This is a genomic window from Roseomonas sp. TF40 (assembly GCF_057219975.1).
The window spans coordinates 55459-113129 of sequence record NZ_JBXVVR010000009.1; the positions used below are offsets into that span (position 1 = coordinate 55459).

General features: G+C 69.3%; 47 protein-coding genes, 1 tRNA gene and 2 pseudogenes (2 of these 50 only partly in view). 16 read left to right on the top strand and 34 right to left on the bottom strand.

Features of this window, described 5'->3' with window-relative positions; genetic code table 11:
* The 4 genes from clpA to AC2D9U_RS21245 form a co-directional block, all read left to right on the top strand.
* Window positions 1-849, top strand: the final stretch of a protein-coding gene (gene clpA, locus AC2D9U_RS21230) for an ATP-dependent Clp protease ATP-binding subunit ClpA (protein WP_484752719.1). The gene continues 1506 nt to the left of window position 1, outside the view; 849 of the gene's 2355 nt are visible here — the last part of the coding sequence; the start codon falls outside the window, past its left edge; its stop codon occupies window positions 847-849.
* Window positions 850-1053: 204 nt separating this feature from the next.
* The gene (locus tag AC2D9U_RS21235) at window positions 1054-1395 is read left to right on the top strand and encodes a carboxymuconolactone decarboxylase family protein (protein WP_484753112.1); all 342 of its coding nucleotides are present in this window, start codon (window positions 1054-1056) and stop codon (window positions 1393-1395) included.
* 58 nt (window positions 1396-1453) lie between these two features.
* Window positions 1454-3064 (top strand): CocE/NonD family hydrolase, encoded by a 1611-nt coding sequence (locus AC2D9U_RS21240; protein WP_484752723.1) that lies wholly within the window; start codon window positions 1454-1456, stop codon window positions 3062-3064.
* Between the two features lie 219 nt (window positions 3065-3283).
* Window positions 3284-4666 carry a tyrosine-type recombinase/integrase gene (locus AC2D9U_RS21245; protein ID WP_484752726.1) on the top strand — a complete coding sequence of 461 codons (1383 nt, stop codon included), beginning with the start codon at window positions 3284-3286 and terminating at the stop codon, window positions 4664-4666.
* A gap of 406 nt (window positions 4667-5072) precedes the next feature.
* On the opposite strand, the gene AC2D9U_RS21250 is transcribed toward AC2D9U_RS21245, so the two are convergent.
* The 3 genes from AC2D9U_RS21250 to AC2D9U_RS21260 form a co-directional block, all read right to left on the bottom strand.
* Window positions 5073-6118, bottom strand: a protein-coding gene (locus AC2D9U_RS21250) for an IS630 family transposase (protein WP_484752729.1) whose coding sequence is annotated in 2 segments (ribosomal slippage) — window positions 5073-5633 and window positions 5636-6118 — 1044 coding nt in all. Because the reading frame shifts where the segments join, the coding sequence is not laid out codon by codon here.
* Between the two features lie 371 nt (window positions 6119-6489).
* A complete protein-coding gene (locus AC2D9U_RS21255; protein ID WP_484752735.1) occupies window positions 6490-7326 on the bottom strand; it encodes a sterol desaturase family protein in 837 nt (278 codons plus the stop codon).
* A 44-nt stretch (window positions 7327-7370) separates the two neighbouring features.
* A complete protein-coding gene (locus AC2D9U_RS21260; protein ID WP_484752739.1) occupies window positions 7371-7874 on the bottom strand; it encodes an RrF2 family transcriptional regulator in 504 nt (167 codons plus the stop codon).
* Window positions 7875-8050: 176 nt separating this feature from the next.
* On the opposite strand from AC2D9U_RS21260, the gene ric reads away from it, so the two are divergent.
* From ric to AC2D9U_RS21280, 4 genes are read left to right on the top strand one after another with little or no spacing between them, the layout of a single operon-like run.
* Complete coding sequence (gene ric, locus AC2D9U_RS21265) at window positions 8051-8707, top strand: iron-sulfur cluster repair di-iron protein (RefSeq protein ID WP_484752742.1); 657 nt, start codon at window positions 8051-8053, stop codon at window positions 8705-8707.
* 2 nt (window positions 8708-8709) lie between these two features.
* Complete coding sequence (locus tag AC2D9U_RS21270; protein WP_484752746.1) at window positions 8710-9885, top strand: NnrS family protein; 1176 nt, start codon at window positions 8710-8712, stop codon at window positions 9883-9885.
* The gene (mog, locus tag AC2D9U_RS21275; protein WP_484752749.1) at window positions 9882-10433 is read left to right on the top strand and encodes a molybdopterin adenylyltransferase; all 552 of its coding nucleotides are present in this window, start codon (window positions 9882-9884) and stop codon (window positions 10431-10433) included. The genes AC2D9U_RS21270 and mog overlap by 4 nt, the downstream gene beginning before the upstream one ends.
* Window positions 10433-11122, top strand: coding sequence for an NnrU family protein (locus AC2D9U_RS21280; RefSeq protein WP_484752754.1), 690 nt, complete (start codon window positions 10433-10435; stop codon window positions 11120-11122). The genes mog and AC2D9U_RS21280 overlap by 1 nt, the downstream gene beginning before the upstream one ends.
* 18 nt (window positions 11123-11140) lie before the next feature.
* Here the strand turns inward: AC2D9U_RS21280 and AC2D9U_RS21285 are convergent, their stop codons facing one another.
* The 10 genes from AC2D9U_RS21285 to AC2D9U_RS21330 are packed head-to-tail and all read right to left on the bottom strand — an operon-like array spanning window position 11141 to window position 24042.
* Window positions 11141-11863 carry a carbonic anhydrase gene (locus AC2D9U_RS21285; RefSeq protein ID WP_484752758.1) on the bottom strand — a complete coding sequence of 241 codons (723 nt, stop codon included), beginning with the start codon at window positions 11861-11863 and terminating at the stop codon, window positions 11141-11143.
* 1 nt (window position 11864) lies between these two features.
* The gene (locus AC2D9U_RS21290) at window positions 11865-13100 is read right to left on the bottom strand and encodes a molybdopterin molybdotransferase MoeA (RefSeq protein WP_484752763.1); all 1236 of its coding nucleotides are present in this window, start codon (window positions 13098-13100) and stop codon (window positions 11865-11867) included.
* A complete protein-coding gene (locus AC2D9U_RS21295) occupies window positions 13093-13614 on the bottom strand; it encodes a hemerythrin domain-containing protein (protein ID WP_484752767.1) in 522 nt (173 codons plus the stop codon). Before AC2D9U_RS21295 ends, AC2D9U_RS21290 begins: the two co-directional genes overlap by 8 nt.
* A gap of 2 nt (window positions 13615-13616) precedes the next feature.
* Window positions 13617-14465 (bottom strand): peptidylprolyl isomerase, encoded by an 849-nt coding sequence (locus tag AC2D9U_RS21300; RefSeq protein ID WP_484752772.1) that lies wholly within the window; start codon window positions 14463-14465, stop codon window positions 13617-13619.
* A gap of 6 nt (window positions 14466-14471) precedes the next feature.
* Entirely contained in the window at window positions 14472-15248 is a 777-nt protein-coding gene (gene narI / locus AC2D9U_RS21305) for a respiratory nitrate reductase subunit gamma (protein WP_484752775.1), read from the bottom strand.
* A gap of 12 nt (window positions 15249-15260) precedes the next feature.
* Window positions 15261-15968: a nitrate reductase molybdenum cofactor assembly chaperone gene (gene narJ, locus AC2D9U_RS21310; RefSeq protein WP_484752778.1), complete on the bottom strand. Its 708-nt coding sequence runs from the start codon at window positions 15966-15968 to the stop codon at window positions 15261-15263.
* Window positions 15965-17527, bottom strand: coding sequence for a nitrate reductase subunit beta (narH, locus tag AC2D9U_RS21315; RefSeq protein ID WP_484752782.1), 1563 nt, complete (start codon window positions 17525-17527; stop codon window positions 15965-15967). The genes narJ and narH overlap by 4 nt, the downstream gene beginning before the upstream one ends.
* Before the next feature lie 5 nt (window positions 17528-17532).
* Window positions 17533-21261 (bottom strand): nitrate reductase subunit alpha, encoded by a 3729-nt coding sequence (locus AC2D9U_RS21320; protein WP_484752786.1) that lies wholly within the window; start codon window positions 21259-21261, stop codon window positions 17533-17535.
* A gap of 22 nt (window positions 21262-21283) precedes the next feature.
* Window positions 21284-22660, bottom strand: a complete 1377-nt coding sequence (locus AC2D9U_RS21325; protein ID WP_484752790.1) for an MFS transporter — start codon at window positions 22658-22660, stop codon at window positions 21284-21286.
* A 5-nt stretch (window positions 22661-22665) separates the two neighbouring features.
* Window positions 22666-24042 (bottom strand): MFS transporter, encoded by a 1377-nt coding sequence (locus tag AC2D9U_RS21330; RefSeq protein ID WP_484752794.1) that lies wholly within the window; start codon window positions 24040-24042, stop codon window positions 22666-22668.
* 222 nt (window positions 24043-24264) lie between these two features.
* Here AC2D9U_RS21330 and AC2D9U_RS21335 point away from each other — a divergent pair, with 222 nt between their 5' ends.
* Window positions 24265-24936: a cyclic nucleotide-binding domain-containing protein gene (locus tag AC2D9U_RS21335; protein ID WP_484752797.1), complete on the top strand. Its 672-nt coding sequence runs from the start codon at window positions 24265-24267 to the stop codon at window positions 24934-24936.
* Between the two features lie 47 nt (window positions 24937-24983).
* Here the strand turns inward: AC2D9U_RS21335 and AC2D9U_RS21340 are convergent, their stop codons facing one another.
* From AC2D9U_RS21340 to AC2D9U_RS21385, 10 genes and pseudogenes are all read right to left on the bottom strand, one after another.
* The gene (locus AC2D9U_RS21340; protein WP_484752800.1) at window positions 24984-25181 is read right to left on the bottom strand and encodes a hypothetical protein; all 198 of its coding nucleotides are present in this window, start codon (window positions 25179-25181) and stop codon (window positions 24984-24986) included.
* 60 nt (window positions 25182-25241) lie between these two features.
* A pseudogene (gene tnpC / locus AC2D9U_RS21345) lies at window positions 25242-26786 on the bottom strand (IS66 family transposase).
* An 88-nt stretch (window positions 26787-26874) separates the two neighbouring features.
* Window positions 26875-27204, bottom strand: a complete 330-nt coding sequence (gene tnpB / locus AC2D9U_RS21350) for an IS66 family insertion sequence element accessory protein TnpB (protein ID WP_484752804.1) — start codon at window positions 27202-27204, stop codon at window positions 26875-26877.
* A gap of 20 nt (window positions 27205-27224) precedes the next feature.
* Window positions 27225-27644, bottom strand: coding sequence for an IS66-like element accessory protein TnpA (gene tnpA, locus AC2D9U_RS21355; RefSeq protein WP_484752807.1), 420 nt, complete (start codon window positions 27642-27644; stop codon window positions 27225-27227).
* Between the two features lie 377 nt (window positions 27645-28021).
* Window positions 28022-28201, bottom strand: a pseudogene (locus AC2D9U_RS21360) (IS3-like element ISMxa1 family transposase); the annotation flags it as partial.
* A gap of 575 nt (window positions 28202-28776) precedes the next feature.
* On the bottom strand, window positions 28777-31896 hold the full coding sequence (locus AC2D9U_RS21365) for a type I restriction endonuclease subunit R (RefSeq protein ID WP_484752811.1): 3120 nt from the start codon (window positions 31894-31896) through the stop codon (window positions 28777-28779).
* Complete coding sequence (locus AC2D9U_RS21370; protein ID WP_484752814.1) at window positions 31893-32924, bottom strand: virulence RhuM family protein; 1032 nt, start codon at window positions 32922-32924, stop codon at window positions 31893-31895. The genes AC2D9U_RS21365 and AC2D9U_RS21370 overlap by 4 nt, the downstream gene beginning before the upstream one ends.
* Complete coding sequence (locus AC2D9U_RS21375) at window positions 32921-34060, bottom strand: restriction endonuclease subunit S (protein ID WP_484752819.1); 1140 nt, start codon at window positions 34058-34060, stop codon at window positions 32921-32923. Before AC2D9U_RS21375 ends, AC2D9U_RS21370 begins: the two co-directional genes overlap by 4 nt.
* Window positions 34061-34254: 194 nt before the next feature.
* Complete coding sequence (locus tag AC2D9U_RS21380; RefSeq protein WP_484752822.1) at window positions 34255-35829, bottom strand: type I restriction-modification system subunit M; 1575 nt, start codon at window positions 35827-35829, stop codon at window positions 34255-34257.
* Window positions 35830-35908: 79 nt separating this feature from the next.
* The gene (locus AC2D9U_RS21385; protein ID WP_484752826.1) at window positions 35909-36478 is read right to left on the bottom strand and encodes an HD domain-containing protein; all 570 of its coding nucleotides are present in this window, start codon (window positions 36476-36478) and stop codon (window positions 35909-35911) included.
* A 218-nt stretch (window positions 36479-36696) separates the two neighbouring features.
* Here AC2D9U_RS21385 and AC2D9U_RS21390 point away from each other — a divergent pair, with 218 nt between their 5' ends.
* From AC2D9U_RS21390 to AC2D9U_RS21405, 4 genes are all read left to right on the top strand, one after another.
* Window positions 36697-37527 carry a hypothetical protein gene (locus tag AC2D9U_RS21390; RefSeq protein WP_484752829.1) on the top strand — a complete coding sequence of 277 codons (831 nt, stop codon included), beginning with the start codon at window positions 36697-36699 and terminating at the stop codon, window positions 37525-37527.
* 113 nt (window positions 37528-37640) lie between these two features.
* Window positions 37641-37865 (top strand): helix-turn-helix domain-containing protein, encoded by a 225-nt coding sequence (locus AC2D9U_RS21395; protein ID WP_484752832.1) that lies wholly within the window; start codon window positions 37641-37643, stop codon window positions 37863-37865.
* Window positions 37866-38319: 454 nt separating this feature from the next.
* Window positions 38320-39303, top strand: coding sequence for a DUF7146 domain-containing protein (locus tag AC2D9U_RS21400; RefSeq protein ID WP_484752836.1), 984 nt, complete (start codon window positions 38320-38322; stop codon window positions 39301-39303).
* Window positions 39300-40472 carry an AAA family ATPase gene (locus AC2D9U_RS21405; protein WP_484752840.1) on the top strand — a complete coding sequence of 391 codons (1173 nt, stop codon included), beginning with the start codon at window positions 39300-39302 and terminating at the stop codon, window positions 40470-40472. Before AC2D9U_RS21400 ends, AC2D9U_RS21405 begins: the two co-directional genes overlap by 4 nt.
* 871 nt (window positions 40473-41343) lie before the next feature.
* Here the strand turns inward: AC2D9U_RS21405 and AC2D9U_RS21410 are convergent.
* Window positions 41344-41429 (bottom strand) — tRNA-Leu (locus AC2D9U_RS21410).
* Window positions 41430-41558: 129 nt separating this feature from the next.
* On the bottom strand, window positions 41559-42023 hold the full coding sequence (locus AC2D9U_RS21415) for a hypothetical protein (RefSeq protein WP_484752844.1): 465 nt from the start codon (window positions 42021-42023) through the stop codon (window positions 41559-41561).
* 116 nt (window positions 42024-42139) lie between these two features.
* On the opposite strand from AC2D9U_RS21415, the gene AC2D9U_RS21420 reads away from it, so the two are divergent.
* From AC2D9U_RS21420 to AC2D9U_RS21430, 3 genes are all read left to right on the top strand, one after another.
* Entirely contained in the window at window positions 42140-43339 is a 1200-nt protein-coding gene (locus tag AC2D9U_RS21420; protein WP_484752847.1) for an ROK family transcriptional regulator, read from the top strand.
* A 20-nt stretch (window positions 43340-43359) separates the two neighbouring features.
* The gene (locus AC2D9U_RS21425; protein ID WP_484752850.1) at window positions 43360-44925 is read left to right on the top strand and encodes an ABC transporter substrate-binding protein; all 1566 of its coding nucleotides are present in this window, start codon (window positions 43360-43362) and stop codon (window positions 44923-44925) included.
* 101 nt (window positions 44926-45026) lie between these two features.
* Window positions 45027-45770 carry a maleate cis-trans isomerase family protein gene (locus AC2D9U_RS21430; protein WP_484752852.1) on the top strand — a complete coding sequence of 248 codons (744 nt, stop codon included), beginning with the start codon at window positions 45027-45029 and terminating at the stop codon, window positions 45768-45770.
* 15 nt (window positions 45771-45785) lie between these two features.
* On the opposite strand, the gene AC2D9U_RS21435 is transcribed toward AC2D9U_RS21430, so the two are convergent.
* The 9 genes from AC2D9U_RS21435 to AC2D9U_RS21475 form a co-directional block, all read right to left on the bottom strand.
* Window positions 45786-46343 carry a DUF4167 domain-containing protein gene (locus tag AC2D9U_RS21435; RefSeq protein WP_484752854.1) on the bottom strand — a complete coding sequence of 186 codons (558 nt, stop codon included), beginning with the start codon at window positions 46341-46343 and terminating at the stop codon, window positions 45786-45788.
* Window positions 46344-46504: 161 nt separating this feature from the next.
* Window positions 46505-47371: a peptide chain release factor N(5)-glutamine methyltransferase gene (gene prmC / locus AC2D9U_RS21440; protein ID WP_484752856.1), complete on the bottom strand. Its 867-nt coding sequence runs from the start codon at window positions 47369-47371 to the stop codon at window positions 46505-46507.
* Window positions 47372-47528: 157 nt separating this feature from the next.
* Complete coding sequence (gene prfA / locus AC2D9U_RS21445) at window positions 47529-48584, bottom strand: peptide chain release factor 1 (protein ID WP_484752858.1); 1056 nt, start codon at window positions 48582-48584, stop codon at window positions 47529-47531.
* Window positions 48581-49813, bottom strand: coding sequence for a histidine--tRNA ligase (hisS, locus tag AC2D9U_RS21450; RefSeq protein WP_484752860.1), 1233 nt, complete (start codon window positions 49811-49813; stop codon window positions 48581-48583). Before hisS ends, prfA begins: the two co-directional genes overlap by 4 nt.
* Before the next feature lie 92 nt (window positions 49814-49905).
* Window positions 49906-53079, bottom strand: coding sequence for a calcium-binding protein (locus tag AC2D9U_RS21455; RefSeq protein ID WP_484752863.1), 3174 nt, complete (start codon window positions 53077-53079; stop codon window positions 49906-49908).
* A 213-nt stretch (window positions 53080-53292) separates the two neighbouring features.
* Window positions 53293-54432, bottom strand: coding sequence for a flavodoxin-dependent (E)-4-hydroxy-3-methylbut-2-enyl-diphosphate synthase (gene ispG / locus AC2D9U_RS21460; RefSeq protein ID WP_484752865.1), 1140 nt, complete (start codon window positions 54430-54432; stop codon window positions 53293-53295).
* Window positions 54433-54523: 91 nt separating this feature from the next.
* Complete coding sequence (locus AC2D9U_RS21465; RefSeq protein WP_484752867.1) at window positions 54524-55537, bottom strand: helix-turn-helix domain-containing protein; 1014 nt, start codon at window positions 55535-55537, stop codon at window positions 54524-54526.
* An 87-nt stretch (window positions 55538-55624) separates the two neighbouring features.
* On the bottom strand, window positions 55625-56671 hold the full coding sequence (locus AC2D9U_RS21470) for an NAD(P)H-dependent flavin oxidoreductase (RefSeq protein ID WP_484752870.1): 1047 nt from the start codon (window positions 56669-56671) through the stop codon (window positions 55625-55627).
* Window positions 56672-56676: 5 nt separating this feature from the next.
* On the bottom strand, window positions 56677-57671 hold the 3' portion of the coding sequence (locus AC2D9U_RS21475; RefSeq protein WP_484752874.1) for an aspartate kinase. The gene runs 247 nt beyond the window's last position; the window shows 995 of its 1242 coding nt (coding positions 248-1242); the start codon falls outside the window, past its right edge — the gene reads right to left on this strand; its stop codon occupies window positions 56677-56679.

Consider the following 57671-nt stretch of genomic DNA (forward strand, 5'->3'; position numbering starts at 1 on the left):
AACTACCTGTTCAGCGGCCCCACCGGCGTGGGCAAGACCGAGGTGGCGAAGCAGCTCTCCAAGACGCTCGGCATCGAGCTGATCCGCTTCGACATGAGCGAATACATGGAGCGCCACTCCGTCTCCCGCCTGATCGGCGCGCCGCCGGGCTATGTCGGCTTCGACCAGGGCGGCCTGCTCACGGATGGCATCGACCAGCACCCGCATTGCGTGCTGCTGCTCGATGAGATCGAGAAGGCGCATCAGGATCTCTACAACATCCTGCTGCAGGTGATGGACCACGGGAAGCTCACCGACCACAACGGCAAGACGGTGGATTTCCGCAACGTCATCCTGATCATGACGACGAATGCGGGGGCCGCCGACCTCGCCAAGCCGGTGATCGGCTTCGGGCGCGAGACCCGCGCCGGCGAGGACCAGGACGCGATCAAGCGCCTGTTCACGCCGGAATTCCGCAACCGGCTCGACGCCATCATCCCCTTCGCGGGGCTGACGCCCGAGATCGTCGCGCATGTGGTGGACAAGTTCATCATGCAGCTGGAGGCGCAGCTCGCCGACCGCAACGTGACGATCGAGCTCAGCAGCGCGGCGCGCGAATACCTGGCCGAGCGCGGCTACGACCCGCTCTACGGCGCTCGTCCGCTCGCGCGCCTCATCCAGGAGGTCATCAAGAAGCCGCTGGCGGAGGAACTGCTCTTCGGCAAGCTGGTGAAGGGTGGCTCGGTCAAGGTCGGGCTGCGCGACGGCGAACTCAGCTTCGACTTCCACGAGGCCGCCCCCCCGGCGCTCCCCAAGCCCGAGGACAGCGGCGATGGCGAGGCCGAGAAGGAGCCGGAGACGGCCGAGTAGCCGCCAACGCGGCTCGGTCCATGATGCGCAGGCGTCGCCCGGCCCGGGCGGCGCCTTTCGCGCTTCTGGAGCACGCTGCGTTCAGATGAACGCAGCTCGTGCTCCAGGAACCATTGAAACCAGAGCAAGAAGTGCGTTCAGATGAGTCCATCTGAACGCATTTCTTGCTCTAGGGGACCGCCCGCCATGACCACCGACACCCGCATCACCGACTGGGACGAGTACAGCGGCGCGCTGCGCGAGCGCGGCAAGGAATTCGGCCAGCTCCACCCCGAGCTGATGAAGGGCTTCGGCGCGCTCAGCCGCGGCGCCTCCACCACCCAGCACATCGACGCCAAGACGCGGGAGTTCATCGCGCTGGCCGTTGCCGTCACCACGCGCTGCCAGGGCTGCATCGACGCGCATGTGCGGAAAGCGAAGGCAGCCGGCGCGACCAAGGCCGAGATCGCCGAGGCCCTGGGGGTCGCCGTGGCGCTGAATGCCGGCGCCGCGCTGACCTATTCCTTCCACGTCATGGATGCGATGGACGGCGCGGGGCAGAAATAGCGCCGCGCGGCTGGCACGGCGGTTGCTGACCTCGGCGCAGGATCGAGGACACCGCCCCATGCCAGCCCCCTTCGCCGTCGCGGCGCCGCGCACCGAATCGATGACGCTGCCGGACGGCACGCGGCTGGACGCGACCATCTGGCGCCCGGCAGGGCCCGGCCCCTTCCCCGTGCTGCTGATGCGCCAGCCCTATGGGCGCTCCATCGCCTCCACCGTCACCCTCGCCCACCCGGCCTGGTATGCCGCGCGGGGCTACATCGTGGCGGTGCAGGATGTGCGCGGCACGGGCAGCAGCGAGGGCCATTTCGAGGTCTATGCCCATGAGGCCGAGGATGGCGCGGCCTCGATCGCCTGGGCGGCGGCGCTGGCGGGCAGCAATGGCCGCGTCGGCATGTATGGCTTCTCCTATCAGGGGGCGACGCAGCTGCTCGCCGCGGCCCTGGCGCCGGCCGCGCTCGGCGCCATCACGCCGGTGATGTCGCTGTGGGACATCCATGCCGAGAAGCACGCCGAGGGCGGCGCCTTCGCGCTGGCCGGCTGCACGAGCTGGGCGGCGCAGATGGGCGCGCTGGAAGCAAGGCGGCGCGGCGATGCCGAGGCCTTCGCCGCCCTCGCCGCCTATTCCAACGCGCCGCGCCATGACGGCCCGGTGCCGGCGCGGCCCGAGCTGCTGATGCGCCATGCCGGGCTGCACCATTACGAGGCCTGGCGCAGCCTGCCGGCGGAGGATGCCTATTGGCAGCGCGCCTCGCCCAGCCGGCGCATCGACCCTGCCCGCTTCGCCGTGCCCGCGCTGCATGTCGGCGGCTGGTTCGACTACCATCTGCGCGGCACCTGGGCGGCCTATCACGCCCTCGCCGGGCGCGCCCCCGCGGCGCAGGCGCTGGTGATCGGCCCCTGGACGCATCTGATGTGGGCGCCGCGCCAGGCGGGCCATGATTTCGGCCCCGAGGCGCAGGGCGCGATCGACAGCCTCATCCTCGCCTGGAATGACTGGGCGCTGCAGGATCGCGGCGCGCCGCCCTTGCGCGGTGTGCGCCTGTTCGACCTCGGCGCCCGCGCCTGGCTGGCGGCCGAGTCCTGGCCCGAGACCACGCCGCGCCTTCTGCACCTCACCGGCCAGGGCCTGGCCGGGCCGCGCACGGATACGGGCGGGCTCGCCGCCACGCCGGGCGCGCCCGCGGTGGAGCGCTTCGTCGCCGATCCCTGGCGCCCCGCGCCCGCCACCGCGCCGCTCAGCGACCGCAGCGAGATCGACCAGCGCCACGACATCCTGACCTTCACCACCGCGCCGCTCACCGCGCCGATGACGCTGCTGGGCTGCGCCCAGGCGCGCCTCGCCATCACCGCCGATGCGCCGAGCTTCGACGTGGCGGTCACACTCGCCGTGCTGCGGGGGGATGGGCGGGCGATCACGCTCACCAGCGGCTACCGCCACCTGCCCACGCCGCCGGCGGGCGCGGTGGGGATCACCTGCGATCCCACCTGCATCACGCTGCATCCGGGCGAGCGCCTGCGCCTGTCGGTCGCCGGCGCCGCCTTCCCCGCCTATCCGGTGAACCCCGGCACCGCCACGGATCCGAGCAGCGCCACCGCGATGGAGGCCGTGCCGATCGACTTCGCGCTGCACGTCGCGGGCTCCGTCCTCGACCTGCCAGTGCTGGCCTAGGGTCCAAGAGGATTCCCGCGCCTTCTGGTGCCCCCGGGGGACACCATCGCGCCGGATCAGGAACGCTCAGGTTGATCGGCATCCTTGCCGAAATCCTTGTACTGACTTGGGAAAGAACGTCATTCCGCATCAAGCTGCTTCATGCTGGCGCAGGCGTGATGTGGGGTCTATTGTGGGGGCTGCTGCCCTCGGTAGTGGGGGCCGTACCGGAGGCGCCCCATGCCGCGAACCGCTGCCAGGCCGCTCGACGTGAAAACGATCGAAGCGTTGAAGAAGCGTGCGAAGCCCTACCGCGTGTCGGACGGTGGTGGGCTGCTGCTTGAGGTGAAGGCCACAGGCGCGAAGCTGTGGTTCTGCCGACTCACGGTGGACGGCAAGCGGCGCGACATGGGGCTCGGCGGCTTCCCGGCGGTGTCGCTCCGCGAGGCGCGCCAGAAGGCCGCCGACGCGCGCAAGTTGGCGGAGGCGGGCAAGGATCCAATCGCCGAGCGGGACGCGGAGGCGGAGGCCAGGAAGGCCGCGCGCGCCGCTGAGGCGGAGGCCGAGGCCATCGCGGCGGCCCGGACCTTCAAGGCGGTGACGGAAGCTTGTATCCGCACGCAGGCGCCGGGGTGGAAGAACATCCGCACGCCCGCCATCTGGCGCGCTACCTTCAAGCGGCACGTCTTCCCGATCCTCGGCGACATGCCGGTGGCCGAGATAGACCAAGCCGCCGTCCTGCGCGCCCTGGACGGCGTTTGGACCTCGCGCCCCGGGATCGCGCGCAAGTTGGTGCAGCGCATCGGGACCGTCCTGCGCTACGCCGCAGCGCACGGCATGCGCGCCAACGACAACCCGGCGGACGTGCGAATCCTGCGCCATGCCGGCCTGTCGGCGCTGCCCGGTGGTCGCAAGCAACCGTCCCTGCCATGGCAACGGATGCCGGCCTTCATGTTGTCACTGGAAAAGATGCCGGGCCTCGCGCCGTTGGCGCTGCGCTTCGCCATCCTGACCGCGCTGCGATCGGCCGAGGTTCGGTATGCGCGGTGGTCCGAACTGAGCTTCGATGGCGCAGCGGTGTGGACAATCCCCGGCGAGCGGATGAAGGGCAAGAAGGCCGCCGACGTGCTAGCGCATCGCGTGCCGCTCTCGACCGCTGCGGTCGCCGTGCTGGCCCGCATCTATTCGCTGACCGCCGGCACGCGGACCACCGCCCGGGAGCTTCCCAAGCGGGCTGCGCTGCGAGGCGACGCGCTGATCTTCCCCAGCGCAACGCTCACCACACCGCTTTCGGACATGGCCCTTTCGGCGGTGATTCGTCGCATGAACGAAGCGGCGCCTGAGGGCGCGCCGCTACCGTGGCGGGACCCGGGTGGGCGAGGCGCGGTGCCGCATGGTTTCCGCGCGACCTTCTCCACCTGGGTTGACGACACCTGCCCTGCGGAGCGCGATGCGGCCGAGCGCGCCCTCGCCCATGAAATCGCGAACAAGGTAAGCGGGGCCTATCGACGGTCCGACCTGTTTGGCCGCCGGATTCCCCTCATGGAAGCATGGGCGGCTTACTGCCTATCGGCGCCGGCGACGGCAGAGCCGATCCCGCTCAGTACCGACAAAGTGGGATGACGACGGGTGTAGTCCTGACACGCCGCTAGCTCGTGGCCGCCGGTGCGTTCGTCTCCTGTCAGGGGTCGGCTCCGTATCGCGCCACGAGCGCCCTCCATGTGCGCCTCCCGCCAAACTCTCCTTGTTCAGCGGGGCAGGGATACAGCCTGGGCCGAACCAATATTCGCAGCAAGCAAGCAGGTGGCCGAAGCTGTCCGTGTGCTGGCGAGGCGTAGGTCCGACATACAGCGTCCAGCCCCGGTTCTGGCCGTCAGGCTCGGTCTCGATGACCGTCTCCCACGGGATGTCCCGGTCCTCGTCGATGATGTTGCGGTCGCAGCCACGCGGCAGCCAGGGTCCACCATCGACACGTCCATCAGGACCTCCCTCGCTCATACCAAGCGCACTATGGATTGACCTGTCGTGCCTACTCGAAGTCTGCGAGGGACCGGATGCGTCCGGTTTCGGCGATGAGGCTGTTCCAGGCGGTGCAGCAGGCATCGACGATGGCCCGCGTGCCGCTGAACAGCCGCGCTGACAGGTAGCGGTCGCGCAGATACTGCCAGACCTTCTCGATGGCGTTCAGCTCGGGCGAGTAGGGCGGCAGGTGGACGAGGGTGATGCTCGGTGGGACCCGCAGGTCGTTCGCGGTGTGCCAGCCGGCGTTGTCGATCAGCATCGCCGCGTGGGTGCCGGACGACAGCTGCGAGGCGACCTCCTCGAGCAGCAGGTTCATCGCCGCGACCGAGACGTGGGTCAGCACCAGCGCGGCGCCGGTGTCGCGCGCGGGACAGACAGCGCCGAAGATGTAGGCCGACCGATAGCGCTGGTCCTTGACCATCCTCGGCCGCATGCCGCGCTGGAACCAGCGGCGGACCATGCGGCCCTTCTGTCCTACCCTGGCCTCGTCCTGGAACCAGACCTCGATGCGCTCGGCTTCGGGGTGCTCGGCCGCGATCTGCGCGAGCGCGGCGGCAAAGCCCTTTTTTTGAATGCCTCCTGGGCGGCTCGGTCCGTCTCGGCATGCCGCGGGCGCGGTATCTGCCAGGACAGGTCAAGGTCGTGCATCAGCCGGCCCATGCCGGTTTCGCCGTAGGTCACGCCGAAGCGCTCCCGCACGATCCGGCAGAGGTCGACCAGCCGCCAGGTCGAAACCCCATCCACCTCCGGGTCAGGCCCCTGCAGCACGATCGCCTTCAGCGTCGCCTGCTGGCCCTCCGTCAGCCGGCAGGGGCGGCCGTCACCCCAGTGGTCCGACAGCCCGGCCGGACCGCCACGGTTGTAGCGGATCACCCAGTCCCGCAGCGTCTGCCGGTCCATACCGGCAATGCGCGCCGCAGCCTCCCGGCTCATGCCGTCCAGCGCCGCGGCGATCGCCAGCAGGCGACGCGCAACTCTCGGGTCGTCCTCGATCTTCGCAAGCCGCCGAAGCTCTCTCGGCGGCACATCCTCCCGGATCATCAGCGCCCGCATGGTCCGCTCCACGAAGCCATGCCCGCCGATGAATCACGTCCGACCGCGTCGGCTCAACCCCAAAGAGTCAGCACTTTTTGCGCCGGGTATCAGAAGGGGGTCCAGTTCCTGATGTCACCTGATGCTCGGCCGAGGCACTGCAATACTTCAATGCAACCACCCGGCAAACAGGACTCCGTATCCCAGAGTGCGGAGCAACCGTTATGGTCTTCAACGAAGATGCTGAGTTCCAAGGCGACAGCAGCCGCCTCGACTACGTGGTGATGGATGCCGACGATTACAGAATCTGCGACCTGCGGGCCTTCACGCACACTAAAAAAAGAGTCGCGACGGCCACGGCAAGCACCACGAAGCCAAAAGCGGCGCCGACATCAGGCGCGGTCCCGCCGACCGAGCGGATAGGCGCGGTCATCCTCCCGCAGCGGCTGGGTCAGCATGCGGTCGAGCCGGAGCTCGCGCGGGTCGCGGAACTGCTCGATGCCGATGGTCATGGCTTCGTGCCCGGCGGCGGGCTGGGCGCGATAGGTGCCGAAGATCCGGTCCCAGACCGCCAAGTTGAAGCCGAAATTGCTGTTGGTTTCGCGCGGCACCACCGAGTGATGCACGCGGTGCATGTCGGGCGTCACCAGCACCAGCCGTAGCAGGCTGTCGAGCCGTGCCGGCACGCGCAGATTGGCGTGGTTGAACATCGCGGTGGCGTTCAGCAGCACCTCAAACACCAACACCGCGACCGCCGGCGCGCCGAGGGCGACCACCACCATCAGCTTGATGACCATCGAGAGCAGGATCTCGACCGGGTGGAAGCGAAGGCCAGTGGTGACATCGAAGTCGAGGTCGGCGTGGTGCATCCGGTGCAGCCGCCACAGCACGGGCACCGCGTGGAACATCACATGTTGCAGGTAGATGGCGAGATCGAGCAGCACGACCGCGAGCAGGATCGCCAGCGGCTGCGGCACCCCGAGCCAGGGCAGCAGCCCGATTCCGCGCCCCTCCAGGGCGAGGGCGAGGCCGACCGCCGCGGTGGGGAAGACGAGGCGTACCACCAGGCTGTCCACCACCACCACGCCAAGGTTGCTCGGCCAGCGCAGCCAGCGCCCGGCGCTGCGCCGCCGGCGCGGCAGCCACGCCTCCAGCCCTGCCATCAGGGCCAGGATGCCGGCGAAGATTGCCAGACGAATCAGCGGCTCATGGGCCAGGAGAGTGTTCATGACGGCGGTTCCGGGTTGAAGGACGCGACCATGCTGTCCGGCAATCATTCATGCACCGGCAACCGAGAGTGGGGTGTAGATCCGGATACCGCCAAAGACCGTTCCGGAGCGTCGTGCGCTGCATCACCACGAGGCTGAGGGGCGCCCTGAGCGCCGATGCACTCGGCCAGCGTCGTCCGGTCGAGCCACGCCAGGAACGCCTCCCGCGCCTGCCAAAGCACCCCGCGGAGCCGGCACTCCGGCGCGAGGCAGCAGGCGCCGCCATCGGCACGGAAACACTCGACCAGCGCCTGGCCGTGTTCGAGGCGTCGCACAACCGCGCCCAGCCGGATCTCCTCAGCCGGGCGCGCAAGCTGCACGCCGCCGCGCGCGCCGCGCAAGGTGCGTACCAGTCCGGCCTCGGCGAGTTGCTGCACGATCTTGTGGACATGGTTGCGCGGCACGGCGATCTCGGCGGACAGGGTCTCGGTGCTGCGCATCCGCGACGGCTCGGCGCCGAGGCGCATCAGGACGCGCAGGGCGAAATCGGTCGAGGCCAGCAGGCGCATCCGGATCGAACTCCCCAAAATTGGTATTGACGATACCAGAATTCGCGGTGAAGGTAATTGGTATTCGGAATGCCAATTTACGCTTGGCGCTTCCGCCACCGCCGGCAGCAGGGCTCGGGATTGATCCCACCCAGGCTGTCGCCCAGAAGGCGCCACTTGGCGCAAGGACCGCGCGCATGACCGCCAGTCTCGAAACCTTCGCCACCCGCAGCCTGGGTGAGATCGCCACCAGCCTGCCTGGCGCCACCGCGGTCTTCCGCCGCCACAAGCTCGATTTCTGCTGCGGTGGTGGCGCGACCCTGGCCGAGGCCGTGCCGCCTGCAAGCCTAGCCGAGATCAGCTCCGAGCTCGCGGGCCTTGCCACGCCGGAGACAGAGATCACACGCCAGGACAGTGCGGCGATCATCGCCCACATCCTCGAGCGCTATCACGCCGTGCATCGCCGTGAAGTGCCCGAACTCATCCGTCTCGCGCGGCGGGTGGAGGCGGTGCACCGCGACCATCCCCTGGCCCCGGCCGGCCTCGCGGAGCTGCTCGCCCGCGCCGAATATGAGATGGAGGCGCACATGCAGAAGGAAGAACAGGCGCTGTTCCCGATGATCCTCGCGGGCCATCCGAACCTCGCCATGCCGATCGAGATCATGCGCGACGACCATGAGGATCATGCGGCGCGGCTGCGCCAGATCGCCGCCCTGACGCAGGACCACACCCCGCCCGAGGGCGCGTGCAACAGTTGGCGCGCGCTCTATGCCGGGACGCGCAAATTCGCTGAGGATCTGGCGGCGCATATCCATCTGGAGAACGAGGTTCTCTTCCCGCGCCATGGTGGCTGAGGATGTCCGGCCTGCCCGCGCTGTTCGGCCACGGCTTCCGGCCCTTCTTCCTGCTGGCGGGGCTATGGGCGCCGCTGGGCGTGGGGTTGTGGTTGGCGGTGCTGGCCGGGCTCGAGCTGCCGGAGGGGCCGCTGCCGCTGCCGCTGTGGCACGCGCATGAGATGCTGGCTGGCTTCGTCGGCGCGGCGCTGACCGGCTTCCTGCTGACCGCGGTGCCGAACTGGACTGGCCGGCCCGGCTATGCCGGCTGGCCCCTGGTCGGGCTGGTCGGCCTGTTCGTGGCGGCGCGGTTGGCGCTGCTGCCGGGCTCGCCCGTGCCGACCGGCTGGGCCGCGCCGCTGGCGCTCGCCCCGCTGCCGGCAACGCTGCTGCTGTTGTTGCCCGCCTTGGTTGCCGCCCGTGCCGCGCGCCTGTTCGGCCCGCCCCTGCTGGTGCTCGGCTTCTGGACCGGCGACCTGCTGATGCTGGGCGAGATCGCCGGCTGGTGGGCGGAAGGCTGGGCCACAGGGCAGTTGCTGGCGGCCAATGTCGCGCTGCTCCTGGTTGGCCTGATCGGCGGGCGGATCATCCCGGCCTTCACACTCAACGCGCTGCGCAAGGCCGGGCGCCCTGCGGTGCCGCAGCCCCTGCCGGGGCTGGACCGCGCCGCGATCCTGGCCCTGGCCGGCGTTGTGGTAGGCGATCTGCTCGCCCCAGGCAGCCTCTGGGCGGGCGGCATCGCCGCGGGGGCGGCGGTGTTGGTGGCGCTGCGCCTGTCGCGCTGGCATGGCGGGCGCACGCTCGACCAGCCGATCCTGTGGGTGCTGCACCTCGCCTATGGCTTGGTCGCGCTCGCGCTGCTGACCAAGGCCGCCTCGCTTCTGGCCGGGGCCGGCTGGGCGATGCAGTGGCTGCACCTGCAAGGGGCCGGGGCGCTGGCGCTGATGATCCTGGCGGTGATGACACGCGCCTCGCTCGGGCATACGGGGCGCGACCTTGTCGCCTCGGCGGGCACCGTCGCGGCCTATGCGCTGGTGGTGCTGGCCGCCCTGTCCCGCGCCTTCGGCCCGATGCTGACCGACCACCGGCTCGCGCCCTTGGCCCTGGCGGGGCTGTTCTGGCTCTCGGCCTTTGGGCTGTTCCTGTGGATCTATGCACCCATGCTGCTGACCCCCCGCCCCGACGGTAAGCCCGGATGAGCGCCAGCCCCGACCCAGCGCCGGTGCCGATCGGCGTGGTCACCATCTCCGACCGCGCGAGCCGCGGCCTCTATGCCGATCTCGGCGGCCCGGCGATCGAGGCGGCGCTGGCGCGCATCCTGGCCACACCCTGGCGCCCGGTGCGTCGGCTGGTGCCCGATGAGCAGCCTGACATCGAGGCCGCGTTGCGCGACCTCGCGGATCGGGAGGATTGCCCGCTGATCGTCACCACCGGCGGCACCGGCCCCGCCCCGCGCGACGTGACGCCCGAGGCGACGGCGGCGGTGTGCACCCGCATCCTGCCCGGCTTCGGCGAGTTGATGCGCGCCGTCTCGCTCCGCGCCGTCCCCACCGCCATCCTGTCGCGCCAGATGGCGGGCACGCGCGGGCGAAGCCTGATCGTGAACCTTCCGGGCAAGCCCTCGGCCATCGCCGAGTGTCTCGATGCCGTCTTCCCCGCCATCCCCTATGGCATCGACCTGATCGGCGGGGCGCGGCTCGAGACCGATCCGGAGGTCTGCCGCGCCTTCCGCCCCAAGGGCGCGTGATGGCCAGCTGGGGTGGGTTCATCAGCGCCTTCGGCGTCTTCCTGCTCTCGCATGCCTTGCCGGCGCGGCCGCCGATCCGGCGCAGGCTCACCCGGGCCCTGGGCGAGCGTGGCTACCTGCTCGCCTACAGCATGGTCTCGGTGGCCGTGCTGGCCTGGCTGATCCGGGCAGCGGGCCAGGCGCCCTTCATCCTGCTCTGGCCCAGGGCGGCTTGGCAGGGCTGGGTGGTGAACCTGGTCATGCCCCTCCTCTGCCTGCTCCTCGCCGCGGCGATCGGCGCGCCGAACCCACTCTCCTTCGGCGGGCGGCCGCAGGGCTTCGATCCGGCGCGGCCGGGCGTGGCGGGTCTCACGCGGCATCCGCTGCTGCTGGCGCTGGCGCTCTGGGCGGGGGCGCATCTGCTGGCCAACGGCGATCTCGCGCATGCGCTGCTGTTCGGCAGCTTCGCTGGCTTCGCTTTGCTGGGCATGCGGATCGTCGACCGCCGGAAGCGTCGTCAGATGGGCGAGGCCAATTGGGCGATTCTGGCCGCCTGCACCTCGAACTGGCCGGGCGCGGTGTGGCTCAACGGTCGTTGGCGCCCGGCGGGTCCACCGCCCTGGTCGCGCCTGGCCGTGGGGCTGGCGCTGTGGCTCGGCCTGCTGGCGCTGCACGGGCCGGTGATCGGGGTCTCGCCCCTGCCGCCGTGACCGGGCCGTGCCCGCCGTTCAACCCAGGGGCGCGGGCATGTCCTGTCCCGGGCTGCCAATCGCCGGCAGCGGGGGCTGGCCCGCATCAAGCTGGCGGAAGGGGCCTTCGGGGCCGTCGGCCGCCTGCAGCACGCCCCAACCGAAATGGAAGTACCAGCCATGCAAGGCGAGGCGTCCCGCGGCGACGCGCTCGGCCACGAAGGGATAGGCGGCCAGGTGGCGCAGGCTTTGCAGCACGGTCGCCTGTTCCGCGCGCCGGGCGATCAGCACGCGCTCGGCCTCGGTGACCAGGCCCTGCATCTCGTCGCGCACGGCGTGAACGATCTCGACCCAGTCGGAGACGTAGTCGAAACGCTGCGCCCCGTGGTCGTGGTCGAGCATGCAGCGCACGCCAGCGCAGAAGGAGTGCCCCAGCACCACCACGTCGCGCACGCCCAGCGCCTTGACCCCGAACTCGATGGCCGCCGCCGTGCCATGCGGCACGCCCTCTGCGCCGGGGGGCGGTACCAGCGCGGCGACGTTACGCACCACAAACAGCTCCCCCGGCATCGCACCGCAGATGATCGCCGGATCGGTGCGGCTGTCCGAGCAGGCGATGACCATAACCTCCGGCCGCTGACCCTCAATCAGGTCATCATAGAGCGCATGCGCGTCATCGAAATGCGCCCCGCGCAACCGGTCGAAGCCCTCGACAAGGCGCTGCAGCGCGCCTTGCCCGGCTGCCCTGTCGAAGCGCGCCATCTCAGCCCTCGCGCGGCAGGTCGAGGAAGAAGATGGGCGCGCCCTCGGCCAGCGAGTCCGCTTCGGGCGGGATCCGCAGCAGCACATCCGCCTCGGCCAGCGGCAGCAGCGCCGCAGAGCCGCCGCGGCCGAGCGGCTCGAGGATGGCGCGGCCGAGATCGTCGTTGCCCATGATGCGCGCCGGGCGATACTCGCATCGTCCCGGCCGGCGGCGCAGCGCCTGCGCGAGAATGCCCGGCAGCAGCCGGGCGGGCCTGGCCTGCGCGCCCGCGAGGCGCGCGACCAGCGGCAGGCCGAGCGTGGCCATCGCGACATAGGCAGCCAGCGGATTGCCCGGCAGCAACAGGCAGCGTGTGTCGCCGATCCGCCCATGCGCCAGGGGCTTGCCCGGCTTCTGGGCCAGGTGCAGCGTCTCCACGCTGCCTCCCGCCGCCCACACGGCCTCGACGACATGATCGGCATCGCTGCCCGAGACGCCCCCGGAGCAGATGATCAGTTCCACCCGCGCCGCGGCGGTCCGCAGGGCGGTGGCGAGCCCGGCCGGATCATCCCCCAGTAGGCCCAGATCCATGGGCTTGGCGCCTGCAGCCTGCAGCAGAGCGAGCAGCATCGGGCGATTGCTGTCGCGCACCGCACCGCTGAGTAGTTCATTGCCGTTGGAGAGTACGCCCACGCGCAGCGCGCTGTGCACCGGCACCTCGTCGATGCCGAGGGCTGCAAGCAGCGCCAGATGCCTCGCGCCGAGCCGCAGCCCGGCCGGCAGCACCGCTTGGCCAGACCGCATATCCTCGCCCCGCCGGCGGATATTCTGCCCGGCCATGGCGGGGCGCAGCACTTCCACAACGGCGCCACGCAGTCGCGCATGTTCTTCCATCAGCACGGCGGCGGTGCCGACGGGAATAGGGGCGCCGGTCAGCACGCGCGCCGTCTCGCCCGGCGCGAGGGCGCGTCCGGGCAGGTCGCCGGCAGCGATCCGCCCAACCAGGCGCAGCGGTGCCAAGCCAGTGAGGTCATCGGCAGTCAGCGCGAAACCATCCATCGCAGCGGCGTCGCAAGCGGGCAGGAAGACCGGCGCGTGGATCGGGGCGGCGAGAACCCTTCCGAGGCAGTGTTCGCGGCCAAGAGAATGGACCGGCATCGCCGGCTCCACCCCGGCCAGGATGCGGGCCAGGGCGGCGTCCGGGGCGATCAGGCCGGGCTGGTCATCGCAGTCGCGCAGCAGGGTTGCGTCAAGCATGGCGCACGCCCAGTTGGCGGCGCGCCGCCATCTCCCGCGCGATGGCGCTGCATACGGCGCCACGCAGACGCCTTCTGGCGAGCGGCATGATCTCCTCCTCCTCGATGGTCAGATGGGTGCGGTAGGCGGCCACGAAGGCGAGCGCGGTCTCGGCGAAGCCGGGCGGGGCGGCGTGCCCCGTGGCGATCACGGCAAGCGCGGCGCGCAGCCGCGCCCGGGCCTCTGGTGCAGTCGCCGGGCAACGACCGAGCTCGGCGTGGCGGCGCGCGATCTCCGGCCCCATGCGTGGATAGACGGAGTCCTCCTCGTCTGCGACGTGGAGAGGCAATTCGCAGGCGAACCACGCGACCAGGGCACGCGCGATCGGACCCGGCGCGCCCACCTGAGGCGTACGCGCCATGCGTTCAAGATGGCCGAGCAGCGCGCGCTGTCGCGCGTGCTCGGCACTGAGGAAGGCGAGCGGATCGCGCATCAAGGCTTCATCCAGCGCGCCGATCCAGGCTTCGCCGTGCATGGTCAGTTCACCAACGGACCATCCGCGCGCGCCTCGCCATCGGCGCCCAGGGCAAAGCCCTCGATGCGCGCCTGCGCGGCCAGCACGGCGATGTAGTGGCGCAGCGCCGCTTCCCAGGCGGCGGCGCGCAGGTCGCGCAGCACCTTGGCGCGGACCTCGGCATAGGGCGGGAGCCGGGCCGGGATGTGGCGATGCAGTTGCACCAGATGCAGCCCGTAGCCGCTGGCGATCGGACTGTCGCAGAAGCCCCCGGGCGTGAGGGCAGCCAGCGCGGCCTCGAAGGGCGGCACAGTGGTGCCGCGCGTGACCCGGCCCAGATGCCCGCCCTGCTCGCGCGATGGGCAGGCCGAGTGCAGCCGGGCGAGTTCCGGCAGGCGGCCCGGCACGGCGCGCAGTTGCTCAAGCAGCGTCTCGGCCAGGCTGGCCGCGGCCGCGCGCTCCGCCGGGTCTTCCGGGTCGGCGGCGAGCAGGATGTGGCTTGCTTCCCACGCTTCCTGCGTGCCGAAACGCTCAGGATGGGCGGCCAGCCAGCGCGCGCCGGCGGCGTCATCAGGCTCGGGCACGTGGATCTCGCGCGCCAGCAGCGCATCGACCGCCTCTTCCTCCTCCTCCCCCTCGGCAAGGTTGGCGGCGTCGAGCAGCAGGCGCCGGACGACCAGCGCGCGCGCGGCATCTTCCCAGGCGGAGATCTCGTCCGGCGCGGGGTGGTGCTGCATCTCCGCCGCGACCTCGCGGGCGGTGATGGTGGTACCATTCACGATGATGTCGTGCTCGGGCAGCGCCGCCTGCGGCGCGGCGACAAGGGTGGGTTGGGCTTGCGCCGGCGGGGGCGGGTTGAAGACGACGGCCATGGCGCCTTACTCCGCCGGCACGCGCGGGGCGGGAGCGCCGGCAAGGCCGGGCCTCGCCACCGGGCCTGGGCGAGCGGTGGCCCCGCCGCGCACCCGCACGATCTGCCACGCACGGAAGATGTACCAGACCGGCGCGGAGAAGATGTGCACCAGTCGGGTGAAGGGCGTGACCAGGAAGAGCGTCATGCCGAGCACCAGATGCGCGTGATAGGGGAAGTCGAGCCCACGGATGAGGTCCGCAGCCCCCCATTGGAAGGTGACGATCGCTTGGCTCCAGGCGGAGAGCGCCAGCATCACCGAGCCATCGCGATGGCCGAGCGAGAAGGGCAACGTGATCAGGCCAAGGCTGAGCTGAACCCAAAGCAGGACCAGGATGAAGGTGTCCGCATAGGTCGAAGTGCGGCGGATACGCTCATCGAACAGGCGCCGATGCAGCAGCAGGCACAGGCCGACGAAGCAGATCGTCCCAGCAATGCCGCCCGCGATCACCGCGACCAACTGCTTCTGATGGGGCTCGATCAGCCATTCATAGGCCCAGTGCGGCGTGAGCAGGCCGACGAAGTGGCCGAAGAACAGGAAGATGATGCCGAAGTGGAACAGGTTGGAGCCGAGCACCAGCTGGCGCCGGCGCAGCAGCTGCGAGGAGCCCGAGCGCCAGGTGTACTGGTCGCGGTCGAAGCGGATCAGTGACCCGACCAGGAAGACGCCCAGGCAGATATAGGGGTAGATGCCGAACAGGAAGCCGTGCAGATAGTCGGTGAAGCCGTTCCAGAGTGCGTACATCGCCTGTCTCCTTCAGCGGATGGCGTGGTTGCTGCGCAGCGTGCGCAGCCGGTCGATCATGGCGCCGAGCTTGGCGCGCGCGCCCTGCTTGTCGGGGTCCGATTCCGGTCCGAAGACCACGGGCTCGGCCTCATAGGCGGCGTCGAGCGCGGCGTGCTCCTCGGCGTCGCTCAGCTCCTGCTCGGCGGTGGGCTGCGCCTCGGGCCGAATGCCGGCCTCAGCCAGCGTGGCGGCGAGGATCGCCGCATAGGCGCGCGCCGTGGATGTACCGCGGCCCAGCAGCTTCGCGTGCAGCTGGTCGAGGATCGGCGCACATTGGCCGAGCAGGTTCGCCGTGACCTCCGGCGCCGCATGGGCGCAGAATTCGAGGAACAACGGCAGGTAGTCGGGCAGTTCACGCGCATCGAGTGCGAAGCCCGATTGCTCATAGACCTGCGCGAGCTCGATCATCGCGGGCCCGCGGTTGCGCGTATCTCCATGCACATGCTCGAACAGGTGCAGGCTGGTGCCGCGCCCGCGATCGAAGAGGCGGACATACTCCTCCTCCCGGTCCAGCGCGTCCCCGAGGCCGAGCCGGCGCACGAGACGCGCGAGCTTGGCCGAGAGATCGGCACGGAAGCCCGCGCCGGCGATGGCCGCGCCGATCTGCGGCAGGTCCGCCCTCAGCGCCGCATCCGGGTAGCGCAGCAGGACGGAGAGGATGGCGAGGCGGCGGTTCATTGCCCCGCTTCCTGCCTGGCGGCTTCCTCGGCCTCGCGGATGCGCGGCGGGGCCATGCGCCCGGCCGAGGGGCCTGAGGCGCTGAACAGGTTGCCCACCGTGCGTCCATCATAGCAGCCTTGGCCGAAGCTGAAGCCGCAGGAGGATTTCAGGTCGAAGGCGTTCTCGGCGTATTCGCGATGCGTGGTGGGGATCACGTAGCGGTCCTCGTAATTCGCGATGGCGAGGGTCTGGTACATCTGCTCGACTTGGTCGGCGGTCATGCCGACGCGGGCGAGGATGGCGGTATCCTCGCGGTTCTCGACGGTGCGCGCGCGCATGTGCATGCGCATCGCCATCATTCGCTGCAACGCGCTGACCACCGGCGCCTCGGCGCCCGCAGTGAGCAAGTTGGCGAGGTACTTCACCGGGATGCGCAGACTCTCCACATCCGGCAGGCCATCCTTCCAGCCGATATGACCGGCCTCGGCCGCCGATTGCACGGGCGAGAGCGGCGGCACGTACCAGACCATCGGCAGGGTGCGGTATTCGGGATGCAGCGGGAAGGCGATCTTCCAGTCGATCGCCATCTTGTACACGGGGCTGTTGCGCGCCGCCTGGAGCCACGCCTCCGGCACGCCATCGGCGCGCGCCTGCGCGATCACCGCGGGATCCTCGGGGTCGAGGAAGATGTCGAGCTGCTCCTGGTAGAGGTGCTGCTCATTCTCCACGCTGGCCGCCTGCTGGATGCGATCGGCGTCATAGAGCATCACGCCGAGGTAGCGGATGCGCCCAACGCAGGTCTCGGAGCACACTGTCGGCTCACCCGCCTCGATGCGCGGGTAGCAGAAGATGCACTTCTCGGCCTTACCGGACTGCCAGTTGTAGTAGATCTTCTTGTAGGGGCAGGCGGAGACGCACATGCGCCATCCGCGGCACTTCTCCTGGTCGATGAGGACGATGCCGTCCTCCTCACGCTTGTAGATCGAGCCCGAGGGACAGGAAGCGACGCAGGCGGGGTTGAGGCAGTGCTCGCATAGCCGCGGCAGGTAGAACATGAAGGTCTGTTCGAACTGGCCGTAGATCTGCTTCTGGATGCCCTCGAAGTTGCGATCCTTCGAGCGCTTGCGGAACTCCGTGCCCAGGATCTCCTCCCAGTTCGGGCCCCACTTGATCTCCATCCGCTCGCCGGTCAGCAGGCTGACCGGGCGGGCAACGGGCATCGTTTCGCTCTCCGGCGCGGTCTGGAGATGCGTGTAGTCGAAGGTGAAGGGCTCGTAGTAGTCGTCGATTTCCGGCAGGTGGGGGTTGGCGAAGATCGAGGCGAGGATGCGCCACTTCGCCCCCATCTTCGGCTGCAGGCTGCCGTTGCGCTTGCGCGTCCAGCCGCCCTTCCACTTGTCCTGGTTCTCCCAGTCCTTCGGATAGCCGATGCCAGGCTTAGTCTCGACATTGTTGAACCAAGCGTATTCCACGCCTTCCCGGCTGGTCCAGACCTGCTTGCAGGTGACCGAGCAGGTGTGACAGCCGATGCATTTGTCGAGGTTGAGCACCATCGCGATTTGTGCGCGGATTTTCATGGGCCTTACTCCGCCGCCTTGAGGTCTGCTGCCTGGGGTGTCACCCGCGGTCCGTCGAGCCAGTCGACATTCGCCATCTTGCGCACCAGCACGAACTCGTCGCGATTGGTGCCGATCGTGCCGTAGTAGTTGAAGCCGTAGGCGAGCTGCGCGTAGCCGCCAATCATGTGCGTGGGCTTCACCGTCGCGCGCGTAACGGAGTTGTGGATGCCGCCGCGGGCATGCGTGATCTCGCTGCCCGGCACGTTCACGATCTTCTCCTGCGCGTGGTACATCATGATCATGCCCTTGGGCACGCGCTGGGAGACGACGGCGCGCGCACACAGGGCGCCGTTGGCGTTGAACGCCTCCACCCAGTCGTTGTCCTCGATGCCCAAGGTCGCGGCGTCGGTCTCGCTGATCCACACGATCGGGCCGCCGCGCGAGAGCGTGAGCATCAGCAGATTGTCCGTGTAGACGCTGTGGATGCCCCATTTCTGGTGCGGCGTGATGAAGTTCAGCGCCACCTCCGGGTGGCCGTTCGGCCGCGCGTTATGCATGGACTGGTGCGCGCGGAGATCGACCGGCGGTCGATACAGGCAGAGCGCCTCGCCGAAGGCGAGCATCCAGGGATGGTCCTGGTAGAGCTGCTGCCGGCCCGTCAGCGTGCGCCAGGGGATCAGCTCATGCACGTTTGTGTAGCCGGCATTATAGCAGACTTCTTCGCTCTCCAGCCCCGACCAGATCGGCGAGGAGATGATCTTGCGCGGCTGCGCCTGCACGTCGCGGAAGCGGATGGCCTCATGCTCCTTCGGGCGAGCAAGGTGCGTGTGGTCGCGCCCGGTGAAGGTGCCGAGCGATTCCCACGCCTTCACCGCGACATGGCCGTTGGTCTCGGGCGCGAGGTGCATCAGCACCTCGCAGGCGTCGATGTCGGTCTCGATCTTCGCGAGCTTGCCTTCCACGCCCTCCACCTCGACCGCGCCGTTGAGGTTGCGCAGGAAGGCGACCTCATGCCCGGTCTTCCACGACATGCCCTTGCCGTTGTTGCCGAGCTTGTCCATCAGCGGACCGAGGGCGGCGAAGCGCGCATGGGTGTTGGGGTAGTCGCGCTCCACGACGGTGACGGCCGGCATGGTCTTGCCGGGGATGGGCGCGACCTCGTCTTTCTTCCAGTCGCGCACCAGATGCGACTGGCCGAGTTCGCCGGGGCTGTCATGCATCAGCGGCGTCAGGACGGTGTCCTTCTCCTTGCCGAGATGCCCGACGCACATGGTGGAAAAGCGCTTGGCGATACCCTTGAAGATCGCCCAGTCGGTGCGGCTCTCCCAGGCCGGATCCACCGCCGCCGAGAGCGGGTGGATGAAGGGGTGCATGTCCGAGGTGTTGAGGTCGTGCTTCTCGTACCAGGTGGCCGTCGGCAGCACGATGTCGGAGTACATGCAGGTGGTGCTCATGCGGAAATCGAGCGTCACCAGCAGGTCGAGCTTGCCCTTCGGCGCCTCATCATGCCACGCGGCCTCCTCGGGCTTGGTCACGCCCTGCTCGCCCAGATCCTTGCCCTGCACGCCATGCTGCGTGCCGAGCAGGTGCTTGAGGAAATACTCATGCCCCTTGCCCGAGGAGCCGAGCAGGTTGGAGCGCCAGACGAAGAGGTTGCGCGGCCAGTTCGCCGGATGGTCCGGGTCCTCGCAGCTCATCTCGAGCGTGCCGTCCTTGAGCGACTGGGCAACATATTGCGGCACCGGCAGCCCTGCCTGCGCGGCCTCGGCCGCGATGCCAAGCGGATTGCGCACGAGTTGCGGGGCCGAAGGCAGCCAGCCCATGCGCTCGGCGCGGATATTGAAGTCGATCAGCGCGCCGGTCATCGGCTTCGGTGCGGTGGGGGAGAGCAGGTCAGCGACCTGCACCGTCTCATAGCGCCACTGGTCGGTGTGCGCGTACCAGAAGCTGGTGGAGTTCTGCTGGCGCGGCGGGCGGCCCCAATCGGTGGCGAAGGCGAGCGGCGCCCAGCCCGATTGCGGGCGCAGCTTCTCCTGCCCGACATAATGCGCCCAGCCGCCGCCCGACTGACCGATGCAGCCGCACATCACCAGCAGGTTGATGATGCCGCGGTAGTTCATGTCGGAGTGATACCAATGGTTCAGCGCGGCACCGAGAATGACCATCGACTTGCCGCGAGTCTTCTCGGCATTGTCGGCGAATTCGCGCGCCACGGTGATGATCTGCCCACGCGGCACGCCGCAGACGGCCTCGGCCCAGGCGGGCGTGTAGGGCGCGAGCGTGTGGTAGTGCGCATTTCCGGTGACGCCGTAATTGGCCAGGAACAGGTCATAGACCGTCGCGACCTGCGCCGTGCTGCCATCCTTCAACGTCAGGGCCATCACCGGCACGCGACGCGTCACGGTGTTGCCCAGCTTGGTGGGGTTGAAGAATTCCGGCGCGCCATCGCCGAAATAGGGGAAGGTCACCTCTGCTTCTGCGCCGCCGGCGAGGCTGAGGCGCGGCGTGATCTCGGCGCCTGTGGTAGCGTCGCGCCCTTCCAGGTTCCACTTACCCTGTTCGCCCCAGCGGAAGCCGACGGAACCGGTCGGCACGTAGAGCGCACCGGTCGTGTCATCCACCGCGATCGTCTTCCAATCGGGATTGTTCGTCTGGCCGGCATCCGAGACGAGGTCGGAGGCTCGCAGTTGCCGGCCCGCGACCAGGCGCCCATCCTTCTCGTTCAGCATCACCAACATCGGCATGTCGGAATACTTCCGGCAGTAATCGAGGAAGTAGTCACCCTGACCCTTCGCATGCCACTCGGTCAGGATGACATGGCCCATGGCGAGTGCCAGCGCCGCATCGGTGCCCTGCTTGGGGTGCAGCCAGAGATCGGCGAATTTCGACGCTTCGGAAAAGTCGGGCGTGACGGTCACCACCTTGGTGCCGCGATAGCGCGCCTCGGCCATGAAATGCGCGTCGGGCGTGCGCGTCTGCGGCACGTTCGAGCCCCACATCATGATGAAACCGGCATTGTACCAATCGGCCGATTCCGGAACGTCCGTCTGCTCGCCCCAGGTCTGCGGGCTGGAAGGAGGCAGGTCGCAATACCAATCGTAGAAGGACATGCACACGCCGCCGATCAGCGAGAGATAGCGGCTGCCCGCGGCGTAGCTCACCATGCTCATCGCTGGGATGGGCGAGAAGCCAATAATGCGGTCCGGCCCGTGCTGCTTCGCCGTGTGGACATTGGCGGCGGCCACGATCTCCTCCGCCTCGTCCCAATTCGCGCGCACGAAGCCACCCTGGCCGCGCAACTGCTGGTATTCGCGCCGCTTGGCCGGATCATCCTGGATAGACTTCCATGCCAGCACCGGGTCGGCGTGTACCGCCCTGGCCTCGCGCCAGAGCTTGAGCAGACGCTTCCTGATCATCGGGTATTTCACCCGGTTCGCGCTGTAGAGATACCAGGAATAGCTGGCCCCGCGGGAACAGCCACGGGGTTCATGGTTCGGCAGGCCGGGGCGCGTGCGCGGATAATCGGTCTGCTGCGTCTCCCAGGTCACGATCCCGCCCTTGACGTAGATCTTCCAGGAGCAAGAGCCGGTGCAATTGGCGCCGTGGGTGGAGCGCACGATCTTGTCGTGTGCCCAACGCGAGCGATAGGCGTCCTCCCAGGCGCGGCTCTCGGTCGTGGTCTCGCCATGGCCGTTGCTGAAGGTGCCTGCATATTTCTTGAAGTAGGTGAGGCGGTCTAGGAAGTGACTCATGGGTGTGGTGACCTTCCTTGTCTCAGCAGGGGTTGGCAGCGCCGCGGCGGGCGTAGAGCCACCAGTTCAGCGCAACATTGAAGGCGAAGAAGACGGCGAGGCCCTGGAAGACCACGTCAGGGCTTCCGGTGGCGCCGAAGGCCGCGGCGAACAGCAGGCCGAAGGCGAAGGGGCCATAGGCCGCGATGGCGCCGGTGAAGCCGATCACCCCGCCTGCCTGGCGTGGTGGGAAGATCATCGGCATCTGCTTGAAGGTCGAGGCATTGCCGACGCCGGCGAAGAAGAACAGGCCGAGCATGGCGACAACGAATACGGGGAAGCTCGACATGTCGGTGGGATGCGTCGTGAAGGTCACGCCGATCGCGCAGGCCACCATCCCGATGCCGGCCCAATGGGTGATCTTCGCGCCCCCGATACGGTCACAGAACGGCCCCGCGATGACCCGGGCGAGGGAGCCGATGAGCGGACCGTAGAAGGCGTAGCTCAACGGGTCGGGCGCGCCGGGCAGGGCGCCATAGACGTTCTTGATCAGCAATGGAAAGGTGCCCGACAGGCCGGAGAAGGCGCCGAAGGTCATCATGTAGAGACTGGTCATGGCCCATGTGTGGCCATTGCTGAAGATGTCGAATTGCTGGCGGAAATTGGCGACGATTGGCACGCTCTTCAGCGCCACCCAGGACCACAGCGCGAAGGCGGCCACCAGCGGGACGTAGATCGCCGTCGCGTTCTGCAGCCATACGCTGGACTGCACGCCGCCGCGCGTCATGGTCTGCGGATCGCCCAGGCTGCCCAGCATCACGAAGCCGATGATCCAGGGGGTGACGAACTGCACCACGCTGACGCCGAAATTGCCCACGCCCGCCTGGATCGCCAGCGCCGTGCCCTGGAGCCGCTTTGGGAAGAACAGCGAGGTCGAGGGCATGAAGGAGGAGAAGTTGCCCCCGCCCAGACCGGCCAGGAAGGCCAGCAGCATTAGCACCCAGTAGGGGGTCGTCACGTCCTGCACCGCGAAGTACCAGCCGATGAGCGGCAGCAGCAGCGAAGCGGTGGAAATCGCCACCACGTTGCGCGTGCCGAACATCGGCGTGAGGAACATGTGTCCCAGGCGCAACGTGCCGCCCGCCAGACCCGGCATCGCCGCCAGCCAGAAGAGCTGCGAGGTGGAGAGCTGGAAGCCGATCTGCGGCAGGCGCACCACCAGCGCGCTCACCACGAACCAGGTGATGAAGGCCATGGTGAGGCTGGCAGTGGTGATGGTCAGCGTCTTCCAGGCGCGGGCCTTGCCCTCGGCTTCCCAGAAGGCAGGGTCTTCCGGCGTCCAGCGGGAGAGCCAGGCGCCCCCACTACGCCTGGGGGCTGGCATGCCCGCCCCGGTATCGGGTTTAGTGGTGCTGCTCATCGCGTTCACTCCGCCGCCGGGTTGAGATGCGCGGCACGGGGCGCCGCGGCGCTGGCCTGGGCGGGCTTCGCGGCGGCGCGAAGCGCATCGGCTTCAGGCAGGTCCTTGGGACCGCGCAGTTCGGGATGGGCCTCGTGTTCCATGTGGCGGATGGCTGTGTGCATCCACACCAGGCCGGTGACCGCGATCAGGAACAGCAGCATGAAGCAGCTGGTCCACACGCCCACGACGTCGTTCAGCACGCCGAAGGCAATGGGCAGGATGAAGCCGCCAAGGCCACCGATCAGGCCCACAACACCGCCGACCGAGCCGACACGGCCCGGGTAGTAGACGGGGATGTGCTTGTAGACCGCCGCCTTACCCAGGCTCATGAAGAAGCCCAGCGCCATGGTCAGAACCATGAAGGGCACGAAGCCGATGGCGAGCGTGAACTCGATCGGGCCCTTGATGCCCGAGACCACGTAACGCGTGGCCGGATAGCTCAGCAGGAAGGTGCAGATCACTGAACCCCAGAAGGTCCAGTACATTACCCGCCGCGCGCCATGCTTGTCCGAGAGCGTGCCGCCCAGCACCCGGAACAGCGAGCCCGGGATCGAATAGGCCGCGCCCAGCAGGCCGGCCGTTACGATATCGAGCCCATAGACGCCCACATAGTAGCGCGGCAGCCACAGCGCGAGGGCGACAAAGCCGCCGAAAACGAAGAAGTAGTAGAGGCTGAAGCGCCACACCTGCTGGTTGGCCAGCGGCGCCATCATCGCCGAGAAGGGCTCTGGCTTCACGCCGTGCCGGCGCCGTGCGGCGAGGTCCGGGTCATCCTTGGTGAGGACGAAGAACAGCACCGCCATCACCACCAGCGCCGCGGCCCAAATCTGCGCCACCGCCTGCCAGCCCAGCGCCACCATCACCATGGGCGCCAGGAACTTCGTGACCGCCGCGCCGACATTGCCGGCGCCGAAGATACCGAGCGCGGTGCCCTGCTTCTCCTTCGGATACCACTTTGAAACATAGGCGATGCCTACGGCGAAGGACCCGCCCGCCATGCCCACGCCGAGCGCGGCAAGCAGGAAGGTCGTGTAGTCATAGGCGAAGGAGAGCAGGAAGGTCGCCAGCGCGGCCAGCAGCATGACGATGACGTAGACGACCCGCCCGCCATATTGGTCCGTCCAGACGCCCAGGAACAGCCGCACCAGGCTGCCGGTCAGGATCGGCGTGCCGACCAGCAGGCCGAACTGGCTGTCCGTGAGGCCGAGGTCCTTCTTTATCTGCACGCCGATGATGGAGAAGATCGTCCAGGCAGCGAAACAGACTGTGAAGGCGATGGTGGACAGCCACAGCGCGCGTGATTGCGCGCCCGGGTCCGGTGATACGGTGGTGTTGCTCATGCCTTCCTCCGCATTCTTGCGTGGGGGCATTGATGCAGCGCAGCAGCGAGGCGGGCTTGATTTCGATCAAGATATCCGGCCCGAGCGAGGCGATTTCACGCGCTATCCGGCCTGCAACAAGGGCTTCCGTGACGAAGGCCAACCGTTCGCTTGATCTGGATCAACGCACCCCGCATCGCGCTATGTTCTGCTCCTCGCCATGGCACCAGGGAGACGCTGCCAATGATGGGCAAGGGAATGAGTGCGCGGCTGGTCGAGCAGAGCCCCTTCTTCGCCGCGGCCGGCGCGGCGGCCATGGCGGAGTTGCTGCGCCCGAGTTTCACCCAGGTTCTGCCGCGCGGCACGCGGCTCTTCGACCAGGGTGAGGAGCCTGAATTCCTACATATGCTGCTTCAGGGCAGCATCGGCCTGGAGGCGCATGTCGAGGGTTGCGGCCGCACCATGGTCGAGATCTTCCATGCGGGAGAGGTCTTCCTGGCCCCGGCCGTGGTCCTGCGCATGCCCTACTTGGCCTCTGCCATCGCATTGACCGAGATTCGCGTGCTCATGGTCCCCGCCGAGACTTTCCGGGACGGCGTCGCGCGTTCGCACGATCTCTGCCGCGCTACGACCCAACTCCTTGCCCGGCATTGGCGCCTGATGGTGGATCAGGTCGTGGACCTCAAACTCCGCCCAGCCGAACACCGTGTCGCGCGATTCGTGGCGCGCCGCGTGTCCGAGGAAGCCGGCGCAGGCAATGTCGCCATGCCCGAGCCGCGCGGTGCCATCGCGGCGCGCCTGGGTATGACGCCCGAGACGCTCTCGCGCGCACTTGCCGGGTTGGAGCAGAAGGGCAAGCTGCGGCGCGGCGCCGATGGGGCGGAGGTGATAGACCGCGAGGCGCTGACCCGCTGAGGACGCCAATTACCTCCCCAACGTGCCCATGCCTCTTGACGCGCCGCCTATCCAACCCTCGCATCGCGGCCCTGTGCAATCGCTACCTCGACCTCACTCCGGTTCGCGAGTTCCATCGCCCGATCATCGGGGTGATCGACGAGCAGCGGATCATTGCTGATGCCGCCATTCTGCGTGTCCACACGGGCACCGCCATCGAGCGTGTCGGCACCATCGACGCCCAACAGCCAATCAGAGGTGTCCATTCTTTCGGGGCGGGCCGTAAGCGTGCACTGACGGCTACGGCGTCGGCGGCTTGACGGTGGTCAGGCTCTGTCGGGCCGGGGGTTCCAGGGCGCGAGATCGCCGATGCGGTTGATCGGGTGGTCGGCGATGCGGTTCAGGAGGACGCGGAGATACGCCTGCGGATCCCAGCCGTTCAGTTCCGCGGTTCCGACGAGGGTGTAGATGATCGCCGCGCGCCTGCCGCCCTCGAGGGACCCGGCGAACAGGTAGTTCTTCCGCCCCAGCGCCAGCGGGCGCATCCGCCGCTCGGCGGCGTTGTTGTGCAGGCAGGCGCGGCCGTCGCGCAGCACCATCGTCAGCGCGCCCCACTGCGCCAGCGTGTAGCGGATGGCCTTGGCCAGGTCCGACTTGCCGGAGACCCGCCGCAGCGTCGCCTCCAGCCATGTGTGCAGGTCGGCCATCACCGGCGCCGAGCGGGTCTGGCGGGCGGTGAGACGCGCCTCCGGCGGCTGGCCGTGGATCTCCGCCTCGATGGCGAACAGCGGCTGCATCCGCTCGATCGCCTCGCGCGCGATCGGACTGCCGTTGGCCAGCAACTCGTCGTGGAAGTAGCGCCGTGCATGCGTCCAGCAGGCCGCCTCGATCACGCGGCCGCTCTCGTAGAGCGCGTTGAACCCGGCATAGGCGTCGGCCTGCAGGATGCCCTTGAAGTCGCGCAGGCGCCGCTGCGGATGCTCGCCCTTCCGGTCCGGCGTGAACTCGTAGAGCACTGCGGGTGGATCGCGCCCGCCGAGTGGCCGGTCATCGCGGAGATAGGCCCAGAACCGCGCCGCCTGCGTCTTGCCGCGGCCAGGGGAGAGCATCGGCATCGGCGTGTCGTCGGCATGCACCCGCGGCCCGGCCAGGGCGTGGCGACCGATATAGGCGGCCATCGGCTCGGCCAGCGCAGCCGACCTGCCGACCCAGCCCGCTAATAGCCCGCGCGGCAGGTCCAGCCCGTCGCGCGCGTAGATCTCAGACTGCCTGTAGAGCGGGATGTGGTCGCAGTATTTCGAGACCAGCACATGGGCCAGCAGCCCCGGGCCCGGCCTGCCGCGCTCGATCGGCAGCGAGGGCATCGGCGCCTGCGTCATCGCCTCGCAACTCCGGCAGGAGAATGCGGGCCGGACGTGGCGCACCACCTCGAACCGGCCGGGGCGGTACTCCAGGATCTCCGTCACGTCCTCGCCCACCTTGCGCAGCGCGCCGCCGCAGGCGCGGCAGGCTTAGCCCTCGGCGGGCAGATGTTCGACATCCCGCCGCGGCAGGCCCTCCGGCAACGGCTTGCGGCCGCGGCGTTGCGCCTTCTCCTCCGGTGCCGGGCCGCTGGCCGCCTCGCCCTCGGCGTTGTCCACACCGCCTGACGCGGCGATGTCGGCCAGCACCTCGCCGAGCCGCAGTTCCAGCTGCTCGACCTCGCCTGCCAGGCGCTCCGACGATCGCCCAAACCGTTCGTGCCGCAGCCGCGCAATCTGCACACGCAGCCGCTCCGCCTCGAGCGTCTTCGCCTGCAAGCCGAGTTCAGCAACGCGACGGGCCGTGCGCTCCTCGGCCAGTTCCCCACGCAGCGCCGCGATCATCGCCATCAGCGCGGCGGGATCATCGGGCAGAACGCTGTCGGCGTGCGGCGTCACGTCGGAATCGTCCCAGACGCCGCCGCGTCGGCGCAAGGGCCTACACCGCGATCTCGGGCTTCCAGCTCGGCTTCGGCGTGCGCCAGTCCAGCCCCTCCAGCAGCATCGCCAGCTGCGCCGTCGTCAGCGTCACCACGCCCTCGCGCGCGATCGTCGGCCAGAGAAAGCGGCCCTTCTCCAGGCGCTTGGCCAGCAGCACCAGGCCCTGGCCGTCCCACCACAACGCCTTCAGCAGGTCGCCCCGCTTGCCGCGGAACAGGAACAGGTGGCCAGAGAACGGATCAGCCTTCAGCACCGTCTGCACCTGCGCGGCCAGCCCGTCGAAGCCCTTGCGCATGTCCGTCGCGCCAAGCGCGAGATGCACGCGCATCCCAGCATGCAGCGAAAGCATCAGCCGTCCAGCGCCGCCGCCAACCGACCCAGCACCTCCGGCACGATCGCCTCGGACACCCGCAGCACGCGGCCGTTCCGCAGCATCAACTCGATCGTCGCGCCGGACCGCGCAGGCCGTTCAGGACGTGACGATGCGGGAGCCTGCGGCCGTCGCGGCTGATCCTCGACGACGCGAACCGGCACCAGGCTGGGCGGGACCTCCGACTCCGTCCGGACCAGGCCCGGCATCGTTCCCTCCCTCGCCTGCCGCCGCCACTCGAACAGCAGGCTGCGGCTCACGCCGTGACGCTCCGCGACGCCCGCCACCGACGACCCGGGACGTATCGCCTCCTCGACCAAAGCCAGCTTCTGCTCCAACGTCCAGCGGCGTCGCCGCTGCACCACGCTGATCACCTCACCCCGCTGACCGTCCGGCAACGCCCATACCCCTACGCGTAAGGGCGGCGACTGACATCCGCGCCGCCCAGCAGCCGCGCAGGTCAGCCGACCAGCATCATGTGCCGCAAGGCAGCCGAGGGATGACGCTTACGCGGGCCCACCACACCACGGCTTTGCGGCACGGCTGTTGGGAAACGCCCGCGAAAACCGGCCCAATCCCAAAACATGGAACAGTTCCCCTGTGGCCAGCGTGCCTGCTGCTTCGACGAACGGTTTCGCGTTTTCCCAATGGCCTACTGCCAGCCGTATGGTCGTAGGATTCCCGGGAATACGGCGAGGGAAAGCGGGATAGGAGGGAATCTCATCAGCGCGCCGCCGTTAGGCTATTCAGATGGGCCGGTGCGCAGGTCGGTTGCTATGGCCCAGCCGACGATGCGGCGCGACCAGGCATCGAGGACGACGGCGAGGAACAGGAAGCCCGCCGCGGTCGGCACTTAGGTGATGTCCGCGACCCACAGCCGGTTCGGTCCTGCGGCACGGAAGTCACGGCCGACTAGGCCAGTGGCAGGGCGGTAGCTCGGCTCCCGCCGCGTCGTCGTTCATTCGCCGTTATCACGGCCGTTGTAACGCTCGTTATGCGGTCGTTACCCGTGCCGTTACCAGCGCCGTCACGCGCCCTTCGTCGTCGCGGGACAAGGTCGCACCAGCATGGTAGCGCAGGACCGCGAAGGCTCCTTCTTCGACGTCCGAGTTCGCGATGCTCGGGCGGCCGTACCTCGCCTCAGTCTCGGCCATGACTTCTTCTACAGTCGGCGCCGGCACCCAGGGGTATCGCCCCTCGCGAACGACCGCCACCAACTCGCCGGCACCGTTGAAGAGGAGGCAGCCCTTCGTCCAGGGTGGATCGTTCCCCTCCCACCGACGCACCACGAACGCAAGCTCACCCGAGGGCTGACGAACCTCGGTCGTCGATCGCTCCGACAATCCTTGCGGCAGCCGCTCCCTGGGCTCCTGCTGAGTTGTTCCGGTGTGACGCCGAGCCAGATTCCCGCCACCTCGAAAGTCTGGGACCGAGCCGACAGCAACGCGATCAGAAGCGGCGAGCAAAGAGCCAGCCGCGACTTCAGCCCCATCATCCCTCCCCCTCCGTCCTCGCGGCGCCTGCCGTCGGCTACCGCGCCATCTCAGCGGCGATCAGTTCCGCCTGCTTCACCACTTGCTGAACCGCGGTGTCCTGCAAATCCGGCGGGTAGCCGTATTTCCGAAGCAGCCGCTTCACCTGCACCCGGATCGCGGCCCGCGCATCCTCACGCTTCCACCAGTCGACGCGGGCATTGGCCCGAACGGCCTTCACCAGTTCGGCGGCGAGAATGCGCAGTTGTTCGTTCTGCATCACCGCGACTGCGCTCTCGTTCTCGGCCAGCGCGTCGTAGAACGCTGCCTCTTCACGGCTCAGCCCGTCTTCCGGCTGCTCGCGAAGCGATCGGGCAATCCCGATCAACTCCTCGATCACCTGCACCGCATCCACGGCCCGGTTGTGGTAGCGAGCTATCGCCTCGGCTAGGCGCTGGCTGAAACTGCGCTGTTGAACGATGTTGGTTCGCGTCCGCGCGGCGATTTCGTCGTTGAGCAGTTTCCGCAACACCTCGGCGGCCAAGTCCTTCCGTTGGATGCCACGAAGACCCATCAGAAACTCTTCCGAGAGGACGGATATATCCGCCCTTCCGGCGCCTGACGCCGCGAGGATATCAATCACCTCGGTCGAGGCGACGGCACCATTCACCAATTGCCGCAGGGCAAGATCGACATCCGCAGCCGCGCGGCCGGTGGCACTTGGCGCCTCGATGATCTTCAGCAGTGCCGTCCGAACCGAGACAAAGAAGGCGACCTCCTCCTTGGCCGCCTGCGCCTCGTCGCTGGTGACCGATAGCCGGAACGCCGCCACCAGCCCTGCGACGGCATCCAGGAATCGGCGCCGGCCCGCGGCCAGCCTATCGGCGCCTTCGCCCTCAAGGCGCAGCACGAAGTCCACCGCCCCGGCGATCACGGAAAGCCGCGCGAGCCCGCCAGAGGCGGCGAAAAAGGCCGAAATGTCGAAGCCGTGGAACATGGCGCGCAGCACGTCGAGCCGCTCCAGAAACGCGGCGACAGCCTTACCCTTGTCGAGCCCGGCATGGCCGCGGTCGCCCTCCGCATAGTGTGCGAGTGCCGCCTTCAGGTCGGCGGCGAGGCCGATGTAGTCCACCACCAGCCCGCCGGGTTTCGCGCCGAATACCCGGTTCACCCGCGCAATCGCTTGGATCAGCGTGTGGCCACGCATCGGCTTATCCACATACAGCGTATGCAGCGGTGGCGCATCGAAACCGGTCAGCCACATGCTTTGCACGATCACCAGCTTCAGCGGGTCTGCTGGGTTGCGAACCCGTTCCCCCAACTCCTCCACCCGCCGGCGTGGGCGGATGTGCGACTGATACGGGAGAGGATCGGACGCACTGCCCGTCATCACCACCTTCACCATCCCGGTCGCGTCGTCCTCCGACACCCAGTCGGGCCGGAGCTGCGCGATGCGGTCATAGAGGTCCACGCAGATGCGCCGGCTCATGCACACGGCCATCGCCTTGCCATCCTGCGCCCCGAGCCGCTGGTCGAGATGCGCCAGCAGGTCCTTCGCCAGGCGGTCGAGCCGCTTATCGGCGCCGACCAGCGCCTCCATGCGCGACCAGCGGCGCTTCGCGGCTTCTGCCTCGCTCGCCTCCGTATCCTCGGTGATAGCGGCATAGCTGGCGTCGAGCTTCCCTTGCGTCTCCTGATCCAGTGACAGCTTCGCCACCCGCGCCTCGTAGTAGATCGGCACCGTGGCGCCGTCCTCGATGGCGGCGGCGATGTTGTAGCTGTCGAAGACCTCGCCGAAGACCTCCACTGTATCGCGCGCGCCCATCGAGACGGGGGTGCCCGTGAAGCCGACGAAGGCGGCACGAGGCAGCGCCTGGCGCAGATGGTGGGCATGGCCATAGACCACCTCCCCTTTGGCATTTACCCGCGCCTCGAAGCCGTATTGCGTGCGGTGGGCCTCATCCACCAGCACCACGATGTTCCGACGCTCGCTGAGGCGCGGGAACGCCGCCTCGCCCGGCTCGGGGGCGAATTTCTGCATCGTGCTGAACACCACCCCACCCGCCTGGCGTGCGAGCAACCGGCGCAGATCGGCGCGGGTGTCCGCGCGTTCTGGCGCCTGACCGCCGAGCAATGCGGCGGATTGCGCGAAGGTGGACCAGAGTTGCTCATCCAGGTCCGCCCGGTCCGTCAGCACCAGCACGGTGGGGTTGGCCAGCCGCCGGTCATGGATGCAGAGCCCGGCGAGAAAGGCCATCAACAGCGACTTGCCGCTGCCGGTGGTGTGCCAGACCACCCCCGCACGCCCATCCCCAGCGGCCGCCCGCGCCACCTGCTCCCGCCCCTTCAGCCCGGCGTAGAATTGGCGGTAGCTCGCCACTTTCTTGATGAGACCCTGCCGCGCCGCCTCATAGACGGTGAAGCGCCGGATCAGCGGCAACATCACCTCCGGCCGCAGCAGCCCGCGCGCCAGCGTCTCCAGCCCCTCCCGCGCCGCACCCTTCGGCAGGGTGGAGCCGTCGAGCGTCGGCCATCGCTGGAAGCGATCCAGCCCGGCGGTCATGCTGCCGTAGCGGGCGGTGAATCCGTCCGATAGGACAGAGAAGGCGTGGCAGCGGAACAGCTCCGGCACCTGCGCGCGGTAGGTCTGCGTCTGCTGGAATGCCTCGTTCAGCCCCGCATTGGCGGCGGAGGGCGATTTCAGTTCGACCAGCACCACCGGCAGGCCGTTGAGAAAGAGCACGACATCCGGGCGCCGCGCTTCCTGCCCCACGATCTCGAACTGACTGACCGCCAGCCAGTCATTCATCGCCTCGCCCGCATCGCCCCAATCCACCAGTTGGATTTGGCCGGCGCGCGCCTCCCCGTTTTCTTCCCATTCCAGGGTCAGGCCGTTGACCAGCGCCTCATGGATACGGCGGTTCTCGGCCGCGAGGTCACCGGCGAAGACCGTGTCGGTCAGGCGCTGCGCTGCCTCCCGCTGTGCGGCTGCGGGCAGGCACGGGTTGAGCCGGGCAATGGCGCCGAGCAGGCGCGGGCTCAGGATCGCCTCCTGCCAGGCGTTGCGCAGGCCGAGCGGCGCGTCCGGCGCCGTGGCAGGTCCCGGCAGATGCGCGATGCCCTGCCGCGCCAGCAGGTCGAGAAGCGAGGCTTCCAACTCTGCTTCGGTGACGGTCACCGATCGGCCTTGCCCGGACGCTTGCGCGCCTGCTGCGCGATCCGGCCAATCTCCTCGATCGCCTCGGCCTCCGCCCGCACGGCTTCCTCCCGCCTTCTGGCGTCGTCGAAGACGGCGAAGCGTTCGTGGGCAATGGCCTCCATCTGGTCATGGGAGACGCGCCCGGGCCCGGGCAGGACGCCGCGTTCATTGAAAGCGAGAAACCTGTCCGTCTGGGTGATCCAGTCAGCCATCCGGGTGACCTGGCGCCGGCTTGCACGCTCCTCCGCGAAGTCGAGGAACATGGTCGTCAGCCGGTTCAACTGGGTCAGTTCGTCGGCGGTGAGGTAGTTCTTGGAGACGATGACATCCGCCTTGCGCACCCGCGGCCCGGCATGGCTGGTCAGCGCCATGTTGGGCTTGGTCGGGTCGGCCCGCTCCACGATCAATTCTGCGGCAGTCCGTCCGGTGACGGCGAAGACCAGCTTGTTCTGGATCGTCGCGAAGAAGGTCTTCGCGGCGGCCGCGCTGCCGTCATAGTCGGCGCTGGTCGCGGCGAAGAGGTCCCGGACCTTCTGGTAGAACCGCTTCTCGGAGGCCCGGATATCCCGGATGCGGGCCAAAAGCTCGTCGAAATAGTCGAGCCCGCCGGGCTCCTTCAGCCGGGCATCGTCCATGACGAAGCCCTTGCGGAGGTACTCGGTCAGGGTGGTGGTCGCCCATTGGCGGAACTGCGTCCCGCGCGGGCTACGGACCCGGTAGCCGATGGCCAGGATCATCGGCAGGGCATAGAGGCGCACGGTGCGGCTGACCTCGCGCGCCCCCTCCAGGCGAACTTGTAAGATATCCTTACAAGTTGCCGCCGGGTCCAACTCCCCCTCCAGCCCGATATTGCGGATGTGCAGGGTGATGTTCTGGGGGGTGGTGTCGAAGAGCTGCGCGATCTCAGCCTGGGTGAGCCAGACGGTGCCCGCCACCGCGCGGAGATGGATGGCGGTGGCGCCGTCCTCGGTGCGGTAGAGGATGAGTTCGCCCGTGCTGTCGCTCACAGCGCGGCCTCCACGGCGCGCTCAGCATCGCGCAGGCGGAGCTTTCCCGAGATGAGGCGCGGGAGGAGGAGATCGCGGAAGGCCGTGAGGGTGCGTGTCTCGTGAATGTTTGAAACGATCCGCTCGATCATCGGCGACGCAAAGCTTGTGAATGCCTGTGACACGGCCACCGTAGGCACGGCGCAGCGATAGCGCGCCATGTCCTGCCAACGAGTCCGCGGCATCTTTGTCCCGGTCGAGCCGCGGTCCGTGAATCCCACGAATTCGGTGGACGACAGCACCATCAACACAAGCGTTGCCAACTCCGGCCTCCGCGCGCGAACGACGACGGCATCGGTCGTGCAGACGCCGTCCACTGGTGCGACCCCGACCTTGTGGAAGTAGGGGCGAAGCTTGCCGAACAGGAAGTCGCCGCGCTGGAAGAGAAGCTTCGCACTGCCAACGTTGCCGGCAGATCCCCAGCTATCCAGAGCGATGCTGCGCCGAGGCATATGCTCCAGCCCGAAATAGGGCGTTTCCTCCGGCAAGTCCCCCGGCTGGCACATGTCGGTCCTGTTCACGGCGATCTGACCGAATTGCCCAATCGTCCACCCCTCCGGCACCTCGCCATCCTGCGTCTCGGTCAGGCGGTCGGGGAAGAGGGCGGCGAGGTCGGGGGCGAGGCCGGGCGGGGCGCGGCCTTCGGCCTTGGCGCGTACCGGGCCGAAGCGAACGAACCAGTCCTCGAACACCGCCCGCGCCATCGCCTCCAGCGTCGCGTTCATCCGCCCATTCAGCGCGATCTTGTCGTCCAGGGCGCCGAGTACGTCAGCGATACGCCGCTGCGTATGCATATCGGCAAGAGGCACAGGCAGGCCGCGGATCGTCGGCATGTTCAGCCGTTCGGCGACCGAGCCGTCACGGAAAGCCGCGACCTGCGCCGCCATGATCGGCGAATTCAGCCAATAAAGAAGGTAGCGGCTGACGACCAACTCGGGGTTCGGCCTGATCAGGACCATGCGCTGGCCAAGGCACACCCGAACGTCCTGCGGCACCTCGGCCGCGATCCCGAAGTAGGTTCCTTCCCGGCTGTATAGAAGATCGCCCGCTCGCGGCTCGGCCCGGTCGATCCTCTCCTGGTAGGTCGCCTCTGACACATGCGCGGTGGTCGCAAGGTCCAGCCGGCCTGTCCGGATATCCTGGGAGCGAACGACGTATGGCCCCTCAGCAGCAACGACAGGCGTCGAGTGCGGACAGTCGAAAACGCCGAGACAGACATGCTGGAGCGATACCCACCGGCAATCGTCCGCAAACCCGCTGGCCGCTGTCGGAACGTGGACCACGCTACCTGTCATGTGGAGGTGTAGGACAGCAGGCTGGCGATCTGCCGGCGGATGGTGGCGTCCAGTTCGGCAGCCCTTTGTTGTTGGCGCTCCAGCGTGGCCGCGAGCGCACGCAGTTCTGCTGCCGCGCCCTCCGCGTCATCGGTCGCCGCCTCGGCGCCAACGTATCGCCCCGGCGTCAGAACGAACCCATGCTCGCGGATCGCCGCATCGTCGGCCGCGCGGCAGAAGCCCGGCACGTCGGAATAGCCCTCGCCCTTACGCCACGCCGTGAAGGTGGCCGCAACGCGGGAAATCTCCTCCGACGTGAAGGCGCGGAAGGTGCTGGTCTCCATGAATCCCAGCTTGCGCGCATCCACGAACAGCACCTGCCGCCTGGCATCCGGCGCGCGGCGCAGGAACCATAGGCAGGCCGGGATGCCGGTGCCGTAGAACATCTGTGCCGGCAGGGCGACGATGCCCTCCACCACCCCGGCCTCGATCATCGCCCGGCGGATCGTGTCCTCCCCACCCTGGCTGGAGGAGAGCGAGCCATTCGCCAGCACCACGCCGGCCCGGCCCTGCGGCGCCAGATGGTGCCAGCAATGCTGCAGCCAGGCGAAGTTGGCGTTGCCCACCGGCGGCGTGCCGAAATGCCAGCGCCCATCCTTCGCCAGCGCCGCCCCATCCCAATCGCTGATGTTGAAGGGCGGGTTGGCCAGCACCGTGTCGGCGCGCAGATCCGGCAGCGCGTCCCGCGCCAGCGTGCCGCCCTCATTCCAGGCGATCTCGGCGCTGATGCCGCGGATAGCAAGGTTCATCCGCGCCAGCCGCCAGGTGGTGTGGTTCCTCTCCTGCCCATAGACGGCGATGTCGCCGATGCGGCCCTGGTGGGATTCGAGGAAGGTCTCCGACTGCACGAAGAAGCCGCCCGTGCCGCAGCACGGATCATAGACCCGTCCGGCCTTCGGTTGGAGAATCTCCACCATCAGACGGACCACCGAGGGCGGGGTGTAGAAATCCCCGCCGCGCTTGCCTTCCTTCCCCGCGAAGCCGCCGAGGAAATACTCGTAGACCCGCCCCAGCACGTCGAAATCGCCCTTGCCGCCGGTCAGCGGCAGGTTGGTGAAAAGGTCCACGAGTTGGCCAAGCGCCGATTTGGGCAAAGCGGGCCGGGCATAATCCTTCGGCAGCGCGCCGCGCAGCGTGGCGGGGTTCGCGTCTTCCAGCGCGCGCATGGCCGTATCCACCACCTCGCCGATGCGCGGCTCCCGCGCCGCGGCCTGGAGCGTGGACCACCGCGCCTCCGGCGGCACCCAGAAGGCGTTGAGCGCGCGGTACTCCTCGACATCCTCCGGGTCGGCATGCGGCGTGGCGGCGATCTGCGCGCGCGCCTGCTCGAAGGCCGCGCCGATGTAGCGCAGGAAGACCAAGCCGAGGGCGACATGCTTGTACTCGCCCGGATCCATGGCGCCGCGCAGCTTGTCGGCCGTCTTGAACAGCGTGACTTCGAGCTTCTCGGGCGGTGGGGCCGCCTTCGCAGCTTTGCGCCCCCGCCGGGGTGCTGCGGCCAGCGGAAGCTCGGACTGGATCGAATCCGTCATGGGTGGGCGTGTTCCTTCATGCCGGACAACATGGACGGGCGACCCTGCCGTCTCAAGCCGCGATTGGCATTCCCGGCCCTCAGGCGGCGAGGCGTTCCATCTCGGCGACCGCGCGCGCCAACTCGTCGGCCAGCCGACCCGGCAGCAGCCGGGCGAAGGTGTCGGAGAGAGAGCGGTAGTACCAGAGCGTGCCATCGCGGCCGGCATTGAAGCGGGACATCATTGCCACCCCATGCTCGCGCAGGTCCTCCACGATGGCGCGGGCGTTGTGCAGCTTGTCGGCGGCCGAGACGAGCAAGGCGTCGGCGCCGGCATGTTCGAGATGCGCGAGGTAGGCTTCCTTCCGGGCGCGCCAGGGCGGCTTCGGGATGACCTCGGCATCCGTGCAGGCGCGGACGATGGCCGCGACGCGCGGGCCGAAGCGGTCGGCGATGGTCGCCTCGTGCTCGGCGCCGCAATCCTCGATGGCGTCGTGCAGGAGGGCGGCGACGGCCTGCTCCTCGTCCCCGCCATGCTCCAGCACCAGCGCGGAGACGGCCATGAGGTGGGATACATATGGGATCGAGGTCCCCTTCCGTCGCTGGTCGGCATGCAGCCGGAAGGCGAGGGCGGCGGCGTCGGCGAGGGAAGTCCAGCGGTCCGTGGTCACGAAATCGCCTCGTTGCTCATGCGCACAGGATGCAAGGGCACGGCGACACAGTCCAGTTCATTCCGGCGTCAGGGCGTGGCAGGATGGCGCAGGGCAATGCAGCAGGGCGCCGCCGGCGGGTCATGGGCAGACAGCGAACAGGTGAGCGGCAGGAAGCGGCCCAGCCCCCCTCGGTCGTGGTGCGGTTGAGAGGGAAGGAGCTGCGGGACGAGGGCGCCGTGACCGCGCGCCTTGATGCGGCTGCTGCACTGCTCCGGCGCTCGCTACCGACGGCCGTTCGGCGCCGCGAGGACTTCTTGCACCAACCGCCCGAAGCCTTCGCGCCGACCCGCGACCAATTGCACGGCATGCTGGATGTCGCCTTGACGTTCCAGGCCAGCGCCGCCACAGCCCAGGAACTGATAGTCTGGCGACTGCTGGGCGGGATCGTTCTCCAGCAGGCGTTCGGCGGACTTCGGGACACGGCGCTCTGGATGGCTCGGGACCCGGAGAAACCTGCACCTGAACGCAAGAAGCGCCGGGCGGCCATCGCCTTGCTGAGGGATACGCCGCACCTCTTTCCGTCCGCGCTGAGCAACGAGCTTCGCGACGCCCTGACGGCGTTGGAGCGCGGCGACCGGGCCACGCCCTCGCTGCTGAAGAAGACGCCCTTCGGCGACCGGAAGGCGGCTCGGGATGCAGCCACGTTCTGGATCGTTCTCCTGATCGAGTTCTATGCGGCGTGCGGCATCAAGGAAGACGTGCTGCTCGCCGAGGCTTACGAGGCGACTGGCACCGAGGCCGGCACCATCGAGCGGTGGCGCGAGAACTACGCGAAGTCGGAGAACGAGGAGCTAGCTCCCGAACAGAGAGTGACGTGGGTGCAGCGCAGGCGACGTTTGCGGGCTCAGCTGGCGCACAAGTCTCCTGGAGGCGGTTCTTTTTCGATGGCGCTGGTCCGGGAGGAGTTCATCGCCGCCGCGCAAGAATGGAAGGCAGCGGGCGGCAAGCCGAAGGGACGCCGATCCGCGAAGGTGCAAGCGCCTCTACTGCATCCCGCGAAGGGGTAACCCGCCAACCGGCTCGCCGATGGCAACGCCCATATCATTTTCAGAGTTGTGGGACCGAATAGCAGCCCAGCTCAGGCAGGTTCCCCGCATCCTAAGCGGGAGCAGACCACGTCATGGCAACTCGGAAGAAAGTCGATGCATCGCCGGTGCGGCCGGCAAACGGACGGACGGAGGAGGCGCTGGCGCACACCCTACCAGCGGCCGCGCGCATCACCGGCGTCAGCATATCGACGCTCCGACGGCAGAACGCCGCCGGGAAGCTGCGGTTCTTCAAGTTGGGCGGGCGAACGCTGGTTTGCGCGGCGAGCCTGCGCGCGCTGCTCGGCGCCGAGGCGTAGGTTCATGACCGCAGCCCCACCCACCGCCTTCGGCAACCCGTAAAACGCAACCGCCCGGCACGAGGGCCGGGCGGGGTAGGCACCGCGTACTCTACCGAACAGGCTGAATTGTACATCAGCCGCGCGCTGCTTTCCACGCCGATCCTCGCTGCCGGACCTCACATCGAGGACCGCGATATGTACCCGACATCGGGCCCATCCCGCTGCCCGTGCTGCGGGTGGCGCCGACGCTCGCGCCCCAGGGTAATCCGCCCAGCGCCTCTGCTCGACTGGATCGCGCGACAGAAGGCCATGGCCCTGGCGCGCGCATCGGCGCCGGCTGGCGCACGGCTGATGCTGCGCCACGACCTGCGCGAGGCGGCCGGCGAGCCCCGGACCTGCCTCGCCATGGCGGGCCTCGTACCGCAGGCGTTCCCATCCCTCTCAGCGGCGCTGGCCGACATGGAGGCTGGCCATGGCGGGCGATGATGCCCAAGGCCGAGCCGAGTTCTCGCCGCGGCACGTCAGTCTGTTGCTCGCCGACCGCATCGGCGCCGTCGTTCTAGACCTCGCGGATGAGCCGTCGCATCGGGGTCGGTTCGAGTGGCGGTTCCGCGCGCGCGGCTCGCTCGCGGTGATGATCGCCGGACCAAAGCGTGGCGCATGGCACGATCATGAAGCCGGCTGTGGGGGCGATGCGCTCGCGCTGGTCAGGCACCTGCGCGGCGGCACGATGGGCGACGCCATCCGATGGGCGCGGGCGTGGCTCGGCCTCGCGCGCGGAGGGGAACTCCGGGCGGTGCGGCGCCCCACCGTGATGCTCGCGGAGGCCGCGCGCGAGCCATCCCCGCCAGCTACCCTGGACATGGCCCGCGCCCTTTGGTCGGAGAGCACGCCGGCCACCGGGACGGTGGTCGCGAAATACCTCGCCTTGCGCGGCCTGCGCCTTGAGCCAGACGCACCGCTCCGCTTCCATCCTCAGGCATGGCGCAACCCACGCTTCGGCCCGCGTGGTTCGGCGATGGTCGCGCTCATGTCGGATCCCGCCACCGCCGAGCCGTGCGGCGTGCACGTCACCTACTTGCGGGCGGACGGGACCGGCAAGGCCGACGGCGAGCGGCCGAAGATCATGCTCGGCGCTGCCGGCTGCATACGCCTCACGTGCGATGAAGACGTGAGCCTCGGCCTCGGCCTAGCCGAAGGGATCGAAACCGCGCTGAGCGTCGCGCAGGGCTACGGCTGGCGGCCGGTATGGGCCGCGACCTCCGCGGGCGCGATCGCGCGCTTTCCTGTGCCGCCCGGTATCGAGGCGCTGACGATCTTCGCCGACGCGGACGGTGCCGGCCTCGCCGCGGCGCAGGGCTGCGCTGCCCGATGGACCGAAGCCGGCCGCGAGGCGCGCGTCTGCACGCCGCCGGCCGGCGACTTCAACGACCTGTTGCGAGGCCGCGCGGCATGATGGGTGACATTGGGAACCCTGAGGCCGCGATCGCAGCGGACGGGGCGAGCTTCGCCAGCGCCACCGCCAAGCGGGGCCGCATGTTCGGCCGCCTCAAGCTGCTCACAGTGGCCGATGCCGCCCTGGCACCGCGGCGGAGCTACATGCTCGCCGGGCTGCTGGCGCCGCGCGAACTGAGCGTGTGGTGGGGCGCGCCGAAGTGCGGCAAGTCCTTCCTGCTGCTGCGCCTGGCCTATGGGCTCGCGCTCGGCCGCGGCATGTGGGGCCTCGCCGCGCGGCCGTGCCGCGTCCTCTATGTCGCGGCCGAGGGTGAAGGCGGCTTCGCTGCCCGACTGCTGGCGCTGCGCGATGCGTTCGGCCCGGCGGAGGGCTTCGCCTACATCGCGCAGCGGGCCGAGGTGGGGCCGCCGTCCGGCGACCTCTCCGCGCTGCGCGAGGCCGCGAAGGCGCACCGCGCCGAACTGCTGATCCTCGACACTCTCAATCGTACCTTCGGCACCGGGAACGAAGACACTACGCAGGACATGAGCGGCTTCATCCGATCGACCGACTATCTACGCGAGCCCGACGACCGCGACGGCTTCGCGGGCTGTCATGTCGCGGTGGTGCATCACGGCCCGAAGGACGAAGCGGCGAAGATGCCGCGCGGGGGGGGCGCCCTGGTTGGCGCTACCGACCTTGTGGTGAAGGTGACGAAGGGCGCCGAGGGCTCGCCGCATGGTGTCACGGTGGAGCACGCGAAGGACGATGCGGACGGGGCGAGCTACCGCTTCCGCCTCGCGACGGTGGAACTGCCGACGGGTGATGACGGGGAGCCCCGCCGGACCTGCGTCGCCGAAGAGGCCGAGGGCGGCGCTCCCTCGCGCGCCGGTTCCAGGCCGAGACTTAGCCCCATCGCGCGGCAGGCGGTCCGCATCCTGTCCGACCTAGCCGGCGAGGAAGGCCAGGCGCTACCCGCCGGGCCGCAATGGCCGAGCGCGCCGGACTTGCGCGGGGTGAGGGTGGAGCGGTGGCGGGCAGAATGCTCCGCGCGCGACCTCAGCCTCGCCGAGGAGCCGGACAACAAGCGCCGCTCGATAGACCGCGCGATGACCGCCGCCCGGAATGCTGGCGCGGTGGCGGTCCGGGATGGCCTGGCATGGCTCGCGCGGGACGGGGCGGCATCGTGACCCGGACCGGACCCGGACCGGCGAGGCAGCGAGGAAATCCCTCGGCCGGACCGCGCCGGACCAACCCGGACAAGCCCCGGACCGAACCACCGCGGACCCGGACCGGACCGGACCGCCCCCCTATAGGGGCGGGTCCGTCCGTCCGTCCGGCCGGCCGAGTGGCGAGGGGATGAACTGCACCCCTTGCCCTTCGGATCCTCCCGGGCGACTTGGCCGCGCAGTGGTTAGGACCGCGGCGCCGGCCTAGGTCTGAGCCTCGGCTAACGGCAGCCTCTGAATGATCGCACCCCGCCCCGCTTTCCCCGCTCCGTCATCCCGTCATGACCGTAGCCCCGATCCGTGATCGGCCGGCTTGCGCGGTGGGGGTGGCCGAACAACTGCCAGGCACCAAGCGGCGGAGCGGTCCGGGACGGGGGGAGTCAAGAGTCTGGCGGGTTGAGGGCCTAGACTGCATGGGGCGCCACGCGCACAACGAGAAGCCCGAAAAACATAAACGCCGCCCTGGTTAGGGGCGGCGCTTAGCGTGAGATCAAGGAAGGCTCTCGCTCTATCCAGTTGAGCTACGGACGCCAAATGGTGCGCCCGACAGGACTCGAACCTGCAACTCTGAGCTTTTCGTGCGGCTCACGACCGCGTACTGCCATTGGAGTGCTGCGACTGGCTGGCGGTCAAGCTAAAAATCCTAGTGTTTGCGAAGTGCATAATCGCCCATGAAAAAGGGGGATCGGACCGCCGAGCGGCGGGCAGGCTGAAACGCGCAGGGGGCAGGCGAATGCGTCATGCTGCATCACGCCAGCGCAACAGCGATGTGGGGTTCTAAGTGGGGTCCCCAGTCAAATGTCTGGAAATCAGCAGAGAAATCAATACGTGCTGGTGCCCCCGGGGAGATTCGAACTCCCACACCCTCTCGGGCGAGCGATTTTGAGTCGCCTGCGTCTACCGTTCCGCCACAGGGGCCTGAGGGAGCGACATAGGGCAATTCATCGCCAGGTGGAACTGTCCAGGGCCGCGTAACCTGCTTCGGAGGGGCGGCGAGGTCTGGACCGACGCCGCCGAACCATCGGCACCGGCATCACGCCCGGCACATCAATGCGCAGCCTGCCCGGCGAGAGGCTGGGCTGTGTGCGGGCAGGGGCAGCCCAGCGCCGCCGTCCGCCTCGCTTCGATGGTGAAGGGCCGGTCTACGTCAACCTCTTCCTCGACCAGACCGACCCGGATCTGTTCCCCGAGGTCGCGAGCGTGACACAGGGCCGATACCTGCCCGACGGCGGCGGCGGCTTCTACTTCGAACCTTTCAAGCCTCTCGGCCAGACCAGAGGGAGTTATGCGGATATCATTGAACGACTGGTCATGCTGCTCGACCCCGAAGGCCCGCGCGAGGTCGAGATCTTCGTCAGCTCGCTCTACGGCGCTCGGGATATCTGGTGGCGGCTGAGCGTCATCGCCGGGCCTGCTGACCAATGCCAGCCGCATGGAGATCCGCCAGGGCTTCGCCCCGGACGGGCGGATCAGGGCCCGCGCGCCACGCTGCAGGACCGCCGCCGCCAGCACCGCCCGAATGCGCCTGCGAATGCCCGGCGTCCGTCATGGCCAGGCCACGCGGCGCTTGACCGCGCGCCCTCTTCATCGCCATCATTCTTGCGTAGAACAAGAATGACTGAGGATACGTGTCGGCATCAGGCCACCGCCCTGCTTCGGACGCGCCGCGGACGCGGCGGCAGACCCGTGCGGCCATTCTCACCCGCCTGCTGGGCTCGGAGGGGCTACACCGCCCGCAACTGGCCGCCGCCTGCCGCCTGACCGAGGGCAGCATCTCCCGCATCCTGGCCGAGCTGCGGGCCGAGGGGCTGGTCGAGGAACCGCGCCGGCCCACCCCCTATCCCGGCGGGCCCTCCTCCATTGTTGTGCTGCACAAGGATGCGCGCGTCGCAGCGCTGGAATTCGCCAATGACCGGCTCGGCTTTGGCGTCGCCGCCCTCGACGGCACCGCCGACACCGCCACCCGCCTGCCCCTGCCCGCCGCCAGCCCGCCCGACGCCATCGCCGCCGCCACCGCCGAGGCCATCGGCAGCCTCGAGACCTGGTGCCGCCGCCAGGGCGTCACGCCGCGCCAGATCGCCGTCTCCCTGCCCGGCTATCGCGGCGCCGGGCGCAACCCGATCCTGCGCCTCGACGCCGCGGCGCTGGAACAGGCGCTGCGCCGGGCCTTCCCCGGCGTGCCCCTGGCGCTGTGCAACACCGTCACCGCCCAGGCCGCCATCCACCTGCATGGGCAGGGGGCCACGGCGGGGCGGCAGCTCTTCGTCTATCTCGGCCACGGCGTCGGCGCCGCCTGGGTCGAGCCCCTGGCCGACCCCGCGCGCCCCGACCCGCCGATCCGCCCCGTCGAGCTCGGCCATGTGGTGATCGACCCCGCCGGCCCGCTGTGCCGCTGCGGGCATCGCGGCTGCCTGGAGGCGCATGTCTCCACCGTGGCCCTGGCCGGGCTCGCCGGGGTGGCGGAGGCGGAGCTGCTCGCCGCCGGGCCGCGCTGGCCGCAGCTCATGCGCCCCACGCCGCGCCGCCGCGCCGGGCTGGAGCAGCTGCTGCGCGCCACCGGCATCGCGCTGGGCAATGCGCTGAACGCGGCCGGGCCGGCGCGGATCGTCGTCTGCGGCTGGCCCGCCACCCTCCCGGAGGCGCAGCGCGCGGCGCTGGAGGCGGGCGTGGAGTCGAGCCTCTTCGGCGGCCTCACGGAAAAGGTCGTCTTCCTGCCCCCCGTGGCCGGGCAGGAACCGGCCGCCACCCTTGCCTATGCGGCCCATGCGCTGGCCCATGCCGGCGGCCTGGGCCCGATCGAAGACGTGCCGGCGCGGCTGGCCGGCTGACCCCAGGGAGGATGACGAGGATGAAAAGATCAGGATGGTGGCTGGCGCTGCTGGCCGGCGTGGCGCTCGCCGGACCGGCCGCCGCCCAGGGCGGGCCGAGCGTGCTGCGGGTGAAGCCCTCTTCCGATGTCCGCACGGCCGACCCGCATCTCGGCTCGGACAGCATGGCCCGCAACCTCGGCTACATGGTTTTCGACACGCTCTTCGCCGTGGACGCCCAGCTGCGCGTCCGCCCGCAGATGGTCGAGAGCTTCGAGGCCGCCGAGGGCGGGCGCGTCTGGCGCTTCCGCCTGCGCGAGGGCTTGGTGTTCCATGACGGCACGCCCGTGACCTCGGCCGATGTCGTCGCCTCGCTGCGCCGCTGGGCGCAGAATGACGGGCTGGGCCAGCAGTTGATCGCCCGCGGCGGCGTCTTCACCGCGCCCTCGCCGCGCGACTTCACGCTGACCCTCAACGCCCCCTGGGGCATGGTGCTGGAGGTGCTGGGCAAGCCCGGCGCGCCCGTGCCCTTCATCATGCCCGAGCGCCTGGCGCAGACTCCCGCCAGCCAGGCCGTGCCCGAGCTGGTCGGCAGCGGGCCCTTCCGCTTCCTGCGCGAGGAATGGCGCGCCGGCGACCGCCTGGTCTTCGCCCGCCATGCCGGCTACCGCCCGCGCGCCGAGCCCGCCAGCGGCATGGCCGGCGGCAAGGTCGCGCAGTTCGAGCGTGTCGAATGGCGCATCCTGCCCGACCAGCAGATCGCGCTCGATGCGCTGCGCACCGGCCAGATCGACATCGCCGAGGACATCCCGGCGGACCTGCTGCCGGTGCTGCGGCGCGACCGCAACGTGGTGGTGGCCAACCAGGATGAGCTGGGCGTGGCGCAGCAGATCCGGCTGAACACCACCCAGCCGCCCTTCGACAATCCCCGCCTGCGCCGCGCCCTGCTCGAGGCCGTGGACGGGCGGGAGTTCCTCAACGCCGTGACCACCGATGCCAGCCAGGGGCGGGTGTGCAACAGCTGGTATGTCTGTTCCTCGCCCTGGTACACCGAAGCCGGCTGGCCGCGCCCGAACCTGGAGCGCGCCCGCCAGCTGGTGCGTGAGAGCGGCTATGACGGCACGCCCGCCGTGCTGCTCAACGCGGCCGAGAACACCAACATCAACGCCTTCACCCTGGTGGCCGACCAGCTGCTGCGCAGCATCGGCATCCGCACCGATGTGCAGGCGATGGACTGGGCCACGGTGGTCGCCCGCCGCCAGAGCCGCGAGCCGGTGGGCCGGGGCGGATGGAGCATCTTCATCTCCGGCCCCGGCGGCCTCGACATGATGGAGCCGGTCAGCCATCTCGGCCTGCGCTCCAATTGCGAGCGCGCCTGGTTCGGCTGGCCCTGCGACGCCGAGATCGAGCGCCTGCGCGCCCTGTTCGCCGATGCGCAGGATGAGGAGACGAAGCGCGACCTCGCCGGGCGCATCCAGGCCCGGGCGCTGGAGACGGTGCCCTATGTGCCGATCGGGGTGCAGTACCAGCTGCGTGCGCACCGCGCGAACCTCACCGGCCTGCTGAATCCGCCCGCGCCGGTCTACTGGAACGTCAGCCGGCGCTGATCCCCCGCATGGACAGGGGGGCGGCTTCGATCTGAAATGGAACGCGGCGCTGCCCCTCATCCGGGTGACGCCGCAACCCTCCCCTCAGGCCGGAGCCCGGAATGTCCATGGATGCGACGCGGCTGGTGAAGCGGATCGGCATGCTCGTGCCCTCGAGCAACACGGTGGCGGAGCCCGCCACCGCCGCCATGCTGGCGGGCGTGGCGGGGGTCAGCCTGCATGTCACGCGCTTTCGCGTCACGCGGCTGGATACCTCGGCGCAGGCGCTGGCGCAGTTCCAGGCGGAGCCGCTGCTCGCCGCGGCGGAGCTTCTGGCGGATGCGGCGATGGACAGCGTCTGCCTCAACGCCACGGCCTCCTGCTACACCGGCATCGACCATGACCGCGGCTTCGTCGCGGCGCTGGGCGCGCGCGGCATCGCGGGCGACACGGCGATGCTCGCGCTGCTCGATCTGCTGCGGGCGATGGGGGCCACGCGGATCGGCCTCGTCACGCCTTTCCTGGACGATGTGCAGGCGGCGACGATCCGCATCCTGGCCGAGGAAGGCATCACCGTGCTGGCCGAGCGCCACCTGAACGACCCGGGCAATTTCTCCTTCGCCCGCTTCGGCGAGGACCAGGTCACGGCCCTGACGCGCGAGGTCGCGGCGACGGCCGGGGTGCAGGCGGTGGCGATCATCTCCACCAATCTGCGCGGCGCGCGCCCGGCCGCGATCGTGGAGGCGGAGAGCGGCATTCCGGTGCTGGATACCTGCGCGACCGCGCTGTGGGGCGCGCTGCGCCGGGCGCGCGTGGCGCCCAGCCTCGTGAAAGGCTGGGGCCGCCTGTTCAGCATCGCGCCCTGAACGGGCGCGGCGCCCTCAGGGTTCCTGGCGGGGTTCCTGCACCGGCATGGGGATGGTCTCGGCCTCCCCTTCCGGATTGTGGCCCTGGCCATTGTGACCCTGGCCGTTCGCGGCGCCGTTGATCTCCTGCGCTTCGCCATTCGGCTCTGCGCCCTGGTCCTGCTGCTCCGGCCCACCCTGCCAGCGGCGCTGGTGCGGGTGCTGACCGCCGCCCTGCTGCTGCTGCGCCTGGTTCATGGCGTTGAGGATGCGGAAGTAATGCTCGGCGTGCTGGAAATAGCTCTCCGCCATCACGCGGTCGCCCGCGCCCGTGGCGTCGCGGCCGAGCTGGAGATACTTCTCGAAAAGCTGCTGCGCCGTGCCGCGCAGGCGCATGTCGGGGCCGTTGCTGTCGAAGACGTGGTTGCGGCTCATCGGCTGATGACCGCCGCCACCCCCGCCGCCGCCACCGCCACCCTGACGATACTGGCCGCCGCCACCGCCGCCGCCCTGCCGATACTGTCCGCCGCCACCGCCGCGGCCACGCATGCGCTTCATGTTCATCGAAATGGCGTTCACCGTGTCGAAAATCACGCCAACGGCCATGGCCAGAGGGCCAGGGTGGCAGGCGGGTCTGTCTCGTGTTTCGTCGCTGCGGCGGGCCAAGGGGGGCGCCCGATCCGAATCGGTCGGAGGCCGGCCACCATCCCGGCCCTGTGAGCGCGCCTTCAGGCGTGCCGTGCCGCGCGGCTAACCTAGTCCGCTGCCGGGCCGTCGCCAATCGGTTTTTTCACCACCAGCGCACGTTCCACGCCGTTGAGGTCGGCCCGGCAGCCCAGAACCGCCAGCCCGGCCCCCGCCATGAGGGCCGAAACCGCCGGGCGCTGCCCCTGGCCGAGTTCCAGCACCGCGATGCCGCCTTGCCGCAGCAGTGCGGGCAGTTGCGCGGCAAGGTGCCGATAGGCGTCGAGCCCATCCGTCCCGCCATCCAGCGCGCGGGCCGGTTCATGCCCCGCGACCTCGGGCATCAGCCCGGGGATATCGGCCGAGTCGATGTAGGGCGGGTTGGACAGCACCAGGTCGAAGCGCCCCGCCAGCGCCCCGGCCCAATCGCCGGCCAGGAAGGCCGCGCGCGCGCCGAGCCCGTTCCGGGCCGCATTCCCCCGCGCCAGGGCAGCGGCATCCGGGGCCAGATCCACCCCCACGCCGAAGGCGCGCGGGCGCTCCGCCAGCACCGCCAGCAGCAGGCAGCCCGTGCCGGTGCCCAGATCCAGCACCCGCAGGGGCGCATCGGGGTCCGGCAAGGCCGCCAGCGCGGCCTCCACCAGTGATTCGGAATCGGCGCGCGGGATCAGCGTGGCGGGCGAGACGGCAAGGTCGAGGGTCCAGAAGCCCTGCCGCCCGGTGATGTAGGCCAGCGGCTCGCGCGCCGCGCGCCGCGCCAGGGCGGCAAGGAAAGGGGCTGCCGCCACCGCCTCATGCCGCCGCGCCAGCAGGCCCGCGGCATCCAGGCCGAGCACATGGCCGAGCAGCAGCCGCGCTTCCGCCCGCGCCTCCTCGATCCCCGCCGCACGCAGCACCGCCGCCCCCTGGCAGAGCAGCTTGCCGATGCTGGCGCTCATGCCAAAGGCTCGATCCGGTGATGGGCGGACCGCGAAGCGGTCCGAGGCCGCGAATGCGGCCCGCGCCACGTGGCGCGCAAGCCAAGCGCCGGATGGCGCGCCGGCGATTGAGGACCAAAAAGCCATGCCAGCGGGTCGCTGCAGGCGGCCGCTGGCATCACTCGGCCTCGGCGGCGAGCCGCGCGGCCTCATCCTCCGCCACCAGCGCGTCGATGATCTCGTCGAACTCGCCCAGCATCACGCGGTCGATCTTGTGCAGCGTCAGGCCGATGCGGTGGTCGGTCACGCGCCCCTGCGGGAAGTTGTAGGTGCGGATGCGCTCGGAGCGATCACCCGTGCCGACCTGCCCCTTGCGGTCGGCGGCGCGGTCCTGGTCCAGCTTGGCGCGCTGCACGTCGTAGAGCCGGGCGCGCAGCACCTTCATCGCCTTGGCGCGGTTCTTGTGCTGGCTGCGCTCCTCCTGCATCGCCACCACCGTGCCGGTGGGGAGGTGGGTGATGCGCACGGCGCTGTCGGTCTTGTTCACATGCTGCCCGCCGGCGCCGCTGGCGCGGTAGGTGTCGATGCGCAGGTCGGATTCATTGATCTGCACATCCACCTCCTCGGCCTCGGCCATCACGGCGACGGTGACGGTGGAGGTATGGATGCGCCCCTGCGTCTCGGTCGCGGGCACGCGCTGCACGCGGTGCACGCCGGATTCGAATTTCAGCTTGGCGAAGACCCCGCGCCCCTCGATGGAGGCGCTCGCGCCCTTCACCCCGCCCAGCTCGCTCTCGTCATAGTCCAGGATCTCGAAGCGCCAGCCCTGCGCGGCGGCGTAGCGCTGGTAGGCGCCGAACAGCTCGGCGGCGAAGAGCGCGGCCTCATCGCCCCCTGCCGCGGGGCGGATCTCGAGGATGGCGCTGCGCTGGTCGGCGATGTCGCGCGGCAGCAGCATCAGGCGCAATTCGCGCTCGAGCACCGGCAGGCGGTCGCGCAGGGTGAAGTATTCCGGCTCGGCCAGTTCGCGCAGCTCGGGATCGCCGAGCATTGCCTCGGCCTCGTCGCGGGCGCGCTGCGTGGCCTGGTATTCCGTGACCTTGGCGACCAGCGGCTCGAGGTCCGACAATTCCTTCGACAGCGCGCCGATCTCCGCCCCGCTCGCGCTGTTGAGCAGGTGGCGGATTTCGGCCGCGCGGTTCAGCAACCGGTCGAGCTTGCCCGAGATGCTCATGCCGACAGGCGCTGGATCGCCTCCGCCAGCGCCACGCTCTCCTGCGTCCCGGCATCGAGGTCGCGCAGGTTCACCACGCCAGCGGCGACCTCGCTCTCGCCCAGGATCAGCGCGGCGCGCGCGCCGAGCTTGTTGGCGCGCTCCATGCGGCGCTTGAGGTTGCCCTTGTAGCCGATCTCGGCCGTGACACCGGCGCGGCGCAGCGCCTGCAGCAGCGCGAGGGCCGCCGCTTCCTGCGCCTCGCTGACCGGGATCACCGCGACGGGGCGCGGCGCGGCGGGGCTTTGCGCGAGCAGCATGGCCAGGCGCTCCATCCCCGCCGCCCAGCCGACGCAGGGCGTGGCGGGGCCGCCCATCTCCTCGACCAGCCCGTCATAGCGCCCGCCGGCCATCACCGTGCCCTGCGCGCCGAGGCGGTCCGTCACGAACTCGAAGGCCGTGTGGCTGTAGTAGTCGAGCCCGCGCACGATGCGCGGATTGTGCCGGGTCGGCACGCCGAGCGTTTCGAGATGCTTCAGCACGGCCGCGAAGAAGGCCGCGGCTTCGGGGGTGAGGTGCGGCTCGATGGTCGGCGCGGTGGCGACGATGCGGCGGTCACCCTCATCCTTGCTGTCGAGGATGCGCATCGGGTTCTTCTCGAGCCGCAGCAGGCTGTCCGCGCTGAGTTGCGCGCGGTGCGCCTCGAAATGCGCGACCAGGGCGGCGCGGTAGCTGTCGCGGCTGGCGGCGTCGCCCAGCGTGTTGATCTCGAGCACCACGCCTTCGTCGATGCCCAGCGCCTGGATGATGTGCCAGCCGGTGGCGATGACCTCGGCATCGGCGAGGGGTTCGGCCGCGCCCAGCACCTCGCAGCCGATCTGGTGGAACTGCCGGTAGCGGCCCTTCTGCGGGCGCTCATAGCGGAACATCGGGCCGGCGTAGAACACCTTGCGCGGCAGGTTCGACTGGGTGAGGCCGTTGGAGACCAGGGCGCGGCAGACGCCCGCCGTGTTCTCGGGCCGCAGCGTCAGGGAGTCCCCGCCGCGATCGGTGAAGGAATACATCTCCTTCGCCACCACGTCGGAGGTCTCGCCCAGGCTGCGGGCGAAGACGCGGGTTTCCTCGAAGATCGGGGTCGCCCATTCCTCGAAGCCGTAGAGGCCGGCGACGCGGCGCGCGGTCTCGGCCACATGGTGATGGCGCCGGAAATCCTCGCCGATCAGGTCTCTGGTGCCGCGAACGGGCTGCATGGGGCTCGACATGCGTGGCGCGTATCGCGCGGCGGCGGCGGCGGCAAGGGGGCGGCGCGCCGCCCCCTCCTTCTCCCCTGGCGGGGCCTGGTTCAGGCGATCACGACAAGATCGGTACCCGCCAGGAAGGGCGAGCCGGAGAGGGCCACGAGCACGTCGCGCCCCCCTGCCGCTTCGCCATTCGTGTCGAACCACAGGCGGCCCGTATCGCTCTCGTAGATGAACTGCGCCTGCATGCCCACCGCCAGGGCATCCGGATCGGCACGGAAGCGGCCCAGGCTGGCGAGGTTCGCGCCGGGGGCGACGCTGCCGCCGAAGAAGCCGCTGGCGGAAATCAGGATCCGGTCCTGGCCGGGCTGGAACTCGCCGACGAGATCCCCGGCATCGGCCATGCTGGCGAAGGCGAAGCTGTCCGCACCGCCGCCCCCGCTCAGGCGGTCGGCACCCGCCCCGCCCCAGAGCGTGTCATTGCCGGCGGCACCCAGCAGCGAATCCGCGCCATCGCCGCCTTCGAGCAGGTCATCGCCGCCATTGCCGACGATCCGGTCATCGCCCCCCAGGCCGCGCAGCACATTCGCATTGTCGTTGCCATCGAGGTTGTTGGCGCTGCTGTTGCCCGTGGCGTCGATCGGCGCCGCACCGCGCAGGAAGACCATCTCGATGCTGTCGCCCTCCCGCTGGACGATGCTGATCAGCGCCATGGTCGTGTCGAAGCCCTCATCCGCGAGTTCCTCGATCAGGTCATTGGTCGCTTCGTAGAAGTAGATGTCGTCGCCGGCGCCGCCGCGCAGCGTGTCGGCGCCCGCCGTGCCGCGCAGCTGGTCGTTGCCCTCGCCACCCAGCAGCAGGTCCTCCCCCGCGCCGCCCGAGAGGCTGTCCGCGCCATCGCCGCCCTCGAGCGTGTCGTTGCCAGCGCCACCGCCGAGCGTGTCGTCGCCCTCCATCCCGCGCAGGAGGTTGGCGCCAGTGTTGCCGGCGAAGCGGTTGGCCTCGCTGTTGCCGGTGCCGTCGATGGCCTCCGAGCCGGTCATGATCGCCGCCTCGATCCCGCCATCCTCGGTCAGCACGACGGTGAAGGGGGTGCGGATCGTGTCGAAACCCTCATCGGCGAGTTCCAGCACGGTGTCGCCCTCATCCTCGATGACGTAGAGGTCGTCGCCCAGCCCACCCGCCATGCTGTCGGCCCCGCGGCCGCCATTGAGGATGTCGTCGTCCTCGCCGCCGATCAGCGTGTCGTTGCCGCCGCGCCCGCTGAGGAAATCCGCCCCGTTCAGGCCCATGATGGTGTCGGCGCCGCTGGTGCCGATCAGGTTGTCGGCGCCGGCCGTACCCGTGATGGTGTTGTCGCGCACATCGGTGACGGTGATGGCCACCGGCGCGCTGCCCACCAGGCCGCTCGGCGTGCTGGCGAAGACGGTGATGTTGTAGATGTTGTCCGCCCCGACATCGCCCGGCGTCTCGAAATCAGGCGAGGAGACGAAGCTGACGGCACCGGTGATGCTGTCGATGCCGAAGCGCGCCGCATCCACGCCGCCCAGCAGCCAGGTCATCGGCTCGCCGGTTTCCGCGAAGGCGCGGGCCTGATAGGCGACACCAAGCCCGTTCTCGGCGAAGCGCGCGGTGGCGGGCGAGGTGACGACAGGACCGTCGGGCGCGTTGGTGACCGTGACCGACAGCGCCTGGCTGCCGGTGAGCGCGCCATCCGAGGCGTTGATGACCAGTTCATAGACGCCGTTGCGGTCGGCATCCGAGGGTCTTTCGAAATCCGCGCCCGCGCGGAAACGCAGCTGGCCGTTGACCAGCGTGAACAGCGCGGCGTCTGCCCCACCCAGGGAGAAGGTGATGGGATCGCGGTCGTCATCGGTCGCGGTGGCGACGTAGATCAGGCCGGTGAAGTTCTCCGCCACCTCGGCCGTGTCGCCGGAGGTGACAACCGGTGCGTCGGGCGCGTTGACGATGCGCAGGCGCACCGCCTGCGCCGCGGAAAAATCCGCATCGGCGGCGGTGACGATGAATTCGTAGTAGTTGTCGCCGTCAGAATCCGACGGTCGCTCGAAATCCGCCGGATCGAGGAAGCTGACCGCGCCGGTCAGGCTGTCGATGGCGAAGAGTGCGGCATCGGTGCCGCTGATCGACCAGGCCAGCGTGTCGCCATCCTCATCGGTGGCGGTGTAGACGGCGCCCGCCGCATTCTCGGCCACGGTGAGCGCAGCGCGGGAGGTATTGACCGGCGCCTCGTTCAGATTGGTGAGGGTGACGCTGATCTCCTCGCTGTCGGAGAAGCCGCCATCGGAAGTGACGGTCAGCGTGAAGCGATAGACCCCATCGCCATCGGCATCGTTCGGGGCCTCGAAATTCGGGCGCTCGTTGAAGAAGATGTTGAAGTTGCGATCCATGGAGAAGCGCGCGGCATCCGTGCCATCGATCGACCAGGCCAGGGAATTGGCGTCGCGCCCATCGGCGCGCGGCTGGTAGGCAAGCCGGCCGGTGAAGGGAATGAGGCTGCGGAATTCCTCCACCTCGACATCGAGGGCCGAGATGATCTCGGGCGGGAATTCATTGATGTTCTGCACGATGATCTGCGCCGTGGCGGTATGGCTGACGCCGGCGGTCGCGGTGAAGGTCAGCTCATAGGTATTGTTGCCGCCGCTGCTCCCCGGCGCCTCGAAATCCGGCGCGTCGCGGAAGCGGACATTGCCATTCGCATCCATGACGAAAAGCGCCGCATCGGCGCCGCCCATCACCAGGCTCGGCGTGCCCAGCGTGCCGTCGGGGCTGCGCGCACCGACGCTGAGGATCACCCCGGTGCTGTTCTCGCTCGGCCGCGGGTTGAAGGCGTAGCTCGCCCGCGCGTTGAAGTCGTCATAGACGATGACGAGGTTGCCGCTGCCGCTCGTGTCGAGGAAGATCGGCAGCGGCTCATAGAGGTCGGTGACGCCGATGATGAGCTGCGCGACGGCCGTGCCCTCGACCGTGCTCTCCGTGCCGTAGTCCAGGCTGACCGTGACGTCGTAGCGATTATCCCCCTCCATATCGAGCGGGGTCTCGAAATCCGGGGCGTCGATGAAGCGCACCACCACCGCCCCGCCGACGATCTCCGCCTCGAAGAGCGCGGCATCGGCGCCCGAGAGGACCGGGGCATAGGCGAAGCTGCCTGTCTCGGCCGGCACGAGTTCGACCACCGCATGGGTGGCGTTCTCGTTGAAGCGCAGGATCGCGCGCGGGTTGAAGCCGGCGAAGGTGGAAGCTGGCAGGCTGGCGGACATCGGCGGGCTCTCTCGGAACCGGGGGGGGGCACCCCGTGTTGGGGAGGGTCGACGCACGGGTCTGCGGCCGGGGGCGCCCCAGAATCACGCGTTCGTGAGCGAAATATGCACAAGCCGAAGGGCCTGCGCAAATCCGCGCCAATGCCTAAAAAATGAGCAAATAAATCACGGGAGGACCGATCCGCCCCGGGGGGGATCGGCCGGGCTGGCGGCCTATTCCGCCGCCGCGCGCGCCTCGGCGGCCGCCTGCGCCGCCTTCTCGGCCGCCATCTCGGCCGCCTTCTTCTCCACCAGGGAGACGATGTGCTCCACCATCTCCTCGGTCCGGATGGTGTGGCTCTGCTTGCCCGCGCCGTAGATCATGTGCGTGCCGGCGCCGCCGCCCGTCAGCCCGATATCGGTCATCAGCGCCTCGCCCGGGCCGTTCACCACGCAGCCGATGATGGACAGGCTGATCGGCTGGGTGATGTGCGAGAGCCGCTCCTCCAGCTTTTCCACCGTGCGGATCACGTCGAAGCCCTGCCGCGCGCAGGAGGGGCAGGAGATCACCTTCACCCCACGATGGCGCAGATGCAGCGACTTCAGGATGTCCCAGCCCACCGAGACCTCCTCCTCCGGCTCGGCGGAGAGGGAGACGCGCAGCGTATCGCCGATGCCGGCCCAGAGCAGCGAGCCCAGGCCGATCGCCGACTTCACCGTCCCCGCGCGCCGCCCGCCGGCCTCGGTGATGCCGATATGCAGCGGGTGGTCGCAGGCCTCCGCCAATTGCTGATAGGCCGCGACGGCGAGGAAGACGTCAGAGGCCTTCACGCTGATCTTGAAGGCGTCGAATCCCTCATCCAGCAGATGGGCGGCGTGCCAGAGGGCGGATTCGACCAGCGCCTCGGGGTTGGGCTCGCCGTATTTCTCCAGCAGGTGCTTCTCGAGCGAGCCCGCATTCACACCGATGCGGATCGAGCAGCCATGGTCGCGCGCGGCCTTCACGACCTCCTTCACGCGCTCCTTCGAGCCGATATTGCCCGGGTTGATGCGCAGGCAGGCGGCGCCCGCCTCGGCGGCCTCGATGGCGCGCTTGTAGTGGAAATGCACATCCGCCACGACCGGCACATTCACCTCGCGCACGATCTCGTGCAGCGCGGCCGTGGCTTCCTCGGTGGGCACGGAGACACGCACGATGTCCACCCCGGCAAGCTCCGCGCGGCGGATCTGCGCGATGGTCGCCGCCGCATCCTCGGTCGGCGTGTTGGTCATGGTCTGGACGGAGATCGGCGCGTCGCCGCCCACCAGCACCTTGCCCACCCGGATCTGGCGGGAGCGGCGGCGGAGGATCTGCTGGTAGGGCCGGTAGGACATGCGCTTCCCGTTCGCTTTGGCGTTGCGCCGGGAGAATAGGCGTTCCGGCGCGCCTATCCCAGGGGGGACAAGCGTGGGGAAGAGCCGCGGTTCAGTTCGCCCGCGGCGCGACCGCGGCGGTGGGCGCCTGGCGCAGGCGATCGGGGTCGAGCGCCACGTTGCGGCGCACGCCGACCAGCCCGTTCAGCACCGGGGAGGGCTGGCCATCGACCAGGATCTCCAGCCCATCCGCCTTGCCGGTATCGAGCAGCAGGCCCTCCCGCAGGGGGGCGGGCCAGGCCTCGCCCGGGCGCAATACGCGGTTGACCAGGGATTGGCCGTTGCGGGGGTCGCGCACCTGCACCCAGGCGCCATCGGGGCTGCTGGCGCGGGCACGCAGCACCACGCGCGTGCCCTCGGGCAGGCCGGGGATGGCGGCGGCGGGCGGGGCGGGCGGCGCGGCGGCGGGGGGCGGCGCGGCCGGCACGGTCGCCGCCTGGGCGGCGGTATTGGCGGCCGGCACGGGCGGGACAGGCGTGGGCGGCGGCGTGGCGCCGAGCCCGCCCGGCGGCGGCAGCGCGGCCAGCGGCAGGCTGCCCGGAGTCGCCGTCCCCTCACGCGTGGGCATCTGGCTGCGGCCCTGCTCCACCGCGGCCTCGAGGCGCGGCGGCACGGGCGGCACCACATCGACGGTGCGGTTCCCCGCCCCCGACCAGTTATACCAGGCGACATAGGCGCCGATCGCGATCACCGCGCCCACGGCCACCACCGCGCCGGCCGGCATGCCGCGCTCGGGCACCGGCTCGGGGAAGACGAGCTTGGTCTTGCGCGTCACCGCGGCGCCGGAGAGGTCGCGGAAGCGGCGCACCATGTCATCGGCATCGAGGCCGAGGCCCGTGGCATAGGCGCGCACGAAGCCCACGGCATAGGCGGCACCGGGCAGGTCGCGGATGCGCCCTTCCTCCAGCGCCTCCAGATAGGGGCGGCGGATGCGCAGCTGGGTCGCCATCTCCTCGATCGACAGACCGAGGGCGATGCGCGCGTCGCGCAGCTCCTCCCCCACGCGGGCAGCTTCACTGCCGCTGGGGTCGGCGGGGCGGGGGATGCGTTTCAGGTCATTGGGCACGGAGAGACACCTAGCGCGCGGCCCGGGGCGCCGCAAACCGAATCATACGCGGGCGCGATGCTGTCATCGACCCGCCACCAAGGCGGCTCAAGCCCGGCGCGCGGCCAGGGCGGCCGCGGCCTGGGTGATCAACTCCTGGACGATCTCGGCGGCGGGCTGTTCGCGCGTCACCATGCCGACACTCTGCCCGGCCATCAGCGAGCCGTTCTCGACATCGCCCTCGATCACCGCGCGGCGCAGGGCGCCGGCCCAGAAATGCTCGATCTCGAGCTGGGCGGCGCCCTTCTCGACCTCACCGGCCAGGAAGCGCCGGATCACCGCCGCCTGATGCTCCAGGAAGCGCTTGGTGCCGGCATTCTGCAGCGCACGCACCGGGATCACCGGGAAGCGATCATCGAGCTGCACGGTCGGCAGCGCGTCGCGCGCCGCCCCGCGGATGAAGGCCTTCTTGAAGTTCGGATGCGCGATGCTCTCGCTGGCGCAGACGAAGCGCGTGCCGAGCTGCGCGCCGGCCGCGCCCATCTCCAGATAGGAGAGAATCGCCTCGCCCCGCCCGAGCCCGCCGGCGACGAAGACCGGCACCTCATGCACGAAGGGCAGGATCTCCTGCGCCAGCACGGTGAGCGAGACGGGGCCGATATGCCCGCCGGCCTCCGCGCCCTCGATCACCAGCGCATCGGCGCCCGAACGCACCAGCTTCTTGGCCAGCGCGAGCGCCGGGGCGAAGCAGACCACCTTGGCCCCGCCATCCTTCGCCGCCTTGATGGCGGAACCGGGCGGGATGCCGCCGGCGAAGACGATATGCGTCACCTTCGCCGCCAGGCAGACCTGCACCAGCTCATCGAGCCGCGGATGCATGGTGATCAGGTTCACGCCGAAGGGCTTGTTCGTCAGCGCCTGGGTGGCCGCGATTTCCTCGGCCAGGCGCGGCGGTTCCATCGCCCCGCAGGCGATGACGCCGAAGGCGCCGGCATTGGACAGAGCCGCAACCAGATTGCGCTCGCTGACCCAGGACATCGCGCCGCCCATCAGCGCGTAGCGCGTGCCGAAGAAGGCCGCGCCGCGCGCCATCAGCGCGTCGAGCGCGGCGAAGGCTTCCGGCGGCGGCGGGGTGGGGGTGGGGAGCGCATCCATGGGCGTCAGCCTTCCGCCCGGCGCGCGGGCTCCGGCCCATCCAGGCCATAGGCGGTGTGCAGCGCGCGCACCGCGAGTTCCGTGTAGTCGGCCGCGACCAGGACGCTCACCTTGATCTCGCTGGTCGAGATCACCTGGATGTTGATGCCCTTGGCCGAGAGCGTCTTGAACATGGTCGCCGCCACACCCGCATGGGTGCGCATGCCGATGCCAACCACGCTGATCTTGGCCACGTCCGGGTCGGCGATCAGCGCCTCGTAGCCGATGGCGGCGGCCTGTTCCTCCAGCACGGCGCGGGCGCGCGGCAGGTCGGCGCGGCCGAGCGTGAAGGTCATGTCCGTGCTGCCATCGGCGCCGATGTTCTGCACGATCATGTCCACGTTCACATTCGCGGCCGAGAGCGGCCCGAAGACCGAGGCGGCGATGCCCGGCCGGTCCGGCACGCGGCGGAGCGTGAGCTTCGCCTCGTCGCGCGAATAGGCGATGCCGGAGACGATGGGCTGTTCCACGATTTCGTCCTCATCAACGACCAGGGAGCCTGGCTTGTCCTCGAAGCTGGAGAGCACCTGCACGCGAACCCGCTGCTTCATGGCGAGCTCGACCGAGCGCGTCTGCAACACCTTGGCGCCCACCGAGGCCAGTTCCAGCATTTCCTCGTAGGAAATCTTCTCGAGCTTGCGCGCACGCGGCACGATCCGCGGGTCGGTGGTGTAGACGCCGTCCACGTCGGTGTAGATGTCGCAGCGATCGGCCTTCACGGCGGCCGCGATGGCCACGGCCGAGAGGTCCGATCCGCCCCGGCCCAGGGTGGTGACGCGGTTGTCGGGGCCGATGCCCTGGAAGCCGGCGACCACGGGCACCTGGCCCATCTTCATCCGTTCGATCAGCGCCGCGCCCTCGATCGACTCGACGCGCGCCTTGCCATGCGCGTTGTCGGTGCGGATCGGCACCTGCCAGCCCTGCCAGGACCGCGCATCGACGCCGATGGTCTGCAGCGCGA

Coding starts and splice junctions, on each gene's coding strand:
- AC2D9U_RS21240 (WP_484752723.1), top strand. CDS start 1,454: ATGCCAGCCCCCTTCGCCGTCGCGGCGCCGCGCACCGAATCGATGACG.
- AC2D9U_RS21245 (WP_484752726.1), top strand. CDS start 3,284: ATGCCGCGAACCGCTGCCAGGCCGCTCGACGTGAAAACGATCGAAGCG.
- AC2D9U_RS21255 (WP_484752735.1), bottom strand. CDS start 7,326: ATGAACACTCTCCTGGCCCATGAGCCGCTGATTCGTCTGGCAATCTTC.
- AC2D9U_RS21260 (WP_484752739.1), bottom strand. CDS start 7,874: ATGCGCCTGCTGGCCTCGACCGATTTCGCCCTGCGCGTCCTGATGCGC.
- ric (WP_484752742.1), top strand. CDS start 8,051: ATGACCGCCAGTCTCGAAACCTTCGCCACCCGCAGCCTGGGTGAGATC.
- AC2D9U_RS21270 (WP_484752746.1), top strand. CDS start 8,710: ATGTCCGGCCTGCCCGCGCTGTTCGGCCACGGCTTCCGGCCCTTCTTC.
- mog (WP_484752749.1), top strand. CDS start 9,882: ATGAGCGCCAGCCCCGACCCAGCGCCGGTGCCGATCGGCGTGGTCACC.
- AC2D9U_RS21280 (WP_484752754.1), top strand. CDS start 10,433: ATGGCCAGCTGGGGTGGGTTCATCAGCGCCTTCGGCGTCTTCCTGCTC.
- AC2D9U_RS21285 (WP_484752758.1), bottom strand. CDS start 11,863: ATGGCGCGCTTCGACAGGGCAGCCGGGCAAGGCGCGCTGCAGCGCCTT.
- AC2D9U_RS21290 (WP_484752763.1), bottom strand. CDS start 13,100: ATGCTTGACGCAACCCTGCTGCGCGACTGCGATGACCAGCCCGGCCTG.
- AC2D9U_RS21295 (WP_484752767.1), bottom strand. CDS start 13,614: ATGCACGGCGAAGCCTGGATCGGCGCGCTGGATGAAGCCTTGATGCGC.
- AC2D9U_RS21300 (WP_484752772.1), bottom strand. CDS start 14,465: ATGGCCGTCGTCTTCAACCCGCCCCCGCCGGCGCAAGCCCAACCCACC.
- narI (WP_484752775.1), bottom strand. CDS start 15,248: ATGTACGCACTCTGGAACGGCTTCACCGACTATCTGCACGGCTTCCTG.
- narJ (WP_484752778.1), bottom strand. CDS start 15,968: ATGAACCGCCGCCTCGCCATCCTCTCCGTCCTGCTGCGCTACCCGGAT.
- narH (WP_484752782.1), bottom strand. CDS start 17,527: ATGAAAATCCGCGCACAAATCGCGATGGTGCTCAACCTCGACAAATGC.
- AC2D9U_RS21320 (WP_484752786.1), bottom strand. CDS start 21,261: ATGAGTCACTTCCTAGACCGCCTCACCTACTTCAAGAAATATGCAGGC.
- AC2D9U_RS21325 (WP_484752790.1), bottom strand. CDS start 22,660: ATGAGCAGCACCACTAAACCCGATACCGGGGCGGGCATGCCAGCCCCC.
- AC2D9U_RS21330 (WP_484752794.1), bottom strand. CDS start 24,042: ATGAGCAACACCACCGTATCACCGGACCCGGGCGCGCAATCACGCGCG.
- AC2D9U_RS21335 (WP_484752797.1), top strand. CDS start 24,265: ATGATGGGCAAGGGAATGAGTGCGCGGCTGGTCGAGCAGAGCCCCTTC.
- AC2D9U_RS21340 (WP_484752800.1), bottom strand. CDS start 25,181: ATGGACACCTCTGATTGGCTGTTGGGCGTCGATGGTGCCGACACGCTC.
- tnpB (WP_484752804.1), bottom strand. CDS start 27,204: ATGCGCGTGCATCTCGCGCTTGGCGCGACGGACATGCGCAAGGGCTTC.
- AC2D9U_RS21380 (WP_484752822.1), bottom strand. CDS start 35,829: ATGACGGATTCGATCCAGTCCGAGCTTCCGCTGGCCGCAGCACCCCGG.
- AC2D9U_RS21395 (WP_484752832.1), top strand. CDS start 37,641: ATGGCAACTCGGAAGAAAGTCGATGCATCGCCGGTGCGGCCGGCAAAC.
- AC2D9U_RS21400 (WP_484752836.1), top strand. CDS start 38,320: ATGGCGGGCGATGATGCCCAAGGCCGAGCCGAGTTCTCGCCGCGGCAC.
- AC2D9U_RS21405 (WP_484752840.1), top strand. CDS start 39,300: ATGATGGGTGACATTGGGAACCCTGAGGCCGCGATCGCAGCGGACGGG.
- AC2D9U_RS21425 (WP_484752850.1), top strand. CDS start 43,360: ATGAAAAGATCAGGATGGTGGCTGGCGCTGCTGGCCGGCGTGGCGCTC.
- AC2D9U_RS21430 (WP_484752852.1), top strand. CDS start 45,027: ATGTCCATGGATGCGACGCGGCTGGTGAAGCGGATCGGCATGCTCGTG.
- prmC (WP_484752856.1), bottom strand. CDS start 47,371: ATGAGCGCCAGCATCGGCAAGCTGCTCTGCCAGGGGGCGGCGGTGCTG.
- prfA (WP_484752858.1), bottom strand. CDS start 48,584: ATGAGCATCTCGGGCAAGCTCGACCGGTTGCTGAACCGCGCGGCCGAA.
- hisS (WP_484752860.1), bottom strand. CDS start 49,813: ATGCAGCCCGTTCGCGGCACCAGAGACCTGATCGGCGAGGATTTCCGG.
- AC2D9U_RS21455 (WP_484752863.1), bottom strand. CDS start 53,079: ATGTCCGCCAGCCTGCCAGCTTCCACCTTCGCCGGCTTCAACCCGCGC.
- ispG (WP_484752865.1), bottom strand. CDS start 54,432: ATGTCCTACCGGCCCTACCAGCAGATCCTCCGCCGCCGCTCCCGCCAG.
- AC2D9U_RS21470 (WP_484752870.1), bottom strand. CDS start 56,671: ATGGATGCGCTCCCCACCCCCACCCCGCCGCCGCCGGAAGCCTTCGCC.